This window comes from Acidovorax sp. sic0104 (assembly GCF_019219095.1).
Lineage (GTDB): Bacteria > Pseudomonadota > Gammaproteobacteria > Burkholderiales > Burkholderiaceae_C > Acidovorax.
Map to the genome: position 1 here is coordinate 1 of NZ_JAHUWH010000006.1, position 56,892 is coordinate 56,892.

The 56,892-nt window shown below is 66.1% G+C and carries 49 protein-coding genes, 2 tRNA genes and 1 riboswitch (1 of these 52 only partly in view); of the genes, 33 read left to right on the plus strand and 18 right to left on the minus strand.

The window, feature by feature from the left end; all coding sequences use genetic code 11:
* Positions 1–190: hypothetical protein (locus tag KW835_RS11235; protein WP_218382472.1), on the minus strand; the 190-nt coding region annotated here is incomplete at its 3' end.
* A gap of 26 nt (positions 191–216) precedes the next feature.
* Between KW835_RS11235 and KW835_RS11240 the strand changes: the two genes are divergently transcribed.
* The 11 genes from KW835_RS11240 (at position 217) to KW835_RS11290 (ending at position 12,310) form a co-directional block, all read left to right on the plus strand.
* Positions 217–963 (plus strand): 16S rRNA pseudouridine(516) synthase, encoded by a 747-nt coding sequence (locus tag KW835_RS11240; RefSeq protein WP_218382473.1) that lies wholly within the window; start codon positions 217–219, stop codon positions 961–963.
* A gap of 260 nt (positions 964–1,223) precedes the next feature.
* Positions 1,224–2,207: a beta-propeller fold lactonase family protein gene (locus KW835_RS11245; RefSeq protein WP_218382474.1), complete on the plus strand. Its 984-nt coding sequence runs from the start codon at positions 1,224–1,226 to the stop codon at positions 2,205–2,207.
* Complete coding sequence (locus KW835_RS11250) at positions 2,207–3,040, plus strand: polysaccharide deacetylase family protein (RefSeq protein WP_218382475.1); 834 nt, start codon at positions 2,207–2,209, stop codon at positions 3,038–3,040. The genes KW835_RS11245 and KW835_RS11250 overlap by 1 nt, the downstream gene beginning before the upstream one ends.
* A 131-nt stretch (positions 3,041–3,171) precedes the next feature.
* Entirely contained in the window at positions 3,172–4,179 is a 1,008-nt protein-coding gene (locus KW835_RS11255) for a sterol desaturase family protein (protein ID WP_218382476.1), read from the plus strand.
* Between the two features lie 37 nt (positions 4,180–4,216).
* A complete protein-coding gene (locus tag KW835_RS11260; protein ID WP_218382477.1) occupies positions 4,217–5,164 on the plus strand; it encodes an EI24 domain-containing protein in 948 nt (315 codons plus the stop codon).
* On the plus strand, positions 5,161–5,985 hold the full coding sequence (locus KW835_RS11265; protein WP_218382478.1) for a molybdopterin-binding protein: 825 nt from the start codon (positions 5,161–5,163) through the stop codon (positions 5,983–5,985). The genes KW835_RS11260 and KW835_RS11265 overlap by 4 nt, the downstream gene beginning before the upstream one ends.
* Positions 5,986–6,159: 174 nt before the next feature.
* Entirely contained in the window at positions 6,160–7,575 is a 1,416-nt protein-coding gene (gene glnA, locus KW835_RS11270; RefSeq protein ID WP_218382479.1) for a type I glutamate--ammonia ligase, read from the plus strand.
* 209 nt (positions 7,576–7,784) lie between these two features.
* A complete protein-coding gene (locus KW835_RS11275) occupies positions 7,785–8,297 on the plus strand; it encodes a hypothetical protein (RefSeq protein WP_218382480.1) in 513 nt (170 codons plus the stop codon).
* A 92-nt stretch (positions 8,298–8,389) separates the two neighbouring features.
* The gene (glnL, locus tag KW835_RS11280; protein ID WP_218382759.1) at positions 8,390–9,412 is read left to right on the plus strand and encodes a nitrogen regulation protein NR(II); all 1,023 of its coding nucleotides are present in this window, start codon (positions 8,390–8,392) and stop codon (positions 9,410–9,412) included.
* A 40-nt stretch (positions 9,413–9,452) separates the two neighbouring features.
* The gene (ntrC, locus tag KW835_RS11285) at positions 9,453–11,144 is read left to right on the plus strand and encodes a nitrogen regulation protein NR(I) (protein WP_218382481.1); all 1,692 of its coding nucleotides are present in this window, start codon (positions 9,453–9,455) and stop codon (positions 11,142–11,144) included.
* 227 nt (positions 11,145–11,371) lie between these two features.
* Complete coding sequence (locus tag KW835_RS11290; protein ID WP_218382482.1) at positions 11,372–12,310, plus strand: PA2169 family four-helix-bundle protein; 939 nt, start codon at positions 11,372–11,374, stop codon at positions 12,308–12,310.
* Between the two features lie 201 nt (positions 12,311–12,511).
* Here KW835_RS11290 and xth read toward each other — a convergent pair whose 3' ends face one another.
* Positions 12,512–13,288 carry an exodeoxyribonuclease III gene (gene xth / locus KW835_RS11295; protein ID WP_218382483.1) on the minus strand — a complete coding sequence of 259 codons (777 nt, stop codon included), beginning with the start codon at positions 13,286–13,288 and terminating at the stop codon, positions 12,512–12,514.
* Positions 13,289–13,637: 349 nt separating this feature from the next.
* Here xth and KW835_RS11300 point away from each other — a divergent pair, with 349 nt between their 5' ends.
* Positions 13,638–13,919, plus strand: coding sequence for a hypothetical protein (locus KW835_RS11300; RefSeq protein WP_218382484.1), 282 nt, complete (start codon positions 13,638–13,640; stop codon positions 13,917–13,919).
* A gap of 61 nt (positions 13,920–13,980) precedes the next feature.
* On the opposite strand, the gene KW835_RS11305 is transcribed toward KW835_RS11300, so the two are convergent.
* From KW835_RS11305 to KW835_RS11315, 3 genes are all read right to left on the minus strand, one after another.
* The gene (locus tag KW835_RS11305) at positions 13,981–14,469 is read right to left on the minus strand and encodes a dihydrofolate reductase (RefSeq protein ID WP_218382485.1); all 489 of its coding nucleotides are present in this window, start codon (positions 14,467–14,469) and stop codon (positions 13,981–13,983) included.
* 23 nt (positions 14,470–14,492) lie between these two features.
* Positions 14,493–15,107, minus strand: a complete 615-nt coding sequence (locus KW835_RS11310) for a DUF4337 domain-containing protein (RefSeq protein ID WP_218382486.1) — start codon at positions 15,105–15,107, stop codon at positions 14,493–14,495.
* 114 nt (positions 15,108–15,221) lie between these two features.
* On the minus strand, positions 15,222–16,061 hold the full coding sequence (locus KW835_RS11315; protein ID WP_218382487.1) for a thymidylate synthase: 840 nt from the start codon (positions 16,059–16,061) through the stop codon (positions 15,222–15,224).
* 113 nt (positions 16,062–16,174) lie between these two features.
* Between KW835_RS11315 and KW835_RS11320 the strand changes: the two genes are divergently transcribed.
* The 13 genes from KW835_RS11320 (at position 16,175) to KW835_RS11380 (ending at position 31,725) form a co-directional block, all read left to right on the plus strand.
* Positions 16,175–16,705 (plus strand): hypothetical protein, encoded by a 531-nt coding sequence (locus tag KW835_RS11320; RefSeq protein WP_218382488.1) that lies wholly within the window; start codon positions 16,175–16,177, stop codon positions 16,703–16,705.
* A gap of 82 nt (positions 16,706–16,787) precedes the next feature.
* On the plus strand, positions 16,788–17,300 hold the full coding sequence (locus tag KW835_RS11325; RefSeq protein ID WP_218382489.1) for a sigma-70 family RNA polymerase sigma factor: 513 nt from the start codon (positions 16,788–16,790) through the stop codon (positions 17,298–17,300).
* Positions 17,297–18,361, plus strand: a complete 1,065-nt coding sequence (locus tag KW835_RS11330) for a FecR domain-containing protein (protein WP_218382490.1) — start codon at positions 17,297–17,299, stop codon at positions 18,359–18,361. The genes KW835_RS11325 and KW835_RS11330 overlap by 4 nt, the downstream gene beginning before the upstream one ends.
* A gap of 255 nt (positions 18,362–18,616) precedes the next feature.
* The gene (locus KW835_RS11335; RefSeq protein WP_218382491.1) at positions 18,617–21,043 is read left to right on the plus strand and encodes a TonB-dependent siderophore receptor; all 2,427 of its coding nucleotides are present in this window, start codon (positions 18,617–18,619) and stop codon (positions 21,041–21,043) included.
* A gap of 383 nt (positions 21,044–21,426) precedes the next feature.
* Positions 21,427–22,758 (plus strand): sugar ABC transporter substrate-binding protein, encoded by a 1,332-nt coding sequence (locus KW835_RS11340; RefSeq protein WP_218382492.1) that lies wholly within the window; start codon positions 21,427–21,429, stop codon positions 22,756–22,758.
* 146 nt (positions 22,759–22,904) lie between these two features.
* On the plus strand, positions 22,905–23,768 hold the full coding sequence (locus KW835_RS11345) for a carbohydrate ABC transporter permease (protein WP_218382493.1): 864 nt from the start codon (positions 22,905–22,907) through the stop codon (positions 23,766–23,768).
* Positions 23,769–23,786: 18 nt separating this feature from the next.
* Entirely contained in the window at positions 23,787–24,632 is an 846-nt protein-coding gene (locus KW835_RS11350; RefSeq protein ID WP_218382494.1) for a carbohydrate ABC transporter permease, read from the plus strand.
* Positions 24,633–24,681: 49 nt separating this feature from the next.
* Positions 24,682–25,725 carry an ABC transporter ATP-binding protein gene (locus KW835_RS11355; RefSeq protein WP_218382495.1) on the plus strand — a complete coding sequence of 348 codons (1,044 nt, stop codon included), beginning with the start codon at positions 24,682–24,684 and terminating at the stop codon, positions 25,723–25,725.
* A complete protein-coding gene (locus KW835_RS11360) occupies positions 25,722–26,456 on the plus strand; it encodes an SDR family oxidoreductase (protein WP_218382496.1) in 735 nt (244 codons plus the stop codon). Before KW835_RS11355 ends, KW835_RS11360 begins: the two co-directional genes overlap by 4 nt.
* Positions 26,457–26,478: 22 nt before the next feature.
* Positions 26,479–27,879 (plus strand): D-arabinitol 4-dehydrogenase, encoded by a 1,401-nt coding sequence (gene dalD / locus KW835_RS11365; protein WP_218382497.1) that lies wholly within the window; start codon positions 26,479–26,481, stop codon positions 27,877–27,879.
* A gap of 30 nt (positions 27,880–27,909) precedes the next feature.
* Entirely contained in the window at positions 27,910–28,842 is a 933-nt protein-coding gene (locus KW835_RS11370; protein WP_218382498.1) for an AraC family transcriptional regulator, read from the plus strand.
* Between the two features lie 293 nt (positions 28,843–29,135).
* Positions 29,136–30,632 carry a xylulokinase gene (xylB, locus tag KW835_RS11375; RefSeq protein ID WP_218382499.1) on the plus strand — a complete coding sequence of 499 codons (1,497 nt, stop codon included), beginning with the start codon at positions 29,136–29,138 and terminating at the stop codon, positions 30,630–30,632.
* A 40-nt stretch (positions 30,633–30,672) separates the two neighbouring features.
* A complete protein-coding gene (locus KW835_RS11380) occupies positions 30,673–31,725 on the plus strand; it encodes a PfkB family carbohydrate kinase (RefSeq protein ID WP_218382500.1) in 1,053 nt (350 codons plus the stop codon).
* Positions 31,726–31,836: 111 nt separating this feature from the next.
* Here the strand turns inward: KW835_RS11380 and KW835_RS11385 are convergent, their stop codons facing one another.
* The 3 genes from KW835_RS11385 to KW835_RS11395 all read right to left on the minus strand — a co-directional run bounded on the left by KW835_RS11385 (position 31,837) and on the right by KW835_RS11395 (position 34,278).
* The gene (locus KW835_RS11385) at positions 31,837–32,304 is read right to left on the minus strand and encodes a GNAT family N-acetyltransferase (RefSeq protein WP_218382501.1); all 468 of its coding nucleotides are present in this window, start codon (positions 32,302–32,304) and stop codon (positions 31,837–31,839) included.
* A gap of 80 nt (positions 32,305–32,384) precedes the next feature.
* Positions 32,385–33,806 (minus strand): FAD-binding oxidoreductase, encoded by a 1,422-nt coding sequence (locus tag KW835_RS11390; RefSeq protein ID WP_218382502.1) that lies wholly within the window; start codon positions 33,804–33,806, stop codon positions 32,385–32,387.
* A 46-nt stretch (positions 33,807–33,852) separates the two neighbouring features.
* Positions 33,853–34,278: a DUF2069 domain-containing protein gene (locus KW835_RS11395; protein ID WP_218382503.1), complete on the minus strand. Its 426-nt coding sequence runs from the start codon at positions 34,276–34,278 to the stop codon at positions 33,853–33,855.
* A 21-nt stretch (positions 34,279–34,299) separates the two neighbouring features.
* Between KW835_RS11395 and KW835_RS11400 the strand changes: the two genes are divergently transcribed.
* Positions 34,300–35,619 carry a YihY family inner membrane protein gene (locus tag KW835_RS11400; RefSeq protein WP_218382504.1) on the plus strand — a complete coding sequence of 440 codons (1,320 nt, stop codon included), beginning with the start codon at positions 34,300–34,302 and terminating at the stop codon, positions 35,617–35,619.
* A 51-nt stretch (positions 35,620–35,670) separates the two neighbouring features.
* Here KW835_RS11400 and KW835_RS11405 read toward each other — a convergent pair whose 3' ends face one another.
* Positions 35,671–36,009, minus strand: a complete 339-nt coding sequence (locus KW835_RS11405; protein ID WP_218382505.1) for an Mpo1-like protein — start codon at positions 36,007–36,009, stop codon at positions 35,671–35,673.
* Positions 36,010–36,224: 215 nt separating this feature from the next.
* Here KW835_RS11405 and KW835_RS11410 point away from each other — a divergent pair, with 215 nt between their 5' ends.
* Complete coding sequence (locus KW835_RS11410) at positions 36,225–37,502, plus strand: DUF418 domain-containing protein (protein ID WP_218382506.1); 1,278 nt, start codon at positions 36,225–36,227, stop codon at positions 37,500–37,502.
* A gap of 10 nt (positions 37,503–37,512) precedes the next feature.
* Here KW835_RS11410 and KW835_RS11415 read toward each other — a convergent pair whose 3' ends face one another.
* Together KW835_RS11415 and KW835_RS11420 are read right to left on the minus strand one after the other, a co-directional pair.
* Positions 37,513–38,322 (minus strand): alpha/beta fold hydrolase, encoded by an 810-nt coding sequence (locus KW835_RS11415; protein WP_218382507.1) that lies wholly within the window; start codon positions 38,320–38,322, stop codon positions 37,513–37,515.
* A gap of 5 nt (positions 38,323–38,327) precedes the next feature.
* A complete protein-coding gene (locus tag KW835_RS11420; RefSeq protein ID WP_218382508.1) occupies positions 38,328–39,638 on the minus strand; it encodes an O-acetylhomoserine aminocarboxypropyltransferase in 1,311 nt (436 codons plus the stop codon).
* A 153-nt stretch (positions 39,639–39,791) separates the two neighbouring features.
* Between KW835_RS11420 and KW835_RS11425 the strand changes: the two genes are divergently transcribed.
* Entirely contained in the window at positions 39,792–40,241 is a 450-nt protein-coding gene (locus tag KW835_RS11425) for a CBS domain-containing protein (protein ID WP_218382509.1), read from the plus strand.
* A 6-nt stretch (positions 40,242–40,247) separates the two neighbouring features.
* Here the strand turns inward: KW835_RS11425 and KW835_RS11430 are convergent, their stop codons facing one another.
* Entirely contained in the window at positions 40,248–42,464 is a 2,217-nt protein-coding gene (locus KW835_RS11430) for a bifunctional diguanylate cyclase/phosphodiesterase (protein WP_218382510.1), read from the minus strand.
* Positions 42,465–42,688: 224 nt separating this feature from the next.
* On the opposite strand from KW835_RS11430, the gene aroC reads away from it, so the two are divergent.
* On the plus strand, positions 42,689–43,786 hold the full coding sequence (gene aroC / locus KW835_RS11435) for a chorismate synthase (protein ID WP_218382511.1): 1,098 nt from the start codon (positions 42,689–42,691) through the stop codon (positions 43,784–43,786).
* A gap of 130 nt (positions 43,787–43,916) precedes the next feature.
* Complete coding sequence (locus KW835_RS11440) at positions 43,917–45,749, plus strand: bifunctional UDP-sugar hydrolase/5'-nucleotidase (protein ID WP_218382512.1); 1,833 nt, start codon at positions 43,917–43,919, stop codon at positions 45,747–45,749.
* Between the two features lie 24 nt (positions 45,750–45,773).
* Here the strand turns inward: KW835_RS11440 and KW835_RS11445 are convergent, their stop codons facing one another.
* From KW835_RS11445 to KW835_RS11460, 4 genes are all read right to left on the minus strand, one after another.
* Positions 45,774–46,679 (minus strand): DMT family transporter, encoded by a 906-nt coding sequence (locus tag KW835_RS11445; protein ID WP_218382513.1) that lies wholly within the window; start codon positions 46,677–46,679, stop codon positions 45,774–45,776.
* Between the two features lie 228 nt (positions 46,680–46,907).
* On the minus strand, positions 46,908–47,357 hold the full coding sequence (nrdR, locus tag KW835_RS11450; protein ID WP_218382514.1) for a transcriptional regulator NrdR: 450 nt from the start codon (positions 47,355–47,357) through the stop codon (positions 46,908–46,910).
* Between the two features lie 20 nt (positions 47,358–47,377).
* Complete coding sequence (gene glyA / locus KW835_RS11455) at positions 47,378–48,622, minus strand: serine hydroxymethyltransferase (protein WP_218382515.1); 1,245 nt, start codon at positions 48,620–48,622, stop codon at positions 47,378–47,380.
* A gap of 35 nt (positions 48,623–48,657) precedes the next feature.
* Positions 48,658–48,806, minus strand: a riboswitch (ZMP/ZTP riboswitch).
* Positions 48,807–48,912: 106 nt separating this feature from the next.
* A complete protein-coding gene (locus KW835_RS11460) occupies positions 48,913–49,755 on the minus strand; it encodes a lytic transglycosylase domain-containing protein (protein WP_218382516.1) in 843 nt (280 codons plus the stop codon).
* A 1,007-nt stretch (positions 49,756–50,762) separates the two neighbouring features.
* On the opposite strand from KW835_RS11460, the gene KW835_RS11465 reads away from it, so the two are divergent.
* Positions 50,763–53,504 (plus strand): DUF349 domain-containing protein, encoded by a 2,742-nt coding sequence (locus KW835_RS11465; RefSeq protein WP_218382517.1) that lies wholly within the window; start codon positions 50,763–50,765, stop codon positions 53,502–53,504.
* A gap of 22 nt (positions 53,505–53,526) precedes the next feature.
* Positions 53,527–53,982, plus strand: a complete 456-nt coding sequence (locus tag KW835_RS11470) for a GNAT family acetyltransferase (RefSeq protein ID WP_255593481.1) — start codon at positions 53,527–53,529, stop codon at positions 53,980–53,982.
* 142 nt (positions 53,983–54,124) lie between these two features.
* Here KW835_RS11470 and KW835_RS11475 read toward each other — a convergent pair.
* Positions 54,125–54,209 (minus strand) — tRNA-Leu (locus KW835_RS11475).
* Between the two features lie 335 nt (positions 54,210–54,544).
* Positions 54,545–54,629: transfer RNA gene (locus KW835_RS11480), tRNA-Leu, on the minus strand.
* Between the two features lie 19 nt (positions 54,630–54,648).
* Between KW835_RS11480 and rnr the strand changes: the two genes are divergently transcribed.
* Positions 54,649–56,892, plus strand: partial view of a ribonuclease R gene (rnr, locus tag KW835_RS11485; RefSeq protein ID WP_218382518.1) — the 5' portion only. The gene runs 93 nt beyond the window's last position; only the first 2,244 of its 2,337 coding nucleotides appear in the window; the start codon lies at positions 54,649–54,651; the stop codon falls past the right edge of the window.

The following is a 56,892-nucleotide window of genomic DNA, read 5'->3' on the forward strand; positions in this document are numbered from 1 at the left end:
CGCCGATGATAGTGCGGGTTCCCGTGTGAAAGTAGGTCATCGTCAGGCTCTTACAGCCCAAACCGCCCTTCTGCTCCCTTGAGTAGAAGGGCGTTTTGCTTTGGATCACGCATATCCAACTGCCCCATTCGATATTGTTGCCGGCTGTGTGAGCAGCTACCGCCTGGGAGTATTCCAGCGCAGTGACCAATCAAAACCTGATGTGCTGAGGACACGATGCAGTTACAGGATATTCTCTATTCCCAGGGCTTCGGAACACGCCGCATTTGTGCGGGTTTGATTCAGCAAGGATTCGTGGAAATCCGACCCTGTGGAGAGTTGGATTTCAAGCAAGTCCTGGATGCAGTCGCAGACGTGGATCAACAAAACCTGGCCTTCAAGGTGCAGGGCCGCGAGTGGCCCTATCGTGAAAAAGCCTATTTGCTGCTGAACAAGCCTGCTGGTACTGAGTGTTCTCAGAAGCCCTCTACCTACCCCAGCATCTACACGCTGCTTCCGCCCCCTTTGCGCCAGCGACCGACCAAAAGTGCGGTGCAGGGCGTTCAAGCAGTGGGGCGTCTGGATCAGGACACTACCGGCCTGCTGCTGCTGAGTGATGATGGGCAGTTCATTCACCGCATGAGTTCGCCGAAGAAGCATGTGCCCAAGGTCTATCAGGTCACCACCAAGCACCCAGTGGATGACGTGCAGATATCCAAGCTGTTAGCTGGGGTTGTCCTGGACGATGATCCCAAGCCGGTCAAAGCAGCAGCATGCGTGGCAGTGGACACTCACCGACTGGATCTCACCCTGACGGAGGGCAAGTACCACCAGGTCAAGCGCATGCTTGCTGCCGTGGGAAACCGTGTGGAGGGGCTTCACCGCTCAAGTATTGGCGCTATGCAACTCCCGAGCGATCTGCCCCCCGGGGAATGGCGCTGGCTCAGCGAGGATGACCTGCAACTGCTGACCCGTTCCAACTGATGGCTCGATATCCGGCTTTTGGGCGCGGGCCATCCACAGGTTCGCAGCCGCCTCGGTCGATGCCCGTGCCATCGTGCCTCTGTAAAGCTCTGCGTTTGCGTTTGGCGGTGGGCAGGTTGTTGGCAGACTTACCCTATTGCCATGAACCCCCGACTATTCGGTGAGACAAAAAATCGTTCTACATCAAGGATGTTACGTGTTCGGCGCAGGGCTTGTCCAAGCGCGGCGCTACACTTGCAGACTGTGTTGAAAGTGGCTTTGTGAAGATTTTCTCGATTGCACGCGCTTGTGTGGCTTTGGTGGGGTTGTGGGTATCGGTGGGGGCGGCGTCGGCCTCGGCACCTCCCTTGTTCGTGCTGAATTCGCTGGAGGCCAACGTCAGCGTCATTGACCCTGTGACCTGGACCGAGACGTCCCGGATTCCGACGGGCAAGGAGCCTCACCATCTGTATCTCACACCCGATGAAAAATCGATCATCGTGGCCAATGCCCTGGGGGACACGCTGACTTTCCTGGATCCCCGTACGGCACAGGTACAGCGCACGGTGCGCGGGATCGTCGATCCGTACCACCTGCGCTTCACGCCCGACATGAAATGGTTCATCACGGCCGCGAACCGGCTGAACCATGTGGACTTCTACCGCTGGGACGGCAAGGAACTGACGCTGGTACAACGTGTAGCCACCTCGCGCACGCCCAGCCATTTGTGGATCGACAGCAAAAGCACGACGGTCTACTCCACCATGCAGGACAGCGATGAGTTGGTGGCCATCGACATTGCCACCCAAACCATCAAATGGCGCATCAAGACAGGCGCAATGCCTGCAGACGTGTACGGCAGTGCGGACGACAAGCGGGTTTTTGTCGGCCTGACGGGCAGTGACAGCGTCGAGGTGTTCGACGTGTCGGGCCGAGAGCCGGCAAGTATCCGCAAGATAAAGACCGGCAGCGGTGCCCATGCCTTTCGCGCCGCGGGCGACGGAAAGCATCTGTACGTGAGCAACCGTGTGGCCAACACCATCAGCAAGATCGACATGAACACCTTTCAGGTGGTCGAGTCCTATCCGGTTCCAGGAGGGCCCGACTGCATGGAAGTGTCCGCCGACGGTCGATTCATTTACGTCAGCTCGCGCTGGGCGCGCAAATTGTCGGTCGTGGACACCGAGGCCAAGAAGGTGGTCCGACAGGTCACCGTCGGCAAGTCGCCCCATGGCGTATGGACGCTCCAGCACGCCCCGAGGTGATGGCAGCCCCGCGTGCCGAGAAGCCTGTCGGATGTCCGCGAATAGTGCGTCTTTTCCATTTTGCTATCATTGTGATAGCAATATGCGCATGGGGGGCGGGCGCCAGGGCCCAAGATGTATGTGAAAAACCTGTGTACCTGACCTTCGACACAGGCCATATGGAGGTCGCACCGCTGGTGGCGCAAGTGCTCAAGCGCCATCAGGTGCGCGTGACGTTTTTCGCCGCCAACGAGCGCACCAAGGAAGGCGACGGGAGCTTGGGCGAACACTGGGCCCCTTGGTGGAAAGCACGGGCAGCCGAAGGCCACGACTTCGCTTCCCATACCTGGAACCACACCTACTGGCGTGCTGACCTGGGCGATGCCCGGAAGCCGTCTTTTCGGGTGCGCCCGTCTGCCGGGCCGCGCGAGGGGCAAAGCTTCGTGCTGACAGCCGCCCAGTACTGCGAGGAAGTCGCGCACGCCGCAGAGCGCCTGAAGGCCATCACGGGCAAGCAACCCTTGCCATTGTTTCGCGCGCCAGGTGGCAAGACGTCGCCTCAGTTGCTGGCGAGCGCGGCATCTTGTGGCTACACGCATGTGGGTTGGTCGCCGGCAGGTTTTCTGGGTGACGAGCTGCCCAGTGAAGCCGCCAGCAACGAAGCATTGCTGCGCAAGGCGCTGCGGGATGTGCGCAGAGGCGACATTCTGCTGGCGCACTTGGGAATCTGGTCGCGCAAGGACCCTTGGGCACCTGCGGTGCTTGAGCCCTTGATCGTCGGTTTGAAGGAGCGCGGTTTCTGCTTTAGAACGCTGCGCGAGCACCCCGACTACGCGAAGGCCAGCGCGCGTTAGGCCGAGCCCGGCCCGCGTGCAGTGCGATGGCCATGGGGATGGGCCGTGCATTGCGGGCCGGCACGCATGCGGCTGAGGGGTCTAACAAACGCAGGGCGACATGCGCAATGCGATACGGATGGAGTTGAGCGATGGGTTGGCTAGGCAACGGGTTTGACGCTGCGCAGCAGTGGTTGTTCGAGAGCGTGATTCAGCCGCTGATGTTCCATTGCGGATTGGGCAACCAGCTGGAAAGCGGCTACGAGGCCTCGGGCTGGATTCTGGTGGGATTGCTTCAGCTTCTGGTGCTCGCCGCTGTAATAGGTCCTCTGCAACGCTGGAAGCCCGTGGAGGCAGTCACCGATAGGGCCACGATTCGTACCGACATCCTCTACACCCTGATCCATCGGCTGGGCCTTTTCAGGTTGGGTTTGTTTCTGGCGGTGGATCCGCTGGCGGACTCTTTCTTCGGCGCCTTGCGGGTGGCGGGTGTCAGTACCTTCCAGCTCGACGGTGTGTTGCCTGGCGTCACCGATGTGCCCTGGGTCAGCCTCTTGCTGTACCTTCTGGTGTTCGACTTCGTGGACTACTGGATCCACCGCGGCCAGCACCACTTCGAATGGTGGTGGCGCCTGCACTCCCTGCATCATGCGCAGCGGCAGATGACCATGTGGAGCGACAACCGCAACCACCTGCTCGACGACCTTCTGCGCGACACCATCCTGGTGGTGGTCGCCCAGCTCATTGGTGTGGCGCCCGGTCAGTTCATCGCCATCGTGGCGATCACTCAATTGAGCGAGAGCTTTCAACACGCCAATTTGCGGTTGTGGTTCGGGCGCTGGGGGGAGCGGCTGTGGGTCAGTCCCCGCTTCCATCGCCTGCACCACAGCATCGGCATCGGCCACGAGACACTCAAGCCGATCCCAGGTGCGGCTGGCACTGCTCAAGCGCATCGCGTTGTACTCGGCGGGCACAACTTCGGCGTGCTGTTGCCTTGGTGGGACATGCTGATGGGCACGGCCAACTTCGAGAAACGCTACGACCCGACCGGCATCCGTGACCAGGTGGAGCCCGGCGCTGATGGCCGCGTGCGTGACTACGGCGCCGGTTTTTGGTCGCAGCAGTGGCGCGGCGTGCTCCGGCTGTTTGGCCGAGCCTGAAAAACCCTTTCAGTCCTGGGAAGGTATGCTCACCGGCATGGCACTACTGCTCGATTCTTTCTGGCGCGCCGCAGCCTACTGCCTGCGCCCACGTGTAATGGCCCTGTCCGTATTGCCCCTGGTGGTGATGCTGGCCCTTGCGCTGGGTCTGGGTTATTTCTATTGGGATGCAGCGGTGCAGGGCATGCGCGCAGTGCTCGATGCCTCGACGCTGCTGGCCAGCTTCTGGAGCTGGCTTCAAGGGTGGGGTTTGGGCGATGTCGCCTCGGTGGTGGCGCCCCTCATGGTGATTCTTGCAGTGGCGCCTGTGCTGGTGGTCGTATCCCTGCTGCTGGTGGCTGTGCTCATGACGCCGGCACTGGTCAGCTTGGTGGCGGAAAGACGATTCCCGCACCTGGAGCGCAAGAAGGGCGGGTCTTTCATTGCGAGCGTGGCCTGGTCGCTGGGTTCTACCGTGCTTGCCCTCGTCGCACTGGTCGTGTCCATGCCGCTGTGGCTGGTTCCACCGCTGGTGCTGATTCTTCCGCCGCTGATCTGGGGCTGGCTGACGTACCGGGTAATGGTGTTTGACGCGCTGTCCGAGCATGCCAGCAAGGACGAGCGGCAAGAGGTTTTCCGGCGCCACCGGGGTAGCCTGCTGGGCATCGGTATCCTTGCCGGCTATCTGGGCGCAGCCCCCAGCATCGTGTGGGCCTCCGGCGTCGTGTTTGCGGCGGCTTTCTTCGTGCTGGTGCCTCTGGCGATCTGGATCTACACACTGGTGTTCGCCTTCTCGTCGCTCTGGTTTGCACATTACTGCCTGGCTGCCCTGGAGCGCCTGCGCGCCGAAACTGCGGAGACAGCCGCGTCGCCGGTGGGCCATGCTGCCCATGCCGCAGTGGCGAGCTCCAGGGGTGCCGTCGGTGCCAATGCAGCTGCGGATCTGCCCGTACCCGCACCCGCGGCGGCAGTGGACGCACCCGTCAACGGAACTCCCTCAATATGACCGTCCAATTTGGCCTCATCATCGTCGGTGACGAGATACTCTCCGGCAAGCGCACCGACAAACACATGCCCAAGGTCATCGAACTGCTCGGTGCCCGCGGCCTCGCGCTGGCATACGCGGACTATGTGGGCGACAACCCCGATCGCATTACCGCCACCCTTCGGCGTGCGTTCGCTTCGGGCGACGTCGTGTTTTCCTGTGGAGGCATTGGCGCCACCCCTGACGACCACACGCGGCAATGTGCTGCCCGCGCGCTCGGGCGCGATCTGGTATTGCACCCGGAGGCCGAAGCCTTGATCCGTGAACGCATGCAGGACGTGGCCCGCGAGCAGGGCGTGCCGTACGAGCCCGACCGTTCGGACAACCGGCACCGGCTCAACATGGGAACCTTTCCGGTGGGTGCCCGCATCATTCGCAACCCCTACAACAAGATCCCGGGCTTCACCTGCCAGGAGAAGGAGGGCGGTGGCGTGGTGCACTTCGTGCCGGGGTTTCCCGTCATGGCCTGGCCCATGATCGAGAACGTGCTCGACGAGCACTACGCAGACCATTTCAACCGTACGCCGCAGACCGAGCAGTCCGTGGTGGTCTATGGTGCCATGGAAGCTGCCCTGACGCCGTTGATGGAACACATCGAAAAATCGTACGAAGGTGTTCGGGTGTTCAGTTTGCCCAGCGTGGATCATCCACAATACGGGCGCCACATCGAGCTGGGCGTCAAAGGACCTGCACCGCTGGTTCCTGCTGCCTGGCACGAGCTGAAAAAAGGGCTGCACGAATTTGGTGCGAAGTTAGGCCCCGAGTTGGTGCGAAATATTTAATGAAAACCTCCGATTTGTTCGGTGCACTATTTTGGTGCTTTTGCGAGCGCGTACTGCCTTTCTGCAGCCCGTAGCGCTCCTACATAGTGCGGCGGCTGCACCCGGCTGGCACGCAAACTGCTTTTGTTTACGCAAAATCTTTTTTTCAACAAGCGCTTTACCCAGGAGAACCTGATGGCCAAGACCGTTGCAGACGTGATGAAGATGGTGAAGGAAAACGAAGTCAAGTTCGTCGACTTCCGTTTCACCGATACCCGTGGCAAGGAACAGCACGTGACCGTGCCTGTTTCCCACTTTGATGAAGACAAGTTCACGTCCGGCCATGCATTCGACGGCTCCTCGGTGGCCGGCTGGAAGGGGATCGAAGCCTCGGACATGCAGCTCATGCCCGACCCCAGCACCGCCAACATCGATCCCTTCTTCGAAGAAACCACGTTGTTCCTGCAGTGCGACGTGATCGAGCCCGGTGACGGCAAGGCCTACGACCGTGACCCTCGCTCCATCGCCAAGCGCGCGGAGGCCTACCTCAAGGCTTCCGGCCTGGGCGACACCGCCTTCTTCGGGCCAGAGCCAGAATTCTTCATCTTCGACGGCGTGCGCTGGTCCAACGAGCCCGGCAAGGTCATGTTCGAGATCGAAGAGTACGAAGCCCCCTGGAACTCGGGTGCCAAGCTCGAAGGCGGCAACCGCGGCCACCGTCCCACCGTCAAGGGCGGCTACTTCCCAGTGCCTCCTGTCGACAGCACGCAAGACATGCGCGCTGAAATGTCCCTGATCCTCGAATCCCTGGGCATCCCGGTCGAAGTGTTTCACCACGAAGTGGCGGGCGCGGGCCAGAACGAAATCGGCACCAAGTTCAGCACGCTGGTCGAGCGCGCCGACTGGACGCAGGTCCTGAAGTACGTGGTCTGGAACGTGGCCAATGCCTATGGCAAGACCGCCACTTTCATGCCCAAGCCTTATGCGGGCGACAACGGCTCCGGCATGCACGTCCACCAGTCCATCTGGAAGGATGGCAAGAACCTGTTTGCTGGCGACGGCTACGCCGGCCTGTCGGACTTCGCGCTGTACTACATCGGCGGCATCATCAAGCACGCCCGTGCCCTGAACGCCATCACGAACCCCGGCACCAACTCGTACAAGCGCCTGGTGCCCGGCTTCGAGGCCCCCGTGAAGCTGGCTTACTCGGCCCGCAACCGCTCGGCTTCCATCCGTATTCCTTACGTTGCCAACCCCAAGGGCCGCCGCATCGAAGCACGCTTCCCCGATCCATCGGCCAACCCCTACCTGTGCTTCTCGGCACTGATGATGGCCGGTCTGGATGGCGTGGAAAACAAGATCCATCCCGGTGAAGCCGCCACGAAGGACCTGTACCATCTGCCGCCCGAAGAGGACAAGCTGGTGCCCACCGTGTGCCACAGCCTCGATCAGGCGCTGGAATACCTCGACAAGGACCGCGGCTTCCTGACCAAGGGTGGCGTGTTCTCCGATTCCATGCTGGATGCCTACATCGACCTCAAGATGCAGGAAGTCACCCGTTTCCGCATGGCTCCGCATCCGGTCGAGTACGACATGTACTACTCGCTGTAATCCGCTCTATCGGCGATTACCCCAAAAAGGCGGCGCAAGCCGCCTTTTTTATTGCCCGAAGGTCGCAGAGCACCTTGGTGACGGAACCGGTGGCTGCCCGTTGCATCCTTGTACAAAGCCCTGCGCGGGGCTGCTGGTGTTGGATTGGCGATGCACGGTGATTGGTGGATACTCACCGCACCCCCTGCATGGCAGTGCGAGGAAACCGAATGAAGAAAACGCTCATTACCCTGTTACTGATAGCCTCGACGGCTCCCGCCGCCTGGGCGCAAGACCGCATCTTCCGCTGTGGAAACGAATACACCAACAATGCCCAGCAGGCCAAGGAGCGCGGCTGCAAGTTGGTCGAAGGCGGCAACGTCACCGTGGTACAGGGTGCTCGGCCTGCTGGTGCTGCTGCGCCCGCAGCTCCTGCAGCAGGTGGCGGCGCGGCCCCGTCCGCATCGCCACCCTCTGCGCCGCGCGTGACGTCCAATGACCAGAAGGCCCGTGATTCCGATGCGCGTGCGATTCTTGAGTCCGAGCTGCGAAAGGCCGAGACCCGCCATGCCGATCTGGTGAAGGAATACAACGGCGGCGCTCCGGAGCGCAACGCGCTCGATTTGCGCAATCCGCAGCGCTACATCGAGCGCACGGCCGAACTCAAGGCCAACATCACCCGCAGCGAGAGCGACATTGCCGGCATCAAGCGCGAGATCGCCCGCCTGCCGCCTGCCAATTGATCGCTGCTCCCTGAAATCGCCTCCGAGTGAACTCTTTGTCCTCTACCGATGCCCCGTCCTCCGACAGGGGGCGTTTTCATTCACTGGACCTGATGTCCACGCTGGTGGCCGTGCTGCGGGCCGACGGTGCCGTGCAGTTCGCCAATGCAGCGCTAGAGAACACCCTGGGCCTGTCGCGTCGCACGCTCGAGGGTGTCGATTTCTCCACCTTCTTCACAGATCCCGCGCTGCTTCAGACGGCGCTGGCGGGCGCGGGGGGCAAGGACTTCGCCGCGCTGCGCTACGAGGCGGGCCTCAAGCGTCTGCACCAGGACCCCGTGCCCGTGCATGTGAGCGTGGCCGATGCAGAGCAGGTGGGCGAAATCCTGGTGGAGCTGTGGCCGCTGGAGCAGCAGGCGCGGCAGGATCGCGAGGAGCGCCTGCTCGACCAGGCCCAGGCCAACAAGGAACTCATCCGCAATCTGGCGCATGAGATCAAGAACCCGCTGGGCGGCATCCGCGGCGCGGCCCAGCTCCTGGAGATGGAGCTCGAAAGCCGCGAGCTCACCGAATACACCCAGGTCATCATCCACGAGGCCGACCGCCTGCAAAGCCTGGTGGATCGGCTGCTGGCGCCGCACCGCCATCCGCACCTGGTGGGCGACGTCAACATCCATGAGGTCTGCGAGCGCGTGCGCTCGCTGGTGCTGGTGGAGTATCCCCAGGGCTTGAAGGTGCTGCGGGACTACGATACTTCCATTCCCGAGTTCCGGGGCGACCGGGCGCAGCTCATCCAGGCCTTGCTGAACATCGTGCAAAACGGGGCCCAGGCGCTGACCGAGCGCATCGCGGCGGGCGATGCCGTCATCACGCTGCGCACACGCGTGGCACGACAGGTAACGTTTGGTCGCCAGCGCTACCGGTTGGCACTGGAATTGCATGTCATCGACAACGGACCGGGTGTACCCGACGCGATCAAGGAGCGGATCTTCTATCCACTGGTGTCGGGTCGAGACGGCGGGTCGGGACTGGGGCTCACGCTGGCACAAACCTTTGTGCAGCGGCACCATGGGTTGATCGAATGCGACAGCGTACCGGGTCGCACCGACTTCCGCATCCTGATTCCCTTGCCCTGAGGTCCCAGACACGCAACCACAGGGAAGGTAAGAAAAACATATGAAGCCGATCTGGATAGTAGATGACGACCCCTCGATCCGCTTCGTGCTCGAAAAAGCGCTGGCCCGCGAGAACCTGCCCACGCGCAGCTTCACGCACCCCCGCGAGGTGCTGGATGCTCTCGCCGACGTCACGGCTGGCGACCCGGCGCGCCAAGGCCCGCAGGTCCTGGTCAGCGACATTCGCATGCCTGGTGGCTCCGGCTTGCAATTGCTGGAGAAGGTGCGCGAGCTGCAGCCGGGCCTGCCCGTCATCATCATGACGGCGTACTCGGACCTGGACAGCGCCGTGTCGGCCTTTCAGCGCGGTGCCTTCGAGTACCTGCCCAAGCCCTTCGACCTGCCCAAGGCGGTGGAGTTGATCCGGCGTGCCGTGGAAGAAAGCCAGCGCGAAGAGGTCACCGAAGAACGCCAGACCGAGACACCCGAGATGCTTGGGCAGGCACCCGCGATGCAGGATGTGTTCCGCGCCATTGGCCGCCTGAGCCAGAGCCAGGTCACCGTGCTCATCACGGGCGAGTCCGGCTCGGGCAAGGAACTCGTGGCCCGTGCGCTGCACAAGCACTCGCCGGTGGCCGACGGCCCCTTTGTTGCCATCAACACTGCCGCCATCCCCAAGGACCTGCTCGAGTCCGAACTCTTCGGCCACGAGCGCGGTGCCTTCACCGGCGCGCAGACTCAGCGGCGTGGCCGTTTCGAGCAGGCTGAAGGCGGCACGCTGTTTCTCGACGAAATCGGCGACATGCCGTTCGATCTGCAGACACGGCTTCTGCGCGTGCTGTCGGACGGCCAGTTCTATCGCGTGGGCGGGCATGCGGCCGTGAAGGCCCACGTGCGCGTGATAGCCGCCACCCACCAGGACTTGGAAAAACGGGTCAAGGAAGGCGGCTTCCGCGAGGACTTGTTCCACCGCCTCAACGTGATCCGCCTGCGCCTGCCCGCCCTGCGCGAGCGGCACGAAGACGTGCCCGTGCTCACCCGACACTTTTTGCAGCAGAGCGCCCGGCAACTGGGCGTGGAACCCAAGCGCATCGCCGACTCGGCGCTCGTGCGGCTCGAACAGTTTGGCTTTCCGGGCAATGTGCGGCAACTCGAGAACATCTGCCACTGGCTCACCGTCATGGCGCCTGCCCAGGTGATCTCGTTGCAGGACCTGCCTCCTGAGGTGCTGGAGGCCCCGCTCTACCTCGCGCCGCAGCGCGCGGGCACCAGCGGTGCAGAGCCTGTGGCGGCGGCGCAGCAGCTCGCGCCCGCAGTTGCCGCCTCTGCTTATGGCTCTTCTACTCCTGCCTTGTCCAGCCCCTCGCCCACACCGACCGCAACCACGGCCAGTGCCGCGGCCGGAGCAGTGTCGGGGGGGGCATCGCCCCTTGGCGCTTCGCCGGGCGGCAGCGCCGTCATGGGGACTTGGTCGGCGGCCTCAGACGCCGCTACGGTGTCTCCCGCCGTGCCGCAAGGGGCAGGCAACACCTGGGAGCAGGCGCTCGAAACCGAAGCGCAAAAGCTGTTGGCCGGCGGCCAGCCTGAGGTGTGGGATGCGTTGACGCGGCGATTTGAATCGCGCTTGATCCGCACCGCGCTCACGGCGACCCACGGGCGCCGCATGGAAGCTGCGCAACGCCTGGGCATCGGGCGCAACACCATCACGCGCAAGATCCAGGAACTGGGGCTGGATGCGCCTGACGAGGCATGAAATCAGCTGCTGGCGCATACTCATAAAGCGCCGGTAGCTATATTTTTTGTAGCACATGAGGCCAGCGCAATGTTGGCCGACCGGGCCTGCATTGGCGGACGGGCTCTTCAACGATCCTCCGTACCGCAGGCGGGCGCCGTCCTACATTCAAGCCCTCCATGGACCGACCCGGGGCACGCGACGTGACTTCAACAATGAATTCACTGTCAACCAACCGGAGAGCTTCTATGTCGGATTTCAATGATGCCAACCGAGACCCCTTGACCAATGAACCAGGCTCCCACCCGGTCGGCACCGGCGTGGGTGCTGCCATGGGCGGCGCCGCCGCAGGTGCAGCGGCTGGTGCATTCGGCGGCCCCGTGGGCGCCGCAGTGGGGGGCGTGGCTGGCGCTGTCGTCGGCGGCCTCGCTGGCAAGGCTGCGGCCGAAGCCGTCAACCCCACGGCAGAAGATGCCTACTGGCGAGAAAGCTATGATCGCGAGCCTTACTTCGTGAGCGGCCGCACCTACGACCAGTACCGTCCCGCCTACGAACTGGGCTGGTCCTCGGTGGGCCGCTACGAAGGCGATTTCGACGCCGTCGAGCCCCGCCTGGCCGATGACTGGCGTGCTCGCCATTCGGACGGACTGGCCTGGACCGATGCGCGTCCTGCGACGCGTGCGGCCTGGGACCGTGCATCGCGCTACCAGGCCAATGACACGCGTCCCCTGGACGTGGTGGACAACGACGACGTGGTCGACATCCTCAACGACCTGCTCGAGTCTTCTCGCGATGGTGAATACGGCTTCAAGTCGTGCGCGGAACACGCCAAGTCGCAGCAGCTCAAGACCGTGTTCCAACGCCATGCGCAGGAATGCGCGGCGGCAGGCGCGGAGCTGGAGCATGAAATCCGCCGACTGGGTGGCGAGCCCGCCTCGGGTGGTACCGTTTCAGGGGCATTGCACCGTGGCTGGGTGTCTGTGAAGACTGCGCTGTCGATCCAGGACGACAAGGCCGTGCTGGAAGAGTGCGAGCGTGGCGAAGACGCTGCGGTGGCACGCTACCGCAAGGCGCTCAAGAACTCGCTGCCTGCCCAGGTGCAGTCGCTGGTACAGCGCCAGTCGCAGGGCGCCCAGCGCAATCACGACGAAGTGCGCGCGCTGCGGGATTCGTTCTCTCGGACCTGAACCCGAGCTCTGCCGAGTGTGCTGAAACTCTGCTGAAGCTTGCCGTGGGCGCACGCGGACACTACTCCGCTGCCCGCCGGCTGCGCGCCAATCCTGAATCCCGCTGTGGGCTGCAGTTTCGCGCCCAAGGCTGCAAGTCTTCCAAGGCTTGCAGCTTTTTTCATGGGCGACTGGTCGGCGCGCTATCGTGGCGCGATCGGATCAAGCCATTGTCAGCACGACAGGGGCGTGGTCGCTGGGCTGCGGGTTCTTGCGCGGCGCCCGGTCCACGGTGCAGGCCGTCACGGTGGGGCGCAGGGCGTCGCTCACCAGGATGTGGTCGATGCGCAGGCCGCGGTTTTTCTGGAAACCGAGCATGCGGTAGTCCCACCAGGAATAGGTCTTCTCCGGCTGCTCGAACAGGCGAAAGGTGTCGGTCAACCCCAGGGCAATCAGGTCCTGGAAATGCTGGCGTTCCTCCACCGTGTGGTGGATGGTGTCTTTCAGGCCCACGGGGTCGAACGAGTCCCGGTCTTCCGGAGCCACGTTGAAGTCACCCAGCAGAACAAGGCGCGGATGGGCCAGCATCTCCTCGCGCAGCCAGCGGTGCAGGGCGGCGAGCCACAGCATCTTGTAGGCGAATTTTTCGGTGCCAGGCGCCTGGCCGTTGACGAAGTAGCAGTTCACCACCCGCAGAGCGCCCGCCGGGGTGTCCAGCGTGGCGGCGATCACGCGGGCCTGCTCGTCCGTGTGGCCAGGAATGTTGCGCACCACGTCGCGCATCGGGTGGCGGCTCAGGATGGCCACGCCGTTGTACGTCTTTTGCCCAAACGCCACGGCCTCGTAGCCGGCTTCCTTCAATGCATCGTGCGGAAACTTGTCGTCAGTGAGCTTGAGCTCCTGCAGGCCCAGTGCATCCACGGGATTGGCCTGCAGCCAGGCCAGCACCTGGGGCAGGCGCACGGACAGGGAATTCACGTTCCAAGTGGCTACTTGCATGTTTGAAATGATGAGTGAAACAAGGGGCATTGTTCTGGGCGGCCATGCGCCCCACGCCCCACGCCCCATGCCCAATTGCGGCTGCGGCTGGAGCGGGAGCATAGGTCACTGGCACGGTCCGCCAGTCCACATCGTACCCATCTCACAGTCCGTCCACCTGCATGCACCCATGGCGCGGCTTGGCTGACAGCTCTTCAGATAGACCAGGGGCCGCGCACCAGCCGTTTCCGGAAGGCTCTTGAACCATGGCGAACTGAGGGCTTTCACCTTGCCAGCTGCGGGAGTTTGTCCGACTTTCGCACAACGTCCCCCGGTGGAGACTGCAGGCCTGTTCCTGATGGAGAGGTCCATGCGAGTCAATCATCCGCAGACGCTGGCCCTGGTGCTGGCGGTGGCCGTTTCTGCCGTGGCCGCCCAGGGAGTCAACACGCCTGCCGTGGTGCCGGGCCTGCGGCCCGCACAGGTGCCTGCTTCTGCGCCTGTGCAGACGCCAGCTCAGACACCGTCACCCCCTCCCACACAAACGCCGGCACAAACCCCTGCACCGCCCCCGGCGCTCACGCCGTCCCAGACACCAGAACCAGAGCCGTCTCAAACTCCGGCGCAGACGCCGGGCCCGCTGTCGCAATAGCTTGCACCGCCGCTGCGAGCGGGCTTGCGGATGGGCGGTTCAGCATCGCAGCGGCGACGGCTCAGGCTGCTCGCACGTAGCTCACAAAGCTGAATGGCAGCCCATTGGCGCCCAGGTGTTCGCTGCGTTGCGACGCCACCCACTCGTCGCCCAGAACCGGCGCGTGGGCATCGCCCTCGAAATCGCGGCCGATCTCGGTCACTTCCAGCCGGTCGGCCAGGGGCAGGGCGTCGGCGTAGATTTGTGCGCCGCCGATGACCCACACCGTCTGCCCCGCATCGCATTGCGCCAATGCTTCGGGCAGGCTGCCTGCACGCCGCGCGCCCTCGGCCTGCCAGTCCGCCTGCCGCGTGATCACGATGTTGGTTCGCCCGGGCAGGGGTCGAAATCGCGGGGGCAGCGAGTCCCAGGTCTTGCGGCCCATCACCACCGGGCAGCCCTGCGTGAGCTGCTTGAAATGCGCCATGTCCTCGGGCAGGTGCCAGGGCAGGGCGTTGTCCTTGCCGATGATGCCGTTGGCTGCGCGGGCATAGATGAGGTGCAGGGGCATGGCAGGGGAGCTCCTTCGCGAGTTCAGATGTGCAGGGCGGCCGCCACGCCAACGCCCAAGCCCACGGCGGCCACGCCGTACATGCCGTACTCCAGCCACTTCTTCTTGGTCAGCAGGGCGATGGCCGCGAGGGCAATGGCCACCTGCAGCGCGGTGGTGGCCTGCGCCCAGCGGTGATGCTGGTGCATCTGCATTTCGCTCTTGCGGTCGAACTCGTGCGAATCGGCCTCCAGCTTCTCGGCCACGACCTTGATCTCGTTCTTTTCGGTCTCGTAGCGCTCCACCTTGGTCTGGTAGCCTGCCTTGCGGTCGTCCGGAGCCAGGTCGCGGGCCAGCTCGGCCAGGGACTGCTTGGTGCTCTTGGACTGGAAGTAATTCCACTGGTTGGAGGCCTCGGTTTTCTTGATGGCCGCGTCGTTCTTGAGCAGGCCCGCATTGGCCTGCGTGGCACCGCCCATGTACGAGAAGATCGCTCCCACCGTGGCCACGATGGCGGTGAACATCGCGATCTTGTTCATCGATGAACTGCCGCTGCCGTGGTCCGCGCCGTGCTCGGCCGTGTGCTGGTCGTGGCCTTGGGCGGCATGCTCGACCGCGTGGTCGTGAGGCCCGTGTACGTGAAATCCGCCGGAAGACATGGTGAGAAGTGCCCGTGGTAGTTGTGGTGATTTTTGGGGAGGTGGGGCTGCGCTGCGCCTTGTCTGCGGACGCGGCCCGGGTGTTTGTTCAGCCCATCGCAGAGCGCCGCGTGGTCAGACCGCGACCGGAGCCTTGATGGCGGGGTGGCACTGGTAGTCCACCACCTCGAAGTCTTCGAACTGGTAGTCGAAGATGCTGTCAGGCCGGCGCTTGATGTTCAGAACTGGATACGGGTAGGGCGTGCGCGCCAGTTGGGTCTGCACCTGCTCGTGGTGGTTGCTGTAGATATGGCAGTCGCCGCCGGTCCAGATGAAATCGCCCACGTCCAGGTCGCATTGCTGCGCGACCATATGGGTGAGCAGGGCGTAGCTGGCGATGTTGAACGGCACGCCCAGGAAGATGTCGGCGCTGCGCTGGTAGAGCTGGCACGACAGCGTGCCACGTCCGCCAGGCTCCTGCGCGGGCGCCACATAGAACTGGAAGAACGCGTGGCAGGGCATCAGCGCCATCTTGTTCAGCTCCGCCACGTTCCAGGCGCTCACGATGATGCGCCGCGAATCGGGGTTGGTCCTGAGCGTCTTGATCACGTCGCTGATCTGGTCGATGTGCCCGCCGTCCGGTGTGGGCCAACTGCGCCACTGCACGCCGTAGACCGGGCCCAGGTCGCCATCCTCGCGCGCCCACTCGTCCCAGATGGTGACGCCGCGTTCTTTCAGCCAGTTGTTGTTGCTGGATCCCGTGAGAAACCACAGCAGCTCCTGGATGATGGAGCGCAGGTGCACCTTCTTGGTGGTGACCAGCGGAAAGCCTTCCTTCAGGTCAAAGCGCATCTGGTGCCCGAACACGCTGCGGGTGCCGGTGCCGGTGCGGTCTGACTTCTCCACGCCTTGCGTGAACACATGGCGCATGAAGTCTTCGTATTGCGAGCGGACGGGGCGGGCGTGTTCTGTCATGGCGGTGGGAAGGCGAAACCGCCGATTTTAGAGGGAGCCCGCGGCTGGCGCTGAACCGGCTAAGCTCGCACACCCTTTCCCACGCTGCCTCTTTCAGAAAGATGTCTCCGATCATGCGCCAGGTTCCCCCTGCCTCCTTGTGCCGCGCCGCGCTGGCCGCTCTTGTGTTGTCAATGCTGTTGCCGGGCTGCGGGGGCACCGCGCCCACGGCGCCGACAGCGCCCGCAGCGCCGCGCACCACTGCGCGCCCTGTGCCCACCGTCGCGGCTTCGGCGCCGGCCACCCCCTGGGCGCACCTGCAGACCCAGGTGGGCAACTACCCCGTCGTCGGTGCGGATTTCCTGCGCGCCGGTCCTCTGGCCGAGCGGCTGCGCGGGCTGCTCGGACTCACCAACTACAACATCCTGCTGCAGAACCTGCAGGTGAGCGGCCCGCTGAGGCAGGATGGCTCCATGCTCTACATCACCGGCAACCGGCCCCACGAAGGCGGTTCGGAGGCCGCCGCCATCGTGGTCCACGCCAACCCCGACACCGTGCGTGTGTGGCTGCTGACCGGCGGGGAGGAATGGGACGTGCAGGACCAGGGCACCCCCAAGGCGCTGCCTGCCGATGTCGCCAGGATGATGGACAACGCAGCGCGCTGAGCATGCGCTCCGGGCGGGGCCGGGCTGCAGTGCGGATGTATTTTCTATAATCGAGAATCATTCTCAAAAAGGCCGCCACGCCATGCCTGCCGTTCATCCCCTGCACGCGCTCTACAGCCACCACCACGGTTGGCTGCAGTCCTGGCTGCGCCGGCGGCTGGGCTGTGTCGACGATGCCGCGGACCTCGCGCAGGACACCTTCGTGCGCCTGCTCGCGCGCCCGCAGGCCGTGGCACCCGAGGCGATGCGCGAGCCGCGCGCCTACCTGACCACGGTGGCACGCGGCCTGCTGGTGGACTTCTGGCGCAGGGGGGAGCTGGAGCGGGCTTATCTGGCAGACCTGGCCCTGCAGCCCCAGGTGCTGCAGCCATCTCCCGAAGAGCGACTGGCCGCCGTGCAGATGCTGCAGGCTGTGGACACGCTGCTGCAGGGCATGACGCCCAAGACACGCGCAGCGTGGCTCATGAACCGGCTCGACGGCCTCACCCATGCAGAGATTGCCGCGCAGTTGAAGGTGTCTGTGCCCCGCGTGCGCCAGTACCTGGCCAACGCCATGCGCCACGCCTACCACCTGCGTTTTGGCGGCGCCGCGTGAGTGCAGCCTGGTCCACGGGTGGCCCGTCAGGCGGTGCGGGTGATGACCGCCCCGTGCCGCCAGCCGTGCTGGAGGCGGCCATCGCCTGGCAACTGCGCCAGGGAGAGGGCGCCGCTTCAGCGGCGGATGCCCAAGCCCTTGCCGGCTGGCTGGCCGAACATCCCGACCACGCCCGCGCCTGGCGCCAGCTGGGCGACATCGACCGGCACCTGGCCCGTGCCGCCGCAGGGCCGGGCGCGCGCGCAGCCTTGTTGCACCCGCACCGGCGGCGCTCCGCCCGTGTGACCGGCGCCGTGCTGGGCATGGCGCTGGCCGCGGCATGCGGCGTGCTGGTGCTGGACCGCTACCAGCCAGTGGGCCACCTTCTGGCCGACCACCGCACCGCCACCGGCGAGCGCCGCACCATCGTGCTGCCCGATCAGACCGTGCTGTACCTGAACACCCGCAGTGCAGTGGACGTCGCGTTCAGCAAGGACCAGCGCGCGATCCACCTGCGCGCAGGCGAAGTCGCCGTGGAAACCAGCCATGCCGACCCGGCCGAGCAGCGCCCGTTCGTCGTGCTGACCGAAGACGGCAGCCTGCGAGCCCTGGGCACCCGCTTCACCGTGCGGCGCTGGCCGCAGGCGGGCGATGAGCGCTCGGCCGGCCAGGGCGGCACCGAGGTCTCTGTCACCCAGTCGGCCGTCGCGGCCCGCCCGGCAAGCTGTGCCGTGGCCGCGTCAGAGCCGTGTGCCGCCGAGCGCATCGTCCCGGCCGGCCAGGGTGCGCTTCTGGCGAATGGGCGGGTGGACCGCTGGGCGGCCCCGCCCGACGCCGACGCCTGGAAGGACGGCATGCTGGTGGTGGACAACCAGCCTCTCCACGAGGTGGTGGCCACGCTCGCGCGCTACCGCGTCGGCCACTTGGGAGTGGACCCTCGTGTGGCCGGGCTGCGCGTGACGGGCACGCTGCCCCTGGCAGACACCGACCAGGCTCTGCTGGCGCTCACCGCTGCCGTGCCGGTGGAGGTGGCTTTTACCACCCGCGGGTGGGTCACCCTGGAGCCTCGCACCGCTCCATGACGCAAAAATCATGAGGAAAACAGGCGCTGGGGCAGGATGGGAAAGCGCCAGATGCTATGAAAAAAGGAGTGATGCGCAGTGGTGCTGCGCAGGCACTTGGCGGTGTGCTCCCAGCCAACTTCCACCAGCCGGCGCCCTTCGGCATTTTTTGCAGGCCCCCTCTCATTTTTTGGGGCTCGTTCGGCAATCAGACAGAGACCGTGCCATTGGCGCGGCGTCCTCACCTTCTGATGTGACCGTTACGGAGCCTGATCCATGCCCTCTGCTGTTCTCCCTTTCCGCCTGAACCCCAGCGCTGCGGCCCTGCTGCTGATGCTTGCGGCATCTGCCGCGACCCTTTCTCCCGCGATGGCTCAGGCCGTCAATGCCGCTGCAGCCAGTGCCATGCGCGACTACGACCTGCCTGCCGGCCCGCTGGCAGGCAGCCTGAACCGCATCGCGCGCGAGGCAGGCCTGGCGCTCACCACCGATGCCCAACTGGTGGAAGGCCGCAGCGCGGCGCCCGTGCGCGGCCGCATCGATGCTCCGGAGGCCTTGCGCCGAGCGCTGGCGGGCTCGGGACTGGAGCTGCTGCGCACCGACGCAGGCGGCTACACCCTGCGGCCGGGCATGCCCGTATCGGCAGCACCATTGGCGGCCGGGCCCGCGCGCGTGGCAGCGTTGCCCGAGGTGCGCGTGGCTGCCGAGGCCGATACCGAAGTCGCCACAGGTCCCGTAGACGGCTACCTGGCCAGGCGCAGCGCCACCGGCACCAAGACCGACACGCCCCTGGTCGAGACGCCGCAGTCCATCACCGTGGTGACGGCGGGCCAGGTGGAGGCGCAAAAGGCCCAAAGCATCGTGGACGTGCTCGCCTACACGGCAGGGGTCGGTGTTCGCGAATCGAGCCGGGCCACCGAGGCCTTTGTGCTGCGAGGCTTCCAGGCCGACGGCAATTCGGGCAGCCTGTACCGGGACGGCACCAAGTACTCAAGCGGGCTCTACCAGGGCCAGCAAGAGCCCTACGGCCTGGAGCGCATCGAGCTGCTGCGCGGCGCGTCGTCAGTGCTGTACGGCAGCGCTGCACCCGGCGGCGTCATCCACCTGGTCAGCAAGCGCCCCACGCTGGAACCGTTGCGCGAGTTCAATGTCGAGCTGGGCAGCTTTCGCCGCAGGCAGGTTTCGGGCGACTTCGGCGGCAAGCTGTCTGAGGGGGGCGAATGGTCGTACCGGCTGACCGGGCTCCTGCGCCAGAGCGACACCTTCATTGACCACGTGAACGACGACCGCGTGTTCATCGCGCCCGCCTTCACCTGGCGCCCGTCTGCTGCGACCTCGCTCACCCTGCTGGGCCAGTACCAGAAGTCCGACAGCCGCTATGTGGCTGCGATGAGTCCGTTCGGCACCGTCGAGGCCAACCCCAACGGCCGCATTGCGCGAAACCGCTTCATCGGCGAGCCAGGGGCAGACCAGGACCGTTTCGAGGACCGCTCTGCGCAGATGGGCTATCTGCTCGACCATGCATTTTCCGACGCAGTCAAGCTGCGCCAGAACGTGCGCTACGGTTACACCGCAGACTGGGGATTCGCCGACGAACGCCAGCGAGTGATCAACCGCGGCGGCAGCCACACCGAGGGGCGCAATCGCGCGTTCACTGCGGACACCAGCGTGCAGGTCCTGTGGGGCAGCGAGAGCTCGCGCCACACCACGCTGGCAGGCATCGACTACGCAACCCTGCGCGAAGACGCCGCACGCTACGACTGGGACGTCGCCCCGCTGGACCTGTTTGACCCTCACTACGGCAGCCCCTGGACGCATCCCAGCAAGAACACCTACGCCGACAACCGCCGCCTGGAGCGCACGGGCGTCTATGTACAGGATCAGTGGAAGATCCGCGACCGGTGGGTGCTGCTGGCGGGCGGGCGCTACGACTGGACGGAAAACGGCGTTTCGCCTTTCGTCGGCGACGGCCACTGGTCGTACGAAAAGAACAACGCCTTCACTGGCCGCATCGGCGCCGTGTACCTGGCGGACAACGGCCTGGCGCCCTTTGCGAGTTTCAGCCAGTCGTTCGAGCCCGCCGCCGGGCGCGGCCGCCAGGGCGAGCGATTCAAGCCTACCGAAGGCAATCAGTACGAAGTGGGCGTGCGCTATCAGAGCGAGGATTCGCGGACGCTGCTCACTGCCTCGGTGTACCAGCTCACGCAGCAGAACCGGCTGACGCTGGATCCGCTGGACATGGGCTACCAGGTGCAGACCGGCGAGGTGCGTTCGCGCGGGCTGGAGCTGGAGGCCAAGGCGCGCGTGGGCAGGCACCTCACGCTGCTGGCAGGCTACGCGTACACCGATGCCCGCACCACCCGCAGCAACACCGCCGACGAGGTGGGGGCGCGCAACCCCTTCACGCCGCGCCACCAGGCCACGGCGTGGGCCGATTACGACATGGGCGCAGCAGGACTGCCCGGCGTGCAACTGGGCGGCGGTGTGCGCTATGTGGGCAGCTCCACGGGCTTTGCATTCCTCAACACCCGTGTGCCGAGTTACGCCGTCTTTGACCTCGTGGCCAGCTACACCACGGGTCCCTGGCGCGTGGCGCTCAACGTGCGCAACCTGGCCGACAAGACGTATGTATCCAACTGCACCTATGGCTGCTTCTATGGCGAGGCGCGGCAGGTGATCGCGACGGCCAGCTACCGGTGGTGAACCGGCGGGCAGTGCCTTTCCGGCCCAGCCGGTGCAGGCCGCCCGACGCGCTGGAACTCGCATGGCGGTTGGCGGTTCCTCCATGAAAAAGCGGCCTGGCCCATGCTGGAATTGGGATGGCTGCTACTTTTTGGATAGCTTTTTGAACGGCTTGCAGTGGGTGATTTCGCCCCGCGTTTCGGCACATCCAGGTTGGTATAGATACCCTGTTGATCAATCTAGGTATAAATCCTGAGTATCTGGTGCAAATTAGTATTTGTTATGGCGCCTGGAGTACCAATCGAGCATCGCAGCATCGGTATCGTTCACTCCGTCAATGCCAGCATGCCTTGCGCCGGTGTTGAAAGGCAGATTTCCATACCAACTACCGAGGAGACATTCCGATGCCACATTCCCCCCGTGTCGCTGTGCCAACACGCCTGGCCCTCGCCGCCACGCTGGCCCTGTCGCTGTGCGGCGCCGCCAGTGCGCAGACCGAGCTGGTGATTGCCACCGTGAACAACGGCCACATGATCGAGATGCAGAAGCTCAGCAAGAACTTCGAGCAGGCGAACCCCGACATCAAGCTCAAGTGGGTCACGCTCGAAGAAGGCGTGCTGCGCCAGCGCGTCACGACCGACATCGCCACCAAGGGCGGCCAGTTCGACGTGATGACCATCGGCATGTACGAAGCGCCCATCTGGGGCAAGAAGGGCTGGCTGCAGGAGTTGAAGACCGACGCCGCCTACGACGTGGACGACCTGCTGCCCGCCGTGCGCAACGGCCTGTCCATCGACGGCAAGCTGTTCGCCGCGCCGTTCTACGGCGAAAGCTCGATGCTCATGTACCGCAAGGACCTGGCCGACAAGGCCGGCGTGCAGGTGCCCGAGCGCCCCACCTGGCCGCAGATCAAGGACCTGGCCGCCAAGATCCACGACCCCAAGAACGGCGTATACGGCATCTGCCTGCGCGGCAAACCGGGCTGGGGCGACAACATGGCCTTCCTGTCCACGCTGGTCAACACCTTCGGCGGCCAGTGGTTCGACATGCAGTGGAAGCCGCAGCTCGAATCCAAGCCCTGGAAGGACGCGATCACCTTCTACGTGGACCTGCTCAAGAACTACGGCCCGCCCGGTTCGTCGGCCAACAGCTTCAACGAGATCCTGGCGCTGACCAACTCCGGCAAGTGCGGCATGTGGATCGATGCGACCATTGCCGCATCGTTCGTGAGCGACCCCAAGCAGTCCAAGGTCGCCGACCAGATGGCCTTTGCCCAGGCGCCCACCATGAACACCCCCAAGGGAGCCAACTGGCTCTGGTCCTGGAACCTGGCCATCCCCGCCGGTTCGAAGAAGGTGGACGCCGCGCAGAAGTTCATCACCTGGTCTACCAGCAAGGACTACATCCAGCTGGTCGCCAAGACCAACGGCTGGGCCAACGTGCCCACCGGCACGCGCAAGAGCACCTACGCATCGCCTGAATTCCAGAAGGCCGCTCGCTTTGCCGCTGCCGAGAAGACTGCCATCGACTCGGCCAACCCGACCGATTCGACCCTGCCCAAGAGCCCGTACGTGGGCGTGCAGTTCGCGGCGATCCCCGAGTTCCAGGCCATCGGCATCGCGGTGGGCCAGCAGATGAGCGCGGCGCTGGCCGGCAAGACGACGGTGGATGCGGCGCTGAAGGCATCGCAGGTGTCGGCTGACCGTGAGATGAAGAAGGCCGGCTACTACAAATAGGCATTCATTCGGCTACTGCGCGGGCCGATCCGGGGCCGGTGGTCCTCGCCGTACGAGAGTACGGCTGCGGTACAGCGACCCCGCCCCGGCCCGCTCGCGACGCCGACTGAACGCCTATTTCTGCTGGACTTTTTTCTGAGGCTCCCATGAACCGCCGCCTGCTCCCCCGCCTGCTGCTCACGCCAGCCATGGCCACGCTCTTCCTGTGGATGATTGTGCCGCTGGTGATGACGATCTATTTCTCGCTCATCCGCTACAACCTGATGCAGCCCGACCAGTCGGGTTTTGCGGGCCTTGAGAATTTCGAATTCTTCGTCACCGACCCGTCGTTCGGCACGGCCGTGGTCAACACCATCTTGCTGCTCGGGAGTGTGATCCTCATCACCGTGGTGCTGGGCGTGGTGATAGCGCTGCTCATCAACGAGCCGTTCCCGGGGCGGGGCATCGTGCGGGTGCTGCTGATCTCGCCGTTCTTCGTCATGCCCACGGTGAACGCGCTGATGTGGAAGAACATGATGATGAACCCCATCTACGGCGTGCTCGCGCAGGTGTGGATGTTCTTCGGTGCGGCGCCGGTGGACTGGCTCACCGACCACCCGCTGTTCTCGGTCATCGTCATGGTGTCGTGGCAATGGCTGCCGTTCGCCACGCTCATCTTCATGACGGCGCTGCAGAGCATGAACCACGAACAGCTGGAAGCCTCGCGCATGGACGGCGCCAACTACCTGCAGCAGCTGCGCTACCTGTACGTGCCGCACCTGGGCCGCTCGGTGGCCGTGGTGGTCATGATCGAACTCATCTTCTTGCTCAGCATCTTTGCCGAGATCTACACGACCACGGCCGGCGGGCCGGGCGATGCGAGCACCAATGTCACCTTCCTGATCTTCAAGCAGGCGCTGCTCAACTTCGACGCGGGCGTGGCATCGGCCGGGGCGCTGTTCGCGGTGGTGCTGGCCAACATCGCGGCCGTGTTTTTGATCCGCATGGTCGGCAAGAACCTCGACAAGTAAGACCCAGGGACAACGACCATGACAACCACAACACGACGCCGTTCCAAATTTCCGCTCGGCCTGCTCGCGCTGCGCACCGCAGCCGCCTGGGGTGTGGCCCTGTTGCTGTTCTTTCCGCTCGGGTGGCTGTTCCTCACGGCCTTCAAGACCGAGCTGCAGGCCATCGCCGTGCCGCCGCTGTTCGTCTTCACGCCCACGCTGGAGAATTTCCATGAGGTGCAGGAGCGCAGCGACTACCTGCTGTACGCCAAGAACTCGGTGGTCACCAGCGTGCTGTCCACCGTGCTGGGCCTGATGCTGGCCGCCCCCGCGGCCTACGCCATGGCCTTCTTCAAGGGCAAGTACACCAAGGACATCCTCATGTGGATGCTCTCGACCAAGATGATGCCCGCCGTGGGCGCGCTGGTGCCCATCTACGTGCTGGCGCAAAAGAGCCACCTGCTCGACACGCAGCTGGCGCTGATCATCGTGTTCGCGCTGTCCAACCTGCCCATCATGGTCTGGATGCTGTACTCGCACTTCAAGGACATCCCGCACGAGATCCTGGAGGCCGCGCGCATGGACGGCGCCACGCTGTGGCAGGAGGTGCGCCTGGTGCTGCTGCCCCTGGGCATGGGCGGCCTGGCATCCACCGGCCTGCTGTGCCTGGTGCTGTCGTGGAACGAGGCCTTCTGGAGCCTGAACCTGAGCGCCGCCAAGGCCGGCACGCTGGCCACGCTGATCGCGTCCTACTCCAGCCCCGAAGGCCTGTTCTGGGCCAAGCTGTCCGCCGCGTCGCTGATGGCCATTGCGCCCATCGTGGTGTTCGGCTGGTTCAGCCAGAAGCAGCTTGTGCAAGGCCTGACCTTCGGTGCCGTCAAGTAACGCGCAGCTCTCCTATCTAACGCAATCAAGTTTTCAGGAACCCGATTCCATGGCCTACCTTCAACTGCGCGGCATCGAAAAATTCTTCGGCGAGCACCGCGCCATCAAAGGCATCGACCTCACCATCCAGCAGGGCGAGTTCATCGTCTTCGTCGGCCCCTCGGGCTGCGGCAAATCCACGCTGCTGCGGCTGATCGCGGGGCTCGAAGGCATCGACGGCGGCTCGCTCATGCTCGACGGCCGCGACATCACTGACCAGCCGTCGAGCAAGCGCGACCTGGCCATGGTGTTCCAGAGCTACGCGCTGTACCCGCACATGAGCGTGTACGAGAACATGAGCTTCGCGCTCAAGCTGGCCAAGGTCGACAAGCAGGTGATCGACGAAAAGGTACAGAACGCCGCGCGCATCCTCAACCTCACGCAGTACCTGCAGCGTACGCCCAAGGAGCTGTCGGGCGGCCAGCGCCAGCGCGTGGCCATCGGCCGCGCCATCGTGCGCGCGCCCAAGGTGTTCCTGTTCGACGAGCCGCTGTCCAACCTCGACGCGGCGCTGCGGGGCCAGACGCGGGTGGAGATCGCCAAGCTGCACCGCGACCTGGGCGCAACCACCATCTACGTGACGCACGACCAGGTGGAGGCCATGACCCTGGCCGACCGCGTGGTGGTGCTGCGCGACGGCATCATCGAGCAGGTGGGCACGCCCCTGGAGCTGTACGACAAGCCCGCCAACCAGTTCGTGGCCCAGTTCATCGGCACGCCGCAGATGAACGTGGTGCCCCTGCAGAAGCTGCCGCAACCCGTGCAGCAGCAAGCACCGGCGGGCGCGGCGGGCGGGGCCATCGGCCTGCGGCCCGAGAACATCGCCGTGCGCGGTACGGGCGCGACACCGGTCACGGGCCAGGTGGACCTGATCGAGGCGCTGGGCGCCGAAACGCTGATCTACGTGACAACGCCCGGCGGCGCGCAGTTCGTCTCGCGCCTGAACGACCGCACGGGGCTGCGCGCGGGCGACGCAGTCAGCCTGGACATCGATGCCTCCGAGGCCCATTGGTTCGATACCGCCGGCCGCATCGTGGCGGGCCACGCAGCATGAGCGCGGTACGTGATCTGCAAGGCCAGGTGGGGGCCGTCACGGGCGCCGCCTCGGGCATCGGGTTCGCCAGCGCCAAAGCCATGGCCGATGCGGGCGCTCGCGTGGTGCTGATCGATCGCGACGAGGCCGCGCTGGGCAGGGCCTGCGCGGCCATCGGCGCCAATGCCTTGCCGCTGGTGCTCGACCTGCTCGATGCCCGGCAGTGCGCAAGCCTGCTGCAGCGCACGCTGGCGCTCGCGGGGCCGCTCGACATCTTCCACGCGAATGCGGGCCTGTACGTGGGCGGCGACCTGGTGGATGCCGACCCCGACGCCATCGACCGCATGCTGAATTTGAACGTCAACGTGGTGATGAAGAACGTGCACAACGTGCTCCCCCACATGATCGAGCGCGGCCGGGGCGACATCATCGTCACCAGCTCGCTGGCCGCGCACTTCCCCACGCCGTGGGAGCCGGTCTACGCCTCGTCCAAGTGGGCGGTCAACTGCTTCGTGCAGACCGTGCGCCGCCAGGTGTTCAAGCACGGCATCCGCGTGGGCTCCATCTCGCCCGGGCCTGTCATCACCTCGCTGCTGGCCGACTGGCCTGCGGAAAAGCTCGCCGAGGCCAAGGCCAGCGGCAGCCTCATCGAGGCGTCCGAAGTGGCCGAGGTGGTGCTCTTCATGCTCACCCGCCCACGCGGCATGACCATCCGCGACGTCGTGATGATGCCGACGAATTTCGACCTCTAGAACCCTGTTGTCTTCACGCACCATGAATTTCATCCTGCACCTGGGCCTGGGCTCCTTCCACCGCGCGCACCAGGCCGTCTATGTCCACGCGTTGCGCCAACAGGGCACCACCGATGACCGCGATTGGGCCATCGCGGGCGGCAACCTGCGCCCCGACATGGCCGACACCATCGCAGCACTGCAAGCGCAGGGCGGACGCTACACGCTGGAGACGGTCACGCCCCAGGGCGAGCGCAGCTACGCCGTCATCGAATCCATACAGCGCGTGATTCCCTACCGGGATGACCTGGCCCCGCTCATCGCCATGGGGTCAGACCCGGCCACGCGCATCATCTCGTTCACGGTCACTGAAGCGGGCTACTACCTGGACGCGAGCAACCAGCTCGACTGGGCCACCTTCGCCGACCTGCGCGCCGACCTTGCGGCCGTGAAGGCGGGCCAGGCAGGCCACACCATCTACGGCGGCCTGGTGAGCATCCTGCGCGCACGCATGCGCTCGGGCGCCGGCCCCGTCACGCTGATGAACTGCGACAACCTGCGCCACAACGGCGAGCGCTCGCGTGGCGGGCTGCTGCAGTTCATCGACGCATTGGGCGACGAGGAGTTGAGGGCCTGGGTGGTGGAGCACACCCGCAGCCCCAATGCCATGGTGGACCGCATCACCCCGCGCCCCACACCCGATGTGGCCGAGCGCGTGCGCGCCGCCACCGGCTGGGACGACAAGGCAGCGCTCATGGGCGAGAGCTTCATCCAGTGGGTCATCGAAGACGACTTCATCTCCGGCCGGCCCGCGTGGGAGACGGTGGGTGTGGAGATGGTGCAATCGGTGCAGGCGCACGAAGAGGCCAAGATCCGCCTGCTCAACGCCACGCACAGCTGCATTGCCTGGGCGGGCACGCTGGCGGGCTACCAGTACATCCACGAAGGCACGCACGATGCGGCCATCCGCCAGATGGCCTACGACTACGTGACCGACGATGCGATCCCCGTGCTGTTGCCGTGCCCCATCGACCTTGAGGCCTACCGCGACGTGGTGCTGGACCGCTTCGGCAACCCCGCCATCGCCGACACCAACCAGCGCGTGGCCATGGACGCGTTCTCCAAGATCCCCGGCATGATCGCGCCCACCATCCGCGACAAGCTGGCGCGCAACGCGTCGTTCGACAGCGTCGCCATGCTGCCCGCGTTGTTCCTGGCCTACCTGCAGCGCTGGCACGCCGGGCAGATCCCCTACACCTACCAGGACCAGGCCATGGACCCGGCCATGGCCCATGCCATTTGCGACGCGCCTGACCCCGTGGCAGCCTATGCCGCCGACACGACCCTGTGGGGCGAAATGGCCAGCCACCCTCAGTTGGTGGACACCCTGCGCAAAGCCTACGACCGCGTGTTGGCCTTTATGGCGCAGCGGACAGTCGCCTGATGCTGGTGTAACTTCGGCCCAAGCACAGCCATGACCGTGAAAACGCCCACCGCCCCGCGCCAGACCAAGCCCGAGCTCGAGCACGACTATGTGCGCTCGCCCGAGCTGGGCTACGAGTCGCCGGACACGGCGGGCTTCATCCGCTGCCTGTCGCATGGCTTTCCCACGCCGCTGGCGCGATGGCATTACCACGACGAGTATGAGCTGCACCTCATCACGGCCACGTCGGGCAAGGTCTTCGTGGGCGACTGGATCGGGCAGTTCCAGCCAGGCCACCTGGTGCTGACGGGCCCGCGCCTGCCGCACAACTGGATCAGCATGGACCTGCCCGAAGGCGGCGTGCCGCTGCGCGACCTGGTGATCCAGTTCTCGCACGCGCCGCTGGTAGCCAGCAGCGAAAGCATCCCCGAATTGCGCGAGGTGCTGCCCTTGCTGGAACGCGCGCGCCATGGCATCGAGTTCTTCGGCATGGAATCGCAGGCGCATGAGCACTGGCATCGCATCAAGGCGCGCCAGGGCCTGGCCAGGTTCGGCGCATTCTGTGAGTTTTTGAGCGACCTGGCGGGCTGCACCGACTTTCGCCTGCTGTCGAGCACGCAGCTGCAAAGCGAGGACAACGATGCGCAACTGGACCAGATCAACGCCATCGTGAGCCGCATCACCGACCACCTTGCCGAGCCGCTGGCCGCCGCCGACCTGGCGCAGGAGCTGGGCATGACGGAAAGCCGCTTCTCGCGCTTCTTCCGGCGCGCCACAGGCAATACCTTCACCGACTTCGTGAACCTGGTGCGCGTGAACCGCGCCTGCCAGCTGCTCATGGAGTCAGACCGCTACATCACCCACATCGCGTACGACGTGGGTTTCAACAACATGGCCAACTTCAACCGCCGCTTCCTGGACATCAAGGGCATGACGCCCAGCGAATTCCGCAAGCAGGGGGCAGGGCGGTTTGGGAAGGTGTGAGATGGGCGGTGCAGTCCGTGGTGCCGTGCCTTGCGCGGTAGGCGGTGTGGGGCCGCAGGCAGGTGCCGATGCGGCGTTGAGACCGCCCAGACTCGTCACCCCACCACCCGCCATGCGCGCTGAGCCTGCCGAAGCCGGAGCGTGACCCCGCGCTGACCCTTTCGCCATGCGCAGCAATCCTCCGGCTCACAAAACCTCTTCAATCCATCCACCGTTCGGGCTGAGCTTGTCGAAGCCAGGGCGCACCCTCTCCCGTCCAACCCTCCCAGACCACGCCCGTCCACCACCCCACCATGTACCTCGGAATCGATTTGGGCACCTCCGGTGTCAAGCTCCTGCTGCTCGATGCATCGCACAACGTGCTGGCCACGGCCGATGCCGCCGTGCCGCAGCACCGCCCGCAGCCCACCTGGAGCGAGCAGCATCCGGCCGACTGGCTGAGCGCCACGGAGAGCGCCGTAGCGCAACTGCGTGCCCAGGCGCCCGCGGCCTGGGCGCAGGTGCGCGGCATCGGGCTGTCTGGCCACATGCACGGCGCCGTGGTGCTGGGCGGCGAGGGGCAAGTGCTGCGCCCGGCCATCCTGTGGAACGATGGCCGAGCCAGCGCCGAATGCGCGCAGCTGGAGGCCGCCGTGCCCGCATCGCGCCAGATCACCGGCAACCTCGCCATGCCCGGCTTCACCGCGCCCAAGCTGCTGTGGCTGCGCACGCACGAGCCCGAGGTCTTCGCAGGAATTCAGCAGGTGCTGCTTCCCAAGGACTGGCTGCGCCTGCAGCTCACCGGCACGGCGGTGAGCGACATGTCCGACGCTTCCGGCACGCTGTGGCTCGACGTGGGAAGGCGCGACTGGAGCGACACGATGCTGCAGGCCTGCAGTCTCACCCGCGCGCAGATGCCCGCCTTGGCCGAGGGCAGCGCAGCCAGCGGCGTGCTGCTGGATGAAGTCGCACGGCGCTGGGGGCTGCCCCCGGGCGTGGTGGTGGCTGCAGGCGCGGGCGACAACGCGGCCAGCGCGGTAGGCGTGGGCGCACGGCAGGCGGGGCAGGGCTTCGTGTCGCTGGGCACTTCGGGCGTGGTGTTCCGCGTCACCGATGCCTTTGCGCCCGCCACCGACCGCGCGGTGCACGCGTTTGCCCACGCGCTGCCGGGGCGCTGGCACCACATGTCCGTCATGCTGAGTGCGGCCAGTGCATTCGGCTGGGTCACGCGCCTCACGGGGCAGGCCAGCGAGGCGCACCTGTCGGCCGCCGTGGGTGCGCTGTCGGCAGCACGCCAGGCGCAGGCGCCCCTTTTCTTGCCGTACCTGAGCGGCGAGCGCACGCCGCACAACAACGCCGCCGCCACCGGCGTGTTCATGGGGCTCAGGGCCGAGCACGATGCGACCGACCTGGCGTACGCGGTGATGGAGGGCGTGGGCTTTGGCCTGCTGGATGGCCTGAACGCCATGCGCGCAGCGCGCACGGCCCCGTCGGCCGACGCAGGTACCGCCGCCCTGGCGCTGGTGGGCGGCGGCGCCCGCAGCGACGCCTGGGCGCAAATGCTGGCCAGCGGCCTGGGCTGCGTGCTGCACCGCCCGATGGGTGCGCACGCCGCGGCTGCGCTGGGTGCCGCGCGGCTGGCGGCCATGGCCTGCGGCGGCAATGACGGCAACGACGGGAACGAGGCGCATTGGTGCCAGCCGCTACCCGCCGACGCCACCTTCACGCCGAAGGCCGCGCAGCAGGCGCTGCTGGCCGAACGCTACGCCCGCTTCGTGGCCCTGTACCCCGCGCTGCAGTCGCAGTTCTGAGCGCTGAGCGCATTTTTGTTTGCCCTTCATTCGCCCTGCCATGTCATCTTCTCCTGCTTCATCCTCCTCGCCCGTTGATGCGTCTGCCGTCCATGTCGCCGTGGCCGGCGAGGCCTTGATCGACCTGATCCGCAACCCCGACGGCACCTACCTGCCGTGCCTGGGTGGCGCGCTGTACAACCTGTGCCGCGCGTTGGCGCGCCAGGGCGTGGGCACGCAGTACCTCAACCCGCTGTCGCGCGACCGTTTCGGGCGCGAGCTGGCGGCGCAACTGCAGGGCGATGGCGTGCACCTGTCGCAGCCCGAGCCCGTGCAGCAGGTCACCTCGCTGGCCGTGGTCAACATCGATGGGCAGGGCCACCCGGACTACGCGTTCTACCGCGACGGCGTGGCCGACCGTGCCGTGTCGGCCCAGGGGCTGGCTGCGGATTGCAGCGCCTTGCCCGCGCTGCAGCTGGTCTGCACCGGCGCGCTGGCGCTCGATGCCCGTGATGCGCAGGTGTACCTGCCGTGGCTGCAGGCGCAGCGCGCAGCGGGGCGCTGCGTGGTGGTGGACGCCAACCTGCGCCCGTCCGTCATGCCCGACCTGGCCGCCTACCGCGCGCAGGTGCACGCGGCCCTGGCCGAGGCCGACATCATCAAGGTCAGCGACGAGGACCTGGAGCACCTGCAGGTGCCAGGGGCCGATGCACTGGCCCGCGCTCGCCATCTGCTGGCCTCCAACCCCCGCGCCGTGCTGATGGCGCTGACCCTGGGCGGCGAGGGCGCCTGGCTGCTGCACAAGAGCGGCGGCCAGTGGTTCGCCAAGGAGGCCCAGCCGCTGGCCGTGGTGGATACGGTGGGCGCGGGCGACAGCTTTCTGGCGGGGCTGCTCGCACACCTGTTGCAGCAGTTGCAGGCCAGCAAGGCCGATGGCGCATCAGGCCGGGGCTTTTCGGCGTTCGTGGAAGGCCTGGCAGCGGACGCATGCCAGGGCGCGTTGCGCCATGCCCTGGCGAGTGCCAGCCTGTGCGTGATGGAGCGCGGCTGCGTGCCGCCCGGCTGGCAGGCTGCGCAGGCGCGGGCCGCGCAGCACCAGGCCCTGGTGCGATAGCACAGGGCACGTTTTCGAATGAAAAATGGCTCGGCCGCTTGATGGAACAGCGGAAGTAGCTATCGATTCAATAGCGGCAGCCGTCCGCTTGAAACGCCTGCCTTCCGAAGTTCACAGCTCCTGCGCGTACACGATGAAGCCGTGGTGTTTGGCCAGCTTGTCGTACAGCAGGCGCCCGGCCGCATTGGTCTCGTGGGTCTGCCAGTACACGCGCGACGACCTGGCGGCCCGCGCAGCGCCATACACCGCGTCGATGAGAGCCCGTCCCACACCCCGCCCGCGCGCGGCCTCGTGGGTGAACAGGTCGCTCAGGTAGCACACCGGCTCGATGCGCGTCATGCTGCGGTGAAACACGCAGTGCACAAGACCCAGCAGCCGGCCGGTGGGCGCGTCCTCTGCCACCATGCAGAACATCGGCTCCGCCGCGTCATGGAACCGCTGCCACGTTGTCTGGGTGATGTGCTCGGGCAGCGCGGTGGCGCCGAAGCGGCCGTAGAACGCGTTGTAGCCGTCCCAGAGCGGGCGCCATGCGGCGTAGTCGGCAGGCTGGGCGGGGCGCACGGAAACAGGGGAGGTCATGGTCGGCGTCTCGTGAAATGAGGAAGGACGCTGCCATTGTGCAGGCACGGCCATGGCGCAGCGCCCCACGCCTCTTTCCCCTACGTCGCCTGCAGCACACGCCCCGGGTTCATGATGCCCTGCGGGTCCAGCGCCTGCTTGATGGCGCGCATCATGCCCAGCGCCACGGGCGACTGGTACTTGGCCAGCTTGTCGGCCTTGAGCTCGCCGATGCCGTGCTCGGCCGAGAACGATCCGCCGAATTCGGCCACGGCTTCGTAGACCAGGTGGTTCACCTGCGCTTCGTGGTCGCGCAGGAAGGCCTTGGCATCGCCCTCGGCCGGTGCCTGTACGTTGTAGTGCAGGTTGCCGTCGCCCAGGTGGCCGAAGTTGACCAGGCGCACGCCCGGGATCTCGCGCTGCAGCACCGCGTCGGTATGGGCCACGAAGGCGGGGATGCGCGAGATCTGCACCGAGATGTCGTGCTTGATGTTCAGGCCTTCCTCGGCCTGCGCGAGGGGAATGCTCTCGCGGATGTGCCACAGCTGGTGCGCCTGGGTGAGGTTCTCGGCCACCACAGCGTCGGTCACGCAACCCAATTCAAACGCCGTCTCCAGCAGCGACTCAAACCGTGCGCGCGCGTGTTCTTCGGATTCGCTGTCGGAGTTCTCGAGCAGCACGCACCAGGGCGCGTTCTCGTCGCCCAGAAACGGCACGCGCAGCTGCGGCATGTGCTTGCCCACCAGGCTCAGCGCGAACTGGCCCATCACCTCGAAACCGGTGAGGCCCGCACCCAGCTGCTTGTGCGCCAGACCCAGCAGTTCCACCGCATGCTCCATCGACGGCACGGCGGCCCAGGCGGTGAGGTTGGCTGCGGGCTGGGGGTAGAGTTTCATCGTCGCGGCGGTGATGATGCCCAGCGTGCCTTCGCTGCCGATGAACAGGTCGCGCAGGTCGTAGCCGGTGTTGTCCTTGCGCAGGCCCTTGAGGCCGTCCCACACCTCGCCCTGCGGGGTGACGACTTCCAGGCCCAGGCACAGCTCGCGGGCATTGCCATAGCGCACGACCTGCGTGCCGCCGGCATTCGTGCCCAGGTTGCCGCCGATGGTGCAGCTACCCTCGGCCGCGAGCGACAGCGGGAACAGCACGCCCGCCTTCTCGGCCACGTCCTGCAGGTTCTGCAGGATGCAGCCAGCCTCCACCGTCATGGTGAGGTTGTCGGTGTCCACGCTGCGCACCGCATTCATGCGTGTGAGGCTCAGCACGATCTGCGTACCCGAATCGTCGGGCGTGGAGCCCACGGCCAGACCGGTGTTGCCGCCCTGCGGAACGATGGCGGTGCCTGCTGCCGCACAGGCCTTGACCACGGCGGCCACTTCCTGTGTGCTGGCGGGGCGCACCACGGCCAGGGCCTTGCCGCGCACACGGCGGCGCCAGTCCTGCTCCCAGGCGGTGAGGTCGCCGTCGGTGATCACGTGGGCGGGGCCGACGATGGCGCGCAGGGTGTCAAGCAAAGTGGTCATGGCAGAGATTCTTCAAAAATCAGGAACAGGAGGGCCGCTCGCGGGGTCAGGCGGCAGCTGCCGCAGCGGCCTTTGCATTGCGCTGCCGCAGCCGCACGTGCAGTGTGCAGGCAGTGAACAGCACCAGGCACAGCGCCACTTCGGCCCAGGCCAGCCACTGCGATGGCGGCTTGTCGCTCCAGCCGCGCACCACGCCTTCGGTGAAATACAGCCAGATCACCAGGCTCACCCAGCGGTAGGTGTACATGCGGTTCTTGAGCACTCCGGCCAGCGGAATGCACAGCGGCAGCGCCTTGAGCGCCAGCCACGAGCCGCCGGGGCGCAGCGGCGCCAGCACCAGCTCCCAGGCCAGGCACAGCGCGATCAGCGCCAGCAGGCTGCAGGTGGCCAGCCAGCGCGTGGCGGCCACGGAGTTGTCGGATGGAAGCGGGGGCACGGGAGTGGCGGCTGGGGCGGCGGGGGTGGCAGTCATTGGGGTGGCATCATATCGGCCATGCCCTTCTCCTTACAGACAGTCGTGTCGCGCTTCGAGGCGCTGATGGCCGAACTGTCGAACTTTCCCTGGCGGACCACCGCGCAGACGCTGCGCGAACGGTTCCGCGAAGACCACCTGGGCCTGACCGCCAGCAGCCTGACCTTCACCACCATCCTCGCGCTGGTGCCGTTCTTCACCGTGGCGCTGGCGGTGTTCACCGCATTTCCCATCTTCGGCAAGCTGCAGGACGCATTGCAGGGCTGGCTGGTCACGAGCCTGGTGCCCGACAGCATCTCGCGCCAGGTGCTGGGTTACCTGAACCAGTTCGCCTCCAAGGCCAGCGGGCTGGGTGTGGCGGGCTTTTCCATCCTGCTGGCCACGGCACTGGCGCTGATCCTCACCATCGACCGCACGCTCAACGACATCTGGCGCGTGCAGCGGCTGCGGCCGCTGGGCCAGCGCGTGCTGATCTACTGGGCGGCGATGACGCTGGGCCCGCTGCTGATGGGCGCGAGCCTGGCGCTCACCTCGTACGTGATGTCGGCCTCGGGCGGGCTGGTGCGGCGCCTGCCGGATGGCGTGCAGCTGCTGTTCGACTCCATCCAGTTCCTGGTGCTGGCGGGGGGCATGGCCTCGCTGTACCACTACGTGCCCAACACGCCGGTCAAGTGGCGGCATGCCTGGACGGGCGGCTTCTTCGTGTCGGTGTGCATCGAGCTGGCCAAGAAGGTGCTGGCGCTGTACCTGGGCAGCGTGCCGACCTACTCGGTGGTGTACGGCGCATTCGCCACGCTGCCCATCCTGCTGGTGTGGATCTACGTGGCCTGGGTCATCGTGCTGCTGGGCGCGGTGGTCACCGCCTACCTGCCCAGCCTGCTGGCCGGCGTGGCGCGGCGGGCCACGGTGGCGGGGTGGAGCTTTCAGTTGGCCATCGAGGTGCTGCAGGAACTGCACCGCGCGCGCAGCCAGCCCATGAAGGGCCTGAGGCCGAGTCAGCTGGCGCAGCAACTGCGGGTGGATGTGCTGCAGCTCGAACCGGTACTGGAGGCCCTGACGGCGCTGGACTGGGTGGGCGAGCTGACCGAGGCCGCCGTGAGCGCCTCGGACGTGCCCGAGCCCCGGTGGGTGCTGCTGGCCGACCCGGCCTCCACGCTGCTGGCCCCCCTGGCGGAAAAGCTGCTGATCGAGCGCGCCCAGAGCCTGGCGCCGCTATGGCAACGCTCGGGGCTGGAGCGCCTGGTGATCGCAGACGTACTGGGCGACGCCGCCATGGGTGCGCCAGTCGCTGCGCAGGCGCTCGCGGCGCCCAGGCCCTTTCAGTCGTTTGCTATCAAATGAATAGCTATTGGCGCTTTGTGGGTGGTTGTTGGCGGCAGATTCTTTGCGAAATCAGAGGCGTACCTTGCCCGTCCAGATGTCCTTGTACATCACCCAGTCGCCCATGAAGCTGTACAGCGGCCGCTTGAAACTGGCGGGCTTGTTCTTCTCGAAACCGAAATGCCCCACCCACGCGAACCCATAGCCGCACAGCAGGCCGTACAGCAGGTACTGCGGCTTGCCGGTGGCGACCAGCATGGCCAGGCAGACCAGCGTGAGCGTGGAGCCCACGAAGTGCAGGCGACGGCAGGTGCGGTTGCTGTGCTCGCTGAGGTAGAAGGGGTAGAACTGCGCAAAGCTCGTGAAGCTGCGCGGGTCGGTTGCGGGGCTGGCGGGGGCGCTGGCGTCCATCGTTGTCTCCTGTGGGTGGTCCGTGGCCGATCGGCAACCTCTTGCAAGGCTGCAGCAGGCTCTGCGTGCTTTATACGCCCATGCCCGGCCTTGCGCAGTCCCCGTGGCAACCTGGCGCAGGGTGGTGCGTCGGCCCCGCGCGGCCCACTCGTCGCTGGCAGGCTTTTGATGAAGCCTGGTTCCTGGAATGCCGCCACATCCGCCACATCCGCCACATGACCGATAGCCCGCCCGTGGTGTCTTCTCCCGACCCGTTGCGCTCCACCGCTCCAGCGCCTGCAGGCCAAGATGCCGCGCCGGGCCGCGATCACGCCATCGATGCGCTGCGGGGCTTTGCGCTGCTGGGCATCCTCATCGTCAATGCCGGGAGCTTCGCGTCCGCCTACTACAGCCTGGGTGTGCCCGAGCCCGCTTTCTCGCGGCCGCTGGACGACGTGGTGCGCTGGTTGGTGGCCTTCGTCTTCGAGACCAAGTTCTACCTGTTGTTCTCGCTGCTGTTCGGCTACAGCTTTGCGCTGCAGATGGCGTCGGCCGAGCGCACGGGGGCAGCCTTCGGCCCGCGTTTCCTGCGGCGCCTGCTGGGGCTTTCGGTGCTGGGCGTCGCGCATGCCTGGCTGCTGTATGCAGGCGACATCCTGGTCACGTATGCAGTGCTGGGGTTGCTGCTGCTGGCACTGCGAAAAATACGGCCAGGCACTGCGGTGGTGCTGGCGGTGGCGCTGCTGGCGCTGGTGTCGGCGGGCTGGGGGCTGGCCGCGTGGGGCCTTGCCCAAGCGCCGATGCCGCCGGTGCCGCTGGCCGAACTGCATGCCAAGGCGCAACTGGCTGCGGACGCCTACCGGGCCAGTGCAGCGGATGCCATCGCACAGCGCGGGCGCGACATGGCCGAGGGCGTGTGGTTCGTGCTGGTGTGGGTGCAAGGCCCCTGCGCGCTGGCGATGTTCCTGCTGGGGCTGGCGGCGCAGCGGTCGGGCTATCTGGCGGCGTTGGCATTGCAACCGGATCGTCTGCAGCGATGGATGCGCGTTTGTTTGCCGATTGGGCTGGCTGGGGCCTGGGTGTATGCCTGGGGCCAAAGCAGCGGGGTCCGGCACACGGACCACCTGGCCATCGCGTCGCTGGCCGTGGACCTGGCCACCTCGCCATTTCTCAGCCTGGGCTACGCTGCCGCGCTGCTCTGGGTGCTGCGGCGCGGGCCCCGGGGTCGGCGGCTGGGCGAGGCGCTGGCGCCGGCCGGCCGCATGGCGCTGTCGAACTACCTGCTGCAGTCGGTGGCGGGCGCGATGGTGTTCACGGCCTACGGCCTGGCACTGATGGGGCAGGTGTCGCCGCTCGGGGTGTTGCTGGGCTGCGTGGCGCTGTACGCAGCCCAGTTGGCGTTCAGCCGGTGCTGGATGGCGCGGCACGCCTATGGCCCCGTGGAATGGGGCCTGCGCGCGTTCACACTGCTGCGCCGGCCCGCGTGGAGGCGTTCCGGTCCGCAAGGGGATTGACGGCTGCCAACTACTTCGCGAGGAAGTCGCGGATGGCCATCAGCGTGCCGTCGGGCGCCTCGCTCATCTGGTTGTGCCCCACGGGCAGGCTGGCTGTCTGCACCGCCTTGCCGGCAGCGCGTGCCGCAGCCACCAGGCCCTGTGCGGCCTTGGGCGACGTCATCTGGTCCAGCGCGCCCAGGGCGAACAGCACCGGGCACCGCACGGCCGCGATGGCCTGCTCGCCGTTGGCATAGCTGTCGCACGCCACGAAGCCGCGATGGAACACGTTGACCGCACTGTTGCTGCGCAGCACCTTGCGGCCCAGCGCCATGCCTGCGTTGTAGACCCAGAATCCCGCGCCCGATGGCGGCGCGAGCGTGCTGCGCGAGAACACGTTGACCATGCGCAGCGCCTTCTCGGGCTCGTTGAGTGCCGCGTCGATCAGCGCGGGCGACACCTTCATCGGGTAGGCCGTGCCCACCAGCACCAGGTGACTCACGCGCTCGCCCAGGCGGGCTGCGGCTTCCAGCGCGATCAGCGAGCCGAAGCTGTGGCCCACCAGCGCAGCGCGCTGCACGCCCGCCGCGTCGAGCAGGGCGGCGATGAAGTCCGCCCCGGCCTCCACGCTGGCCGGGGCCTCGCCCGCACTGCGGCAGTGGCCGGGCAGGTCCACCGCGAGCACGTTCCAGCCGTGGTTGGCCATGTAGCGGCTTTGCAGGGCCCACACGCTGTGGTCGTTGAGCACGCCGTGGATGAGCACCACGGTGGGCTTGGCGGCATCAAAGGGCTTGCCGCCGGTGTAGCAGTAGGTGGTGTTGCCGTTGACTTGGATCTGCATGGTGGTCAGGCCCCCGCTTTTTCTGCGGCCTTGAGTGCGCGCTTGAGGTCGTCGATCAGGTCGTCGGCATCCTCGAGGCCGATGGACAGGCGGATGGTGCCCTGCGTGATGCCGGCGTTCGCCAGCGCCTCGTCGCTCATCCGGAAGTGCGTGGTGCTGGCCGGGTGGATCACCAGGCTGCGGCAGTCGCCCACATTGGCCAGGTGGCTGAAGACCTTGAGCGCTTCGATGAACTTCTTGCCCTGCTCGCGGTTGCCCTTGAGGTCGAAGCTGAACACCGAGCCCGCGCCGCGCGGCAGCAGCTTTTGCGCCAGGGCATGGCTGGGGTGGGACTCCAGCAGGGGATGGCCCACGCGTGCAACGAAAGGCTGGCTGGCCAGGAACTCGACCACGCGCGCAGTGTTGCGCATGTGCCGCTCCATGCGCAATGGCAGGGTCTCGATGCCTTGCAGGATCAGCCAGGCCGTGTGCGGGCTCATGCAGGCGCCGAAGTCGCGCAGGCCCTCGCGCCGTGCGCGCAGCAGAAAGGCGCCCACCGAGCTTTCCTCGGCGAACACCATGTTGTGGAAGCCTTCATAGGGCGCCGTGAGCTCGGCGAACCTGCCCGCCGCGCGCGGCCCGTCCCAGTCGAAGCTGCCGCCGTCGACCACGACGCCGCCCACCACCGTGCCGTGGCCCGACAGGAACTTGGTGGCCGAGTGGTAGACCAGGTCTGCCCCCAGCTCCAGCGGCTTCATGAGCCAGGGCGAGGTGAGGGTCGAATCGACCAGCAGCGGCACGCCCGCGTCGTGCGCGATGGCGCTGATGGTGGGGATGTCCAGCACATCGAGGCCCGGGTTGCCCACGGTCTCGCCGAAGAACAGCTTGGTGTCGGGCCGCACGGCGGCGCGCCAGCCGTCGATGTCGCCGGGCTTGACGAAGGTGGTTGCTATGCCAAATCGCGATAGCGTGTAGTGCAGCAGGTTCTGCGAGCCTCCGTACAGCGCGGTGCTGGCCACGATGTGGCTGCCCGCGCCCATCAGGGTGCAGATGGCCAGGTGCAGGGCCGCCTGGCCGCTGGCGGCGGCGATGGCGCCCACGCCGCCTTCCAGGGCCGACACGCGTTGTTCGAGCACGGCGTTGGTGGGGTTGCTGATGCGGCTGTAGACGTGGCCGGGCCGCTCCAGGTTGAACAGGGACGCCGCGTGGTCGCTCGATTCGAAGACGAAGGACGTGGTGAGGTGGATGGGAACGGCGCGGGCGCCGGTGGCGGGGTCGGGGGTGGCGCCGGCGTGCAGCGCAAGCGTGTCGAAGCCGGGGTCGGAGTAGCCGGGCATGTTCGTTGTCTCCCAGTTGGCGGGGTGGTGTTCTGAATCCTTGTCCCGCACAGTTGCTTGCGGGACAGCGCACGCGGCATTGTGGGCTATATTTGGTGGCAGACCTGTGCAGCGCGCGACGCGCTCTTTTCGCCTTCCCGGAGACCCAACACCATGAAAGTCAGCGACATCCTTCGCGTCAAGGGCAACACCCTGTACACCGCCAAGCCCGAAGAGCCGCTGGCCGACGCCGTCAACCTGATGGCCGAGCGCGACATCGGCTCGCTGGTGGTGATGGAGCATGGCGACCTGGTGGGCATGCTGACCTTCCGCGAGGTGATTCAGGCCATCGTGAGGAACGGCGGCAGCGTGGGCACGATGCTGGTGCGCTCGGCCATGGACGATGCGCCCTTGACTTGCACGCTCGAAACCGAGATGGACGAGGTCCGCCGGATGATGCTGGACCGCCATGCACGCTACATGCCGGTGATGGACCGCCGCATGCTGATGGGCGTGATCAGCTTCTACGACGTGGCCAAGGCCGTGGTGGACAGCCAGAACTTCGAGAACAAGATGCTCAAGGCCTACATCCGCGACTGGCCCGAGGACGAGTCCGGCGGCTGATTCGGCTCAGCGCCGCTGCGGTGCCTGCGCGCACAGCCAGGCTTCGATCTCGTCGGGTGGCATGGGTTTGCCGAACAGGTACCCCTGCATCACGGGGCATCCGTGGGCCTGCAGCCATTGCTGCTGGCCTGCGGTCTCCACCCCTTCGGCCACCACCGCCATGCCCAGGCTGTGGGCAATGCTGAGCACCGACACCGTGAGCGCACGTGCCGTCGGGCTGGTGGTCAGGTCCTGCACGAAAGCCATGTCCAGCTTCAGCTCGGAGATCGGCAGCCGGTGCAGGTAGCTCAGCGACGAATAGCCGGTGCCGAAGTCGTCCAGCGACAGCTTGAAGCCGCGGCTGTGCAGTGTGTCGATGTTCATGCGCGTCACCGGGCGCGCGTCCATCATCACGCGCTCGGTGATCTCCAGCAGAACATCGCCCGTGCGCAGACCGTGGCGCGCCAGCGTGTCGCAGATCTGCTGCGCAAACTCGGGCTGGTGGAAGCTGCGGCCCGACAGATTGACCGCCACGCACGGCACCCCGAGTCCAGCCGAGCGCCATGCCGCCAACTGCCTGCAGGCCTCGTCCAGCAGCCATAGCGTCAGCTCATGGATCAGGCCCGCCTCCTCGGCCACGGGAATGAACTGGCTGGGGGGCACCATGCCCCAGTCGGCGTGGTGCCAGCGGCACAGTGCCTCCACGCCGTGCAGCGTACCGGGCGAGCTGCTGAGCACCTGCGGCTGGTAGTGCAGCCCCAGGCGCCGGTCGGCCAGCGCCTGCCGCAGGGCCCGCTCCAGGGCCACACGCTCCTGCGCGTCGCGGTTCATCTCGGGGCTGAACAGCTGCAGGCTGTGCCGGTGATCGCTCTTGGCGTGGTACATCGCCTGGTCGGCGTGGCGCAGCAGGGTGTCGATGTCCTTTCCGTCGGCGGGAAACATCGCGATGCCGATGCTGGCGTGGCAGACGTGGGCCTGGCCCTCGATGCACATGGGCGCGGCAACGGCCTCGAGCATGTCGCGGGCCACCTGCACCGCACGTTCGGTGTCGCAGCCGGGGAGCATGAGCACGAACTCATCGGCCGCGAGCCGGCCGATGAGGTCGTGGGCTTGCAGCGCCAGCGATAGCCGTCGGGCCACCTCGCACAGCACGGTGTCGCCCGCCGCATGGCCCTGCGTGTCGTTGACTTGCTTGAAACGGTCCAGGTCAATGAACAGCACGGCGCCGGGGCGCTGCGTGGCCTGCAGATGGGCCAGGCGGCTTTCGGCACTGTCGTGGAACAGAGAGCGGTTGGGCAGACCCGTGAGAGCGTCGAAGAACGCGAGCTGGTGCAGACGCTGGCGCGTGGCGTTGCGTTCCATCGCCAGCGAGCACAAGTGCAGGCACATGTCCACCAGCCGCTCGTGCAGGGCATCGGGCTGTCGGGGTTCCCGGTAGTGGAAGGCGAGCGTGCCCGCCACCTGGCCTTGTGGGTCGAAGATGGGGCTTGACCAGCAGGCCCGCACGCCGTGGGCCAGGTAGAGCGCGCGGTCGTCCTCGGTCCACAGCGGGTCGGTGGCGATGTCGGAGGCCAGTACCGGGGCGCGCCGAAAGGCCGCCGTGCCGCACGAGCCGGTCCGCGGGCCGATGGGCCGGCCATCGATGGCGTGCGCTATGGCGTCGGGCAGCCCCGGCGCGGCCAGCGGGTGAAGCCGACCCTGACCATCCACCGCCAGCACCGACGCTGTGACCTCGGGCGCGATGCGCTGGACCTCGTTGCACAGCAGGGCCATCAACCCGGACAGGGGGAGTTCGTTGACCAACCCTTCCAGCACACGCTTTTGCAGCACCTCGTGCATCTTGGTGAGCGTGATGTCGGTCAGTATGGTGATGCTGCCGCCCGGCCCGCCCGAGGCTTCGTCGGAGGCATTGATCATCATCGACACCCAGCGCGGCTGGCCTGTCCTGCTGTAGAGCAGGGTCTCGACGTGGAAAGACCCCGTGGCGCTCAGATGGCCGCGGATCTGCTCGAGCAGACCCGGGTCGGAGCGTGGGCCCAGCAGCACATGGCTCACATTGCGGCCCAGGACCTCATGGGACTCAAAGCCAAACAGGCGCGAGAAGCCTTCGTTCACGTAGACCACGAGGCGTTCGCGGTTGCTCATCACGATGGCGTTGTCGCTGTCGTTCAAAGCCTTGCGCAAGGGCGCGTCGGCCAGCCCGGCGGTGGGCAAGGGGTTGGTTGGCTGGGCAGATGCGGGCATGGGTGTCCCAAAAGGTCGTGCGGCGATGATAGGGCGTGTCTTCCATCCAAAAAACCGCGCGCCGGTCCCGCCCTGCAGATCGGTGCGCTGCGATCCCGCAGCCAAGACACGCGCCCATTGTGCGGCCAGCCGGGCGGCAGCGCCAGGCCGTAGCCTGAGCGCGATCGACGCACCCTGGCCACTTCGCGCCGCGCGGTGGCGCTGCTCTGGGATAATCCCGCACCATGAGCGGCAATACCTTCGGATCCCTATTCGCAGTCACCAACTTCGGTGAATCCCACGGCCCGGCCATCGGCTGCGTGATCGACGGTTGCCCGCCCGGCATGCCGCTCACCGAGGCCGACATCCAGGCCGATCTGGACCGGCGGCGCCCCGGCACCAGCCGGCACGTCACCCAGCGCAACGAGCCCGATGCGGTGGAGATCCTCTCCGGCGTATACGAGGGCAAGACCACCGGCACTCCCATCGCCCTGCTGATCCGCAACACCGACCAGCGCAGCAAGGACTACAGCAACATCGCCGAGAGCTTTCGCCCCGGCCATGCCGACTACACCTACTGGCACAAGTACGGCATCCGCGACCCGCGCGGCGGCGGCCGGTCGTCGGCGCGCCTCACGGCGCCCACCGTTGCGGCGGGCGCCGTGGCCAAGAAGTGGCTGGCCGAGCGCCATGGTGTTCAGTTCCGCGCGTGCATGACGCAGCTGGGCGAGCTGGCCATCCCGTTCGAGAGCTGGGACCACGTGCGCAGCAACCCTTTCTTCGCGCCCGTGGCCGACGTGGCGCAGTACGAGGACTACATGGACGCGCTGCGCAAGGCCGGCGATTCGTGCGGCGCCCGCATCCGCGTGCAGGCCACGGGTGTGCCCGTGGGCCTGGGTGAGCCGCTGTACGACAAGCTCGACGCCGACATCGCCCACGCCATGATGGGCCTGAACGCCGTGAAGGGCGTGGAGATCGGTGCCGGCTTTGCCAGCGTGGCACAGCGCGGCACGACCCATGGCGACTCGATGACGCCGGGCGGCTTTCGCACCAACAACGCAGGCGGTGTGCTGGGCGGCATCAGCACCGGCCAGGACATCGAGGTGAGCATCGCCATCAAGCCCACGAGCTCCATCATCAGCCCACGCGAGTCCATCGACATCCACGGCCAGAGCACCGAGGTCATCACCAAGGGCCGCCACGACCCCTGCGTGGGCATCCGCGCGGCGCCCATCGCCGAGGCGCTGCTGGCGCTGGTGATCATGGACCACGCCTTGCGCCACCGTGCGCAGTGCGGCGATGTCGTGCCGCCGGTGCCACCGATCCAGCCCTCGTTCCTGTAGGGGGCTGCGCGCGGCAGGTGCGCGCGGCGCCAGGCGGCGCATCGCAGCGGGGCGTGCAGGAATGCGCGCCCTTTTTTTGTTTTCACGTCCGGTTTCGGTTCGTTCTGTTTTGTTGAGCAAGGCACATCCCATGCGCAGATGGTTGGCACAGGCATTCGGTGGTTCTTCGGTGGCGCGCGGCGCTCGGGGTCTCACGGCGACCGTGGCGGGCACGGCCTGCGTCTTGCTGGCGGGCTGCGGCACGGCAGGGCATGCGGCGCGCGAGCCGATGCCTGATCACATCGACATCACGCTCATCGGCTTCAACGACCTGCACGGCAACCTGGAGCCGCCCCGCATGGCGCACACGGTGCAGACGGCGGCGGGGCCGGTGGCCGTGCCGGCAGGCGGCATGGCGTACTTCGCGAGCGCCATCGCCGCGCTCAAGGCGCGCAACCCGCACCATGCGGTGGTGTCGGCGGGCGACATGGTGGGAGCGTCGCCGCTGGTGTCGTCGCTGTTCCTCGACGAGCCCACCATCGAGGCCGTCAACGCGATGCACATCGACTTCAACGCCGTGGGCAACCACGAGTTCGACCGCGGCTGGCGCGAGCTGCTGCGCCTGCAGCAGGGCGGCTGCGAGAAGTTCACTGCGCGCCAGCCCTGCCAGATCAGCCAGCCATTCACAGGCGCGCGCTTCGGCTTCCTGGCGGCGAACACGGTGCGGGTGGAGGATGGGCGCACGCTGCTGCCGGCCACGGGCATCAAGCGCTTCACGCAAGGCGGTGCCACCGTCACGCTGGGGGTGATCGGCCTCACGCTGCGCGGCACGCCGACCATGGTCAGCCCGAACGGCGTGGCAGGCCTGCGCTTCGAGGATGAGGCCGCTACCGCGAATGCGCTGATCCCGCAGCTCAAGGCCCAGGGCGCGGACGTGATCGCCGTGGTGATCCACGAAGGCGGCCACACCACGGCCGGCGTGCAGGAGACGAGCTGCGCGGGCCTGTCCGGCGACATCGTGCCCATCCTGGAGCGGCTGGATTCGGCCATCGACGTGGTGGTATCGGGCCACACGCACCAGGCCTATGTGTGCGACTACGGCACGGTGAACCCGGCCAAGCCGTTCCTGCTGACCAGCGCCGGTCAGTACGGAACGCTGGTCACCGACATCTCGCTGCGCGTGGACACCCGCACGCGCCGCGTGGTGCGCAAGGCGGCGCGCAACGTCATCGTGCAGAGCGAGGCCTTCACCGGCAGCCAGGGCCGCGTGGACTTGACCGCAGCCGTGCCGTCCTTCACGGCGGACCCCGCCATTCAGGCCATCATCGACCGCTACCGCGCCGCCGCCGTGCCGCTCGCTCAGCGGCCGGTCGGGCAGGCCGCAGGCGCGATGCGGCGGGTGCTGACGCCGTCGCTGGAGAGCGCCCTGGGCAATCTGATCGCGGATGCGCAACTGCATGCCACGCGGTCGCCGGAGCAGGGCGGGGCGCAGCTGTCCTTCATGAATCCCGGCGGCCTGCGCGCCGACCTGGTGCCGGACGGGCAGGGCCTGGTGCGCTACGGGCAGCTGTACGCCGTACAGCCCTTCGGCAACCAGCTGGTGGTGAAGACCTTCACCGGTGCGCAGGTCCAGGCGGTGCTGGAGCAGCAGTTCGCCAGCGGCAGCAACACCGTGCAGCGGCCGCGCGTGCTGTCGGTGTCGGCAGGGTTCTCGTACCGGTTCGATATCACCCGGCCGCCAGGCGAGCGCATCAGCCAGATGGTGCTCAATGGCACGCCGCTGCAGCCTGATGCGCCGGTGCGCGTGGTGATGAGCAGCTATCTGGACAGCGGCGGCGACAATTTCAGCGTGCTCACCGAAGGGCGCGACCGCCTGGTGGGCGGGCTGGATCTGGATGCGCTGGAGGCCTACTTCCGCGCACAAAGCCCGGTGGCGGTGCCCGCCACGAACCGCATCGCGGCCGCGGCCGCGGCCGGACGCTGAGCCCCGCCGGGTCTGCGTCTGGGCTCACCGGGCCTTGTCCGGGCGCAGTGCGGTCAGCCAGCGCAGCGGGTTGAAGCCCGTGACCAGCCCGGTGGCCACGAGCACCAGCGCGCCGCCCCAGAGCATGCCGGGCCCCAGTGCCTCGCCCAGGAACATGTGGCCCCAGGCCACGCCAAACAGCGGGATCATGAAAGCCGAACTCATCGCCGCCACGGGTGACACCTGCGCCAGCACGCGCAGATTGAGCCAGTAGGCCAGGCCCGAGGTGACCACACCCATCACCGCCACGGAGGCCACCGCGCCGGGGGTGAAGCGCGCCTCGGGCAGGCTCCAGGCAGCGCCCGGCAACAGCAGCACCAGCGCAGCGGCATGGATGCCCGCAGCGATCGACAGCGGCGACATGCGCGTGGTGGCGCGCTTCATCCAGGTGGTCGATACGCCATAGCAGGCCGACGCGATAACGCAGCCCAGCGCCGCGAGCAGCAGCGCTGGCGTGGGTTCCACGGGGCCTAGTTGCACGATGAGCGCCACGCCCGCAAAGCCGCAGAGGCAGCCCAGCCATTTGCGCAGGCTCAGCGTGTCCTCCTTCATCCATGCGGCGGCCAGAACGCTGAAGGGAACGGCCATGGTGTTGAGCAGCGAGCTGTACCCCGCCGGCAGATGCAGGGCGGCCCATGAATAGAGCAGAAAAGGCACCGCGACCGTGAGCGTTCCCAGCCCGAAGAGCTCCCGCCAATGGCGCCACGGCCAGGATTCGCCCGCCATGCGCATGATGCCGATCAGCGTGAGCGTGGCAAGCCCAATGCGCAGTGCGGCCATGACATTGGGCCCGAGCACGGGGCTGGCAATGCGGATGAAGAGGAACGAGGCGCCCCAGAGGGCGGAAAGCAGCACGAGCTGCAGGAAGTGGCGGGATTTCACCTGGCCCATTGTCGGGTACCGCAACGGCGAGCGGCTGCAATGCGGGGCGAGAATTTCAATGAAATTCCAATCTGACGCTTGAATTAAAAGCGCCTGAAGCTATCAAAAATATAGCTGAATGGGATGGCCGTGTCGCAGGGGAAATGCGTGCGATTGGCTGTTGTTGGCGCGACCACATGCCACGTCCACAGGCCGCAGGCCACACGCATTGGGCAGCCTGCATTCGGGCTGGCAAGCCTACTTGCGGACCTCGTCCACCATGGCCCGGAAGTCGTCGATGTCCTCAAAGCTGCGGTAAACGCTGGCAAAGCGGATGTACGCCACCTTGTCGAGTTTCTTCAACTCGCGCATCACCAGCTCGCCGATGCGGCTGGACATGATCTCGCGCTGGCCCAGGTTGAGCAGCTTTTCCTCGATGCGCTCAATGGCGCTGTCGATCTGGGTGGTGCTCACGGGGCGCTTGCGCAACGCCAAATTGAAAGAGCCCTGCAGCTTGCCGCGCTCGTACTCGATGCGTCGGCCGTCCTTCTTCACGATGGCCGGGAAGCTCACCTCCGGTCGCTCGTAGGTGGTGAAGCGCTTGTCGCAGGCGCCGCACTGGCGGCGGCGCCGGATGAAGTCCCCGTCTTCAGACACCCGCGTTTCGACGACTTGCGTTTCGAGGTGGCTGCAGAAGGGGCACTTCATGGGGCTGGACAGGCAGAGGCTTAGCGGTAGACGGGGAAGCGTGCTGTCAGGGCGTTGACCTTCTCGCGCACGGCAGCGATGTTGGCCTCATCGCGGGGGTTGTCCAGCACGTCGGCGATCAGGTTGGCCGTGATGCGGGCTTCTTCTTCCTTGAAGCCGCGCGTGGTCATGGCAGGGGTGCCGATGCGCACACCGCTGGTCACCATCGGCTTTTCAGGGTCATTGGGGATGGCATTCTTGTTGATGGTCATGTGGGCGGCGCCCAGCACGGCCTCGGCTTCCTTGCCGGTAATGCCCTTGGCGCGCAGGTCCACCAGCATCACGTGGCTCTGCGTGCCGCCCGACACGATGCGCAGGCCGCGTGCGGTCAGCGTCTCGGCCACGACCTTGGCGTTCTTGACCACCTGTTCCTGGTAGGCCTTGAACTCGGGCTGCAGCGCTTCCTTGAAGGCCACGGCCTTGGCCGCGATCACGTGCATCAGCGGGCCGCCCTGCAGGCCGGGGAAGATCGCGCTGTTGATGGCCTTCTCGTGTTCGGCCTTCATCAGGATGATGCCGCCGCGCGGGCCGCGCAGGCTCTTGTGCGTCGTGGAGGTCACCACGTCGGCGTGGGGCACGGGGTTGGGGTACACGCCCGCAGCGATCAGTCCGGCGTAATGGGCCATGTCCACCATGAAAATCGCGCCCACATCCTTGGCCACCTTGGCAAAGCGTGCGAAGTCGATGTGCAGGCTGTAGGCCGAGGCACCGGCGATGATGAGCTTGGGGCGGGTTTCGTGCGCCTTCTTTTCCATCGCTTCGTAGTCGATGGCTTCGTTGGCGTCCAGGCCGTAGGAGACCACGTTGAACCACTTGCCGGACATGTTCAGCGGCATGCCGTGCGTCAGGTGGCCACCTTCGGCCAGGCTCATGCCCATGATGGTGTCGCCAGGCTTGAGGAAGGCCAGGAACACTGCTTCGTTGGCCGACGCGCCGCAGTGGGGCTGCACGTTGGCGGCTTCGGCGCCGAAGATCTTCTTGACGCGGTCGATGGCCAGTTGTTCGGCCACGTCTACGTGCTCGCAGCCACCGTAGTAACGCTTGCCAGGATAGCCTTCAGCGTACTTGTTGGTCAGTTGGGTCCCTTGCGCCCACATCACGGCGGGAGAGGCGTAGTTCTCGCTGGCGATCAGCTCGATGTGGTGCTCTTGCCGGGCGTTCTCGGCCTGGATGGCGGCAAAGAGTTCGGGGTCGGCTTGTTCTACAAGAATATTGCGGTCGTACATGATTGGCAGTCCTATGAACTTGTGTCCCTTGAAACAAGGGCTGCCCAGGCGAACGGCTGAACGCGAAGGGATGAACCTTGCGGCACGCTCCCCAGTGGTTCACAAGAGGCAAGCCCTTGCTGGTTTCCACGTCAGCGGCAGCACCCGTCGGGGTGTGCGCCTATCGCCAGTTGCGTACCCCGCTAGTGTAGCTGAGGTGTGGGTGCCGATGCGCCGCAGGGGGGGCATGCCCTGGCACGGGGGGCGAAGGCGCCTGGCCTGCGTGCTGTGCGGTCAACGGCGAGGCCGTATCACAGGCCAGACAGCAGGGCCACCTTGTCGGCGCTCGGAGCCACTGTGGCAGCCGGTGTATTGGCGGCTGGCACCATCTGGGGCGCTGCTTGTGTCGACAGCATGGGCGGCGGCGTGGTTGGCATGGAGCGGCCGCCAGCCACCTGGCGCAAGCGGAAGTGCTCTGCCATCACCTTGGCGGCATAGCCCCCGTCATCGGCCAGATTGGCCGCGCCCACGTAGAAACGCAGCCCGCCTTCCACCGATCCTGCGCGGGCGATGCATTCCTGCAGCACCTTCACACCCACGCGCAGATTGCTCACGGGGTCGAAGGCGGCGAAGTGGCCACCGAAGTTCTGGTACTTGTCGGTGTGCACGTTGGTCATGACCTGCATCAGGCCCTGCGCGCCCACGGAGCTTTGCGCGAACGGGTTGAAGCTCGATTCGATGGCCATGATGGCGAGGATCAGCGTGGGGTCGATCTTGGCGCGGGCGCCGATGTCGTAGGCCTCGGCTACCAGCACGGCCAGCGGTTCTGGCGCCACGCGGTATTTCTTGCTCAGCCAGAACGCGACGGCGGCCTGCTCCTTGGGCAGGTCCTTGGGGTTGCCTGCGGTGGCCCGTTCGCTCGCTTCGGGTTCGATGGGCATGCCGACCACTTCGGCCTGGCGCGCCTGCAGCCAGTTCATGAGTTGCTCTTCACCGGCTTGGCGCAGGTCGGGCCGGGCCGTGAGGGCAATGGCCACGAAGGCCACAGCCAAGCCGATGAGGGCAAAGCTGTTGTGGGTGATTTCAAGAAAACCTTCGGTCACGTCGGCCACGAAGGTCCGTACGCCGGAGATCAATTTTCCTGACGCTGTCATAGCTCTTCCTTTCTGAAGCGCGACAGGACAGGCGAGACCATCAGTCGTCGGTGACTGAGCCTGCGCCTTTCCCGGCAAACGCCTGGATTGGTACGCCATCGAGCCGGGCAGCACAGTGGGGAGAGTGCTCTGCGCCCTGGTTCGACTTAGCCGGGTTCGGCAGCGGGTTGGGGTTTTTACTAGCCCGTTTTTGGGGCTGGCGGATTCTAGAAGTTCACTAAATGCATAGTCAATACTAAAAAATTGATTTTACATACAAATAAGTTATGAAAAATATGTGAAAAATCACAGTTTTTGGTGGTTTTTAACCTTCGAGGGCGTGATCAGGCCGCAGCGGGTTGTTACAGCCTCATGTCAATTTCAATCGGGCGCGATCCCGTCATTGAGAATGCCGTTTGAGTTCGCGACACGACTTTGGTAAGGTTCAGGTGCCTGTAGTTTTCAGGCATCGCCAGACGAAGCAAAGTCTCCCGCCGAAGGCATTCAGTGCCACGGTGCAGCAGACGAAGCTTCCATGGCACCCCTTGGAGGCAATACCTTGCCTCCCCGCCTTGTGGACCTTCATCTCCGCATTGCGACCGATGGCAAAGACCGTTGTGTCAGCCGTCAAGCCCGGCGGGCAGGCCTTCAGGCACTGTCCGCCGGGCTTTCTTGTTTGTGCGCCCCCTGAGAACTCCTCTAGGAGTTCTCAGCCTTTGGGCATTGGCGTCTATATATAGATAATGGGGGCTGTCCTGGGTGGGGCGACTGTTCGCCCGCAGTGGCGCGTGGCTCCCGTGAAGGTGCTGCCGCCTGTGTGCCGCCTGCCGAGCCCTTGTGTCAGATCACCTGTTGTGGGTTGGTGTGGCGCACGCGCAGGTGTCCGCACAGAACCCGGTGAAAATAGCCCCCTTGTTGCCTTGGCGCGCATATGTGCGTTTGCCCTGGCGGGTCCTCTTCGTGGCGGTGCGCCGGGGGACGCTTTCGTTATCCATTGGATCCATGTTTCCATTTTTTCCCGCAGCAAAATGTCCGACGCACCTGACGTGAATCCGGCTCCGGCCAAAACCCATGAGCCCCATCCGCTGGATGCGCTGACCGGCGGCGCTTTTTCTGCCGCCACGTCTGGCGAGCGCGCTTCCCGTATCCGCGACTGGCTGGCCACGCAGCCCGCTCCCGAGCAACTGCAAGAAGTCTTCAAGGAACTGAGCGGACGTGACAAGGGCGCGGCACGCGCCGTGCGCGAACGCCTGGACGAAATCCGCCGTGCCAAGGGCCAGGAAGCCATTGCGGCCGAATGGGCCGAGAAGGCGCAGGCCCTGCTGTCCGCGCCCAAGCTCAACATTGCCGATGCGCTGGCTTGGCAGCGTGACGCCGCCAAGGCGGGCGCTCCGCTGTCGCGCGAGCCTTTGTCGCTGCTCAAGGTCCAGGTGGCCGACCGCGTGAAGGTCATCGAAGACCTGCAGCACCGCGTTCAGGTGCAGCGCGAAGCCGCCGTGCTGCTGGCCCAGCGCATCGAAGTGCTCTCCACCAAGCCATGGCGCGATGCGCAGGCTGCGCTGGAGTTGCTGCGCGCCGACGTGGCGCGCTGGCAGGAGCAGGCGCAGGAGCTGACGGGTGATGCGAGCTGGGCCAGCGTGGAGGCACGCTTCCCGCCATTGCTCGATGCCTCGCGCACCCAGCTGCTGGTGGTGTGGGAGGCGTTCCAGCCTGCGCTGGCCCAGGCTGTCGCAGCCGCGCAAGACGCCAACGCGCCGCTGCCACCCGTTCCCGTCTGGGCCGACGAACTGCGCGCCGCTCGCGGCCTGCCCACCGAAGCCGCAGCGGCAGCCGCTGCGGTCGCAGCCAAGCCGCCACGTGCCGCCAAGCCCAAGGTCGCGCCTGAGGTGGTCGAGAAGGCCGCCCAGGCGGTGCGTGCTGCATTGGCCACGCTCGAGAAAGAAACTGCAGAAGGCCATGGCAAGGCCAGCGCTGGCGCTGCTGCCGCGCTGCGTGCGGTGCTGAAGGTGCACGGCAAGCACATCGATAACGCCCTGGAGCAACAGGTGCACTCCGCCTTGGTGGCTGCTGGCGAGCTGGAAGGCTGGCAGCGCTGGAGCGCTGACCAGGTGCGCGAAGACCTCGTGGCCAAGGCTGAGGCGCTGCTGAACCGCCCCGAGGGCCAGGCCCTGGGGGGGCGCAAGATGCAGGAAACCCTGCGCGCGCTGCGTGAGCAGTGGAAGCAGGCGGACCAGGGTGGTGCACCGAATCACGCACTGTGGAAGAGGTTCGACGAAGCCTGCAACGCCGCGCACAAGGTCGTGGAAGCCTGGCTGGACAAGATTCGCACGGAAGCTGCAGAACACAAGGCCCAGCGCCTGGCCTTGATCGAAGAGGTCAAGGTCTGGACGCAGGAGCACGCGGCATCGGGCGACTGGAAGGCCATCAACCGTGCCCTCCATCAGTTTGGCGACCGCTGGCGCGAAGGCGGTCACGTGGGCGAGAAGCTTTTTGCCGAGCTGCAGCCTCTGTGGAAGCAGGCGATTGCAGCTGCTGCGGCTCCGCTGGAAGCTGCGCAAAAGGAAAGCCTGGCGCGCCGCCACGCCATGATCGAGGAGGCCACGGCTCTGGGTGCCGCGCCCTCGCTGCGCATCGATGCCATCAAGGCGCTGCAGCAGCGCTGGCAAGCAGAAGCGCAGACTGTTCCCCTGGACCGCAAGCACGAACAAAAGCTGTGGGATGCTTTCCGCAAGCCCATCGACGAAGCGTTCAACCGCAAGTCGGCAGACCGCGAACGCAGCGTGACAGAACTGAGTGCGCGCGACCGTGTGGTGCTGGAAGCTTCGAAGGCTCTGGAAGCCGCGAATGCCAGCGGCGATGCGCAGCAGATCCGCTCTGCACTGCAGGCGCTGGAGGCTGCCTTGCGCGGCCAGGCCCAGGCCCAGGCCGCAGATGCCGCTGTCGCAAAGACCGAGCAGGACGCGGCCTCGGCGCAAGCGCAGCCTGCGGGTAATGCTTCTGAATCTGTAGCGGCTGACGACGCAACTCAGGGCGAAGGTGATGCGACCGAGGCGGCGGCACCCGAGGTGCCGGCCCCGGTGATCGCCAAGCCTGCACGTCCTGTGGTGGCTGTCCGTGGCGACGACCGTCCCGGCATGAAGAGGGATGCCCCCGCAGCCCCCGGCCGTAGCACACGTCCTGGCGAGCGCCGTGATGGACGCCCTGGTGACCGCGATGCAGGCCGTGGGCCGCGTGGCGATGGCCGTTTCGGCGGAGACCGTGGTGACCGTGGTGGCCGCTTCGGTGATCGTCCTGCATTCGAGGACCGCGGCCCCCGACTGGGTGATACGGCGTTTCGTGCCCAGCGCGATGCGGTGGAGCACGCGCAACAGGCGCTCAAGAAGCTGGCTGCCCAGGCCCATGGCGAGGCGCTGACCCAACTGCTGACCGCCTGGGAAAAGCGCGACGCAGCCCTGGTACCAAGTACCCAGGAGCTGGGTGCCGGCGTTACGGCGTCCGTGCGCAGCGCCTGGATGCAGGCTGTGTCGTCCGCACCCAAGGGCGATGCGGGTGAAGCGCTGCTGCGCCTGGAGATGGCTGCCGAGGCGCCGACGCCCGCAGAACATATTGCGGCGCGCCGCATGCTGCAGCTGCAACTGCTCACCCGCCGCAACGACCCGGCGCCTGCGCAGACCTGGGGTCAGGATGTGGCCCGCGTGCTGGCTGGCGCGAGCGACACCGGCAATGCGCGCCGACTACAGGCGGTGCTCAAGGCCCTGCTGCGCAAGTGATGCGTCCGGGCGGCGTGTAAGCATGCCCGAGGGCATGTCGGTTCCGGTGCGCATCCGTCCCTTCGAGGGTGCGGATGAGGCGGCTGCGGTCGCGCTGTGGCGCGATTGCGGACTGGTGCGGGCCTGGAACGATCCCCACAAGGACATTGCCCGCAAGCTGCTCGTGCAGCCGGAACTCTTTCTGGTAGCGACCTTGCCGCAGGCGGCGGGGGAGCTCCTGGTGGGAACCGCCATGGCTGGCTATGACGGGCATCGCGGCTCGGTGTACTACCTGGCAGTGGCACCGGCGCAGCAGCGGCTGGCGCGGGGACGCCGGTTGATGGCAGAAGTGCAGGAGCGCTTGCTGGCCATGGGCTGCCCCAAGACCCATGTGCTGGTGCGTACCGGGAATGCGCAGGTGCTGGGTTTCTACGACAAGCTGGGCTATGAGCGCCACGAGGCGATCAGCCTGGGCAAGCGGCTGATTCCTGATATCTGAGTGCATTGGCGGTTGCTGGCCAGCCGCTCACCGCAGCGTTGCACTGTGGCTTCGGGCCCGCATGCAAAGAAGGGCTGTGCGATTGGCATGGGCCAGCCAACAACAAAAAAGCCGTTGCGATTGCAACGGCTTTTTATGTGTTTGGTGCCCAGGAGAGGACTCGAACCTCCACGATGTTACTCGCTAGTACCTGAAACTAGTGCGTCTACCAATTCCGCCACCTGGGCTTTCAGATCAGCCTCGAATTATAGAACAACAATTCAGGGTGTCGGATCAAATGTCGAATATTTTTTGGGAATGTCGCTGCGCGGCTTCAGCAGCGTGTCCGAGGCGAGGGCTGCGGGGGTCTGTTGGTCCGGTTGCGCTCTGAGCCAATGCTTTCCGATGTTCAGGGCCGGGGAGCCTGTGGTTGGCGAGGGCGGGATTTCCTGCGGCGCAGAATGTCCGCGAGAGCACATGCGGGGGGCGGTCGGCGAATTGCGGCGCGCATTGAAAATAAAAAAGCCGCTGTGGGTGCAGCGGCTTCGATATTTTGAAAACCTTCACGGGTTCTCGTTAAACTTGGTGCCCAGGAGAGGACTCGAACCTCCACGATGTTACTCGCTAGTACCTGAAACTAGTGCGTCTACCAATTCCGCCACCTGGGCATTTCAGGAAAGACTAAGATTGTATATCAAAAAAACCACCCCCGGCGCGCAGTCCGCGCATTTGTCGGACGAAATTGAAGGCAGCGTGCAGGGGCACCGTGATGGACACGGTTTCGTCATCCGCGACGATGGCGAAGGCGACATCTATATCCCCCCCAATGAGATGCGTGCCGTCCTGCACAAGGACCGTGTGCGCGTGCGCATCGTGCGCCAGGACCGCCGCGGCCGTCCTGAAGGCCGTGTGGTCGAGATCGTCGACCGCCCGCCCCAGCCCATCATCGGTCGCCTGCTGCAGGAAAGCGGCGTGTGGCTCGTGGCGCCGGAAGACAAGCGCTACGGCCAGGATGTATTGATCCCCAAGGGCGCCACTGGGGCAGCCAAGCCAGGCCAGGTCGTCGTGGTTGAGCTCACCGAGCCGCCCGCTTTGTTTGGCCAACCCGTGGGCCGCATCACCGAGGTGCTGGGCGAGGTCGATGACCCCGGCATGGAGATCGAGATCGCGGTGCGCAAGTACGGCGTGCCGCATGAGTTCTCGGCCGAGTGCCTGGCCCAGGCCAAGGAGCTGCCCGACAAGGTGCGCGCGCAGGACAAGAAGCGCCGTGTGGACCTGACCGATGTGCCCCTGGTCACCATCGACGGCGAGGATGCCCGCGACTTCGATGACGCCGTTTACTGCGAGCCCGCCAAGGTTGGCCGCGGCAAGGGCTGGCGCCTGCTGGTGGCCATTGCCGACGTGAGCCACTACGTGGAGACCGGCAGTGCCATCGATATCGACGCCTACGACCGCGCCACCAGCGTGTACTTCCCGCGCCGCGTGATTCCCATGCTGCCCGAGAAGCTCTCCAACGGGCTCTGTTCCCTGAACCCCGATGTGGAGCGCCTGTGCATGGTCTGCGACATGCTGGTCACGGCCAAAGGTGAAGTGCACGCCTACCAGTTCTACCCGGCCGTGATGCACAGCCACGCGCGCTTCACCTACACCGAGGTGGCGGCGATCCTGGCCAATACGCGCGGCCCCGAGGCCAGCAAGCGCAAGGACCGGGTCAAGGATCTGCTCAACCTGCACGACGTGTACCGCGCGTTGCTCATCGCGCGCCAGGCGCGTGGCGCCGTGGACTTCGAAACCACCGAGACGCAGATCGTCTGCGACGAGAACGGCCGCATCGAGAAGATCGTGCCGCGCACCCGCAACGATGCGCACAAGCTCATCGAAGAGGCCATGCTGGCCGCCAACGTGTGCAGCGCCGACTTCATCGCGCAGGGCGGCCAGCCCGGCCTGTTCCGCGTGCACGAAGGCCCCACGCCCGAGAAGCAGGAGATCCTTCGCAACTACCTCAAGGCCATGGCCGTGGGCATGACCATCGGCGACGACCCCAAGCCGGGCGACTTCCAGGCGATTGCCACAGCCACCAAGGACCGGCCCGACGCGCAACAGATCCACACCATGCTGCTGCGCTCCATGCAGCAGGCCATCTACACGCCCATCAACAGCGGCCACTTCGGCCTGGCGTTCGACGCGTACACCCACTTCACCAGCCCCATCCGGCGTTACCCAGACCTGCTGGTGCACCGCGTGATCAAGGCCATCCTGGCCAAGACGCAGTACAAGCTGCCATCGCTGCCCACACCGGGCGAGGCCCATGCCAAGCTGGCCAAGCGTCTGGCATCCCGCGTCGCGGCGCCGGGCATGAAGCCGCGCAAGGACGTGAAGCCCCCGAGCCGCGAAGTCCAGGCCTGGGAGGCTGCGGGACTGCATTGCAGTGCCAACGAGCGCCGCGCCGACGAGGCCAGCCGCGATGTGGAAGCCTGGCTCAAGTGCAAGTACATGCGCGAGCACCTGGGCGAGGAGTACAGCGGTGTTGTCAGCGCCGCGACCAGCTTCGGCATCTTCGTGACGCTCGATGCCATGTACGTCGAAGGCCTGGTGCACATCACAGAGCTGGGCGGCGAGTACTTCAAGTTCGACGAGGCCCGACAGGAGCTGCGCGGCGAGCGCACGGGCATCCGCTACGCCATCGGCGCGCGGGTGCGGGTGCAGGTCAGCCGCGTGGACCTGGATGGCCGCAAGATCGACTTCCGCCTGGTGCGTGAAGGTGAAGAGCTGCTCGGACGTGCGCTCAAGGACAAGGGTGTCGGTGGCGGCGTGGCTGGTGGCGGCGGCAATGCCCGCAAGTCCGCTGGCCGATCGGGCGGACGCAAGTCCGACAAAGGCGTTGCGCCTTCCGCTACCGAGCAGGCCGGCCTCTCCCGGGAGAGGGCCGCA

Coding starts and splice junctions, on each gene's coding strand:
- KW835_RS11255 (WP_218382476.1), top strand. CDS start 3,172: ATGGGTTGGCTAGGCAACGGGTTTGACGCTGCGCAGCAGTGGTTGTTC.
- KW835_RS11250 (WP_218382475.1), top strand. CDS start 2,207: ATGGCAGCCCCGCGTGCCGAGAAGCCTGTCGGATGTCCGCGAATAGTG.
- nrdR (WP_218382514.1), bottom strand. CDS start 47,357: ATGAAGTGCCCCTTCTGCAGCCACCTCGAAACGCAAGTCGTCGAAACG.
- KW835_RS11425 (WP_218382509.1), top strand. CDS start 39,792: ATGAAAGTCAGCGACATCCTTCGCGTCAAGGGCAACACCCTGTACACC.
- KW835_RS11335 (WP_218382491.1), top strand. CDS start 18,617: ATGCCCTCTGCTGTTCTCCCTTTCCGCCTGAACCCCAGCGCTGCGGCC.
- KW835_RS11395 (WP_218382503.1), bottom strand. CDS start 34,278: ATGACTGCCACCCCCGCCGCCCCAGCCGCCACTCCCGTGCCCCCGCTT.
- aroC (WP_218382511.1), top strand. CDS start 42,689: ATGAGCGGCAATACCTTCGGATCCCTATTCGCAGTCACCAACTTCGGT.
- dalD (WP_218382497.1), top strand. CDS start 26,479: ATGAATTTCATCCTGCACCTGGGCCTGGGCTCCTTCCACCGCGCGCAC.
- KW835_RS11325 (WP_218382489.1), top strand. CDS start 16,788: ATGCCTGCCGTTCATCCCCTGCACGCGCTCTACAGCCACCACCACGGT.
- KW835_RS11300 (WP_218382484.1), top strand. CDS start 13,638: ATGCGAGTCAATCATCCGCAGACGCTGGCCCTGGTGCTGGCGGTGGCC.
- KW835_RS11390 (WP_218382502.1), bottom strand. CDS start 33,806: ATGACCACTTTGCTTGACACCCTGCGCGCCATCGTCGGCCCCGCCCAC.
- KW835_RS11350 (WP_218382494.1), top strand. CDS start 23,787: ATGACAACCACAACACGACGCCGTTCCAAATTTCCGCTCGGCCTGCTC.
- KW835_RS11305 (WP_218382485.1), bottom strand. CDS start 14,469: ATGCCCCTGCACCTCATCTATGCCCGCGCAGCCAACGGCATCATCGGC.
- KW835_RS11460 (WP_218382516.1), bottom strand. CDS start 49,755: ATGACAGCGTCAGGAAAATTGATCTCCGGCGTACGGACCTTCGTGGCC.
- KW835_RS11385 (WP_218382501.1), bottom strand. CDS start 32,304: ATGACCTCCCCTGTTTCCGTGCGCCCCGCCCAGCCTGCCGACTACGCC.
- KW835_RS11340 (WP_218382492.1), top strand. CDS start 21,427: ATGCCACATTCCCCCCGTGTCGCTGTGCCAACACGCCTGGCCCTCGCC.
- glnA (WP_218382479.1), top strand. CDS start 6,160: ATGGCCAAGACCGTTGCAGACGTGATGAAGATGGTGAAGGAAAACGAA.
- KW835_RS11415 (WP_218382507.1), bottom strand. CDS start 38,322: ATGCAGATCCAAGTCAACGGCAACACCACCTACTGCTACACCGGCGGC.
- KW835_RS11240 (WP_218382473.1), top strand. CDS start 217: ATGCAGTTACAGGATATTCTCTATTCCCAGGGCTTCGGAACACGCCGC.
- KW835_RS11430 (WP_218382510.1), bottom strand. CDS start 42,464: ATGCCCGCATCTGCCCAGCCAACCAACCCCTTGCCCACCGCCGGGCTG.
- glyA (WP_218382515.1), bottom strand. CDS start 48,622: ATGTACGACCGCAATATTCTTGTAGAACAAGCCGACCCCGAACTCTTT.
- KW835_RS11410 (WP_218382506.1), top strand. CDS start 36,225: ATGACCGATAGCCCGCCCGTGGTGTCTTCTCCCGACCCGTTGCGCTCC.
- KW835_RS11320 (WP_218382488.1), top strand. CDS start 16,175: ATGCGCCAGGTTCCCCCTGCCTCCTTGTGCCGCGCCGCGCTGGCCGCT.
- KW835_RS11275 (WP_218382480.1), top strand. CDS start 7,785: ATGAAGAAAACGCTCATTACCCTGTTACTGATAGCCTCGACGGCTCCC.
- KW835_RS11370 (WP_218382498.1), top strand. CDS start 27,910: ATGACCGTGAAAACGCCCACCGCCCCGCGCCAGACCAAGCCCGAGCTC.
- KW835_RS11265 (WP_218382478.1), top strand. CDS start 5,161: ATGACCGTCCAATTTGGCCTCATCATCGTCGGTGACGAGATACTCTCC.
- KW835_RS11345 (WP_218382493.1), top strand. CDS start 22,905: ATGAACCGCCGCCTGCTCCCCCGCCTGCTGCTCACGCCAGCCATGGCC.
- KW835_RS11290 (WP_218382482.1), top strand. CDS start 11,372: ATGTCGGATTTCAATGATGCCAACCGAGACCCCTTGACCAATGAACCA.
- KW835_RS11465 (WP_218382517.1), top strand. CDS start 50,763: ATGTCCGACGCACCTGACGTGAATCCGGCTCCGGCCAAAACCCATGAG.
- KW835_RS11420 (WP_218382508.1), bottom strand. CDS start 39,638: ATGCCCGGCTACTCCGACCCCGGCTTCGACACGCTTGCGCTGCACGCC.
- KW835_RS11315 (WP_218382487.1), bottom strand. CDS start 16,061: ATGACAGAACACGCCCGCCCCGTCCGCTCGCAATACGAAGACTTCATG.
- xylB (WP_218382499.1), top strand. CDS start 29,136: ATGTACCTCGGAATCGATTTGGGCACCTCCGGTGTCAAGCTCCTGCTG.
- ntrC (WP_218382481.1), top strand. CDS start 9,453: ATGAAGCCGATCTGGATAGTAGATGACGACCCCTCGATCCGCTTCGTG.
- KW835_RS11470 (WP_255593481.1), top strand. CDS start 53,527: ATGCCCGAGGGCATGTCGGTTCCGGTGCGCATCCGTCCCTTCGAGGGT.
- KW835_RS11260 (WP_218382477.1), top strand. CDS start 4,217: ATGGCACTACTGCTCGATTCTTTCTGGCGCGCCGCAGCCTACTGCCTG.
- KW835_RS11310 (WP_218382486.1), bottom strand. CDS start 15,107: ATGTCTTCCGGCGGATTTCACGTACACGGGCCTCACGACCACGCGGTC.
- KW835_RS11400 (WP_218382504.1), top strand. CDS start 34,300: ATGCCCTTCTCCTTACAGACAGTCGTGTCGCGCTTCGAGGCGCTGATG.
- KW835_RS11440 (WP_218382512.1), top strand. CDS start 43,917: ATGCGCAGATGGTTGGCACAGGCATTCGGTGGTTCTTCGGTGGCGCGC.
- KW835_RS11445 (WP_218382513.1), bottom strand. CDS start 46,679: ATGGGCCAGGTGAAATCCCGCCACTTCCTGCAGCTCGTGCTGCTTTCC.
- KW835_RS11405 (WP_218382505.1), bottom strand. CDS start 36,009: ATGGACGCCAGCGCCCCCGCCAGCCCCGCAACCGACCCGCGCAGCTTC.
- glnL (WP_218382759.1), top strand. CDS start 8,390: ATGTCCACGCTGGTGGCCGTGCTGCGGGCCGACGGTGCCGTGCAGTTC.
- KW835_RS11380 (WP_218382500.1), top strand. CDS start 30,673: ATGTCATCTTCTCCTGCTTCATCCTCCTCGCCCGTTGATGCGTCTGCC.
- KW835_RS11360 (WP_218382496.1), top strand. CDS start 25,722: ATGAGCGCGGTACGTGATCTGCAAGGCCAGGTGGGGGCCGTCACGGGC.
- KW835_RS11355 (WP_218382495.1), top strand. CDS start 24,682: ATGGCCTACCTTCAACTGCGCGGCATCGAAAAATTCTTCGGCGAGCAC.
- xth (WP_218382483.1), bottom strand. CDS start 13,288: ATGCAAGTAGCCACTTGGAACGTGAATTCCCTGTCCGTGCGCCTGCCC.